Below are 54069 nucleotides of genomic sequence, written 5' to 3'. Positions count from 1 at the left end.
GTTGGAGCTGGCGGCCGAGTTCGGCGCGTGCGTCGCCGATCAATCGGAGCGGAAGCCCGACACCTCCGCCCGGCGGCTGGTCAACGGCGGCGTGCAGCGCAAGCTCCGCGATAACCCGCTGGAACGTATCCTCGAAGGGTGAACATCACCTCCGTCCGGCTCGCCGAGAGCGACTGGCGCGCCCGCGAGCGCGCCCACGTCGCGCGCGCCGACGCTCTGACGGCCGAGCATCGCGAGCGGGCGGCGCGCGGCGAGAAGCACCCGGTGTGGGACTTCCTGTTCACCTACTACTCGTACGCCCCGGCCCAGTTGCGGCGGTGGCATCCCGGACCTGGAATCGAACTCGTGGGCGCCGCCGAGGATGCCCGGGCCGGCTGGCGCTGGTACGTCGCAGGCTCCGAGCCCGGGTCGCTCGTCGTCGACCGGGAGTCCCTCGAGACCGAGAAGGCGTCGCTGCTGCGGGGCGTGGAGCGCATCCTGAGATCCACGGCCGCGCGACCTGGACGCTTCGGCTGCTTCGGGCTGCACGAGTGGGCGATGGTCTACCGGCAGGACGAGCGTCGGCACGCCGTGCCCCTGCGTCTCGGCCGGGAGGCGACCGACGCCGTGGTCGAGACGCACGAGCTGCGCTGCACGCACATCGACGCTTTCCGCTTTTTCACGCCGGAGGCGGTTCCGCGCAACCACTACGCGCCGACCCGCGACACGCAGCCGGACCTCGAACAGCCCGGTTGCCTGCACGCCGGGATGGATGTGTACAAGTGGGCGATGAAGCTCGGCCCGCTCGTCCCCGGCGAACTGCTCCTCGACGCGTTCGAGCTGGCCCGCGACATCCGGCTGCTCGACATGCAGGCCTCCCCCTACGACATGCGCGACTGGGGCGCCGATCCGGTCGCCATCGAGACGCCGGAGGGCAAGGCAGAGTACGTGCGGCGGCAGCGGGCGTTCGCGGAACGGTCGAACCTGCTGCGTTCCCGCATCCTCGACGCCTGGCTCGGCCAGCCGGCCGCCGCGGCCTGAGCGCTCAGCCCGTCGGCTTGGGCGTCGGCGTGGCGCTGGAGGTCGAGCCGCCGGGGCTCGGTGTCGGGCTGCCCTTGGCCTTGGAGCCGTTGCTGACCGTCAACGTCACGGACTCGCCGTCACTGAGGGACGCCCCCGCCGCGGGGTCGCTCGCCGCCACCGTCCCGGCCGGCTGGTCGCTGTCGACCGGCGTCGGGTCGACGCTCACGTCGAGGCCGAGCCCGTCCAGCAGCTTCATGGACACATCCACCGCCTTGCCGGTCACATCCGGCATGGTGATCTGGTCGCCGTAGAGCACGGCATCCGTCGGTTCGGTGAAGTCGGTGCCGCCGTAGGCCGCGTTCAGCGCCTTCAGGATGGGCTTGGCGATCGAGAACTTGACGTTCCCGCCGCCGACGCCCTGGAAGTACAGCGACCGCAGCGGGGTCGACCCCGAGACGTTGCCCACCCAGGTCGCAGTCGCGACCTTCGTGGTCGAAGTGATCAGCCAGTTCTCCAGCGAGTTATCGGTCGTGCCTGTCTTCGCCATGATCGGGATGTCGTCGTACGGGTTGGCGCTCGCGGCGGTTCCGCCGCCCTTGATGACGCCCTCCAGCGCGTAGGTGACACCCGCCGCGATCTCCGGCTTGAGGCCCTGCGTGCAGGTCGTCTTGCTCACCTTGTGCTCGGTGCCGTCGGCGTTCACGACGCGGTCGATCGCGACGGGCGTGCACACCGTGCCGTTGTTCGCGATGCCCGCGTAGGCGGTCGCCATGGTCAACGGCGAGATGTAGTTCGTGCCGAGGATCATCGAGGGCGTCTGGACCCACGGGTTGGTGGACGAGGCGGGATGCACGCCCAGCCCCTTGGCCGCATCCAGGATCGAACAGAGGTCGACCTTCGTGCCCATCTCGGCGAAGGCTGTGTTGACGGACTCCGCCGTCGCGGACATCACCGACAGCCGGCTCGCCGACCCTTCGTCGTTAGTGACCGGCCACGCCGGACCGTCGATGTTCGCGCACGTGTTGGTGAAGTCGGAGGTCGGGAACAGGTGCTGCGACGCGTTCACCCTCTCGTACAGGCTGTGGCCCGCCTCCAGCCACGCGGCGAGGTCGAACGCCTTGAAGGTCGACCCGGTCTGGAAGCCCTGCGAGCCGCCGTAGTCCTCGTCCGTGTTGTAATTCACCGCGGTCGTGCCGTCGATGGGCGTGTCCGTGTTGTTGAAGGTGCGGTTCTGCACCATCGTGACGATTCGCCCGGTGCCCAGCTCCAGAGCGACGTTCGACGCCCCGAGGTCGATGCCGGGACGCGACGCGGGGATGTACTTGTTCAGTGAGGCCTGCGCGACCTGCTGCAGGTCGAGGTTGAGCGTCGTGTAGATCTTCAGACCGCCGCGGTTCAGGGTCTGCCAGCGCTCATCCGCAGTCGCGCCGTACGCGGGGTCGTTGAGGATGACGTCGCGCACGTAGTCGCAGAAGAACGCGGCGTTGACCGCCTGCGCGGCCGCGCATCCCTGGGTCGTCGGGGTGATCGTGGGCTGGATCGGCGTCGCGATCGCCGCATCCCGCTGCTGCTTCGTGATCGTGTGCGTGATGTACATGCGGCTCAGCACGTAGTCACGCCGCTCCTTGGTCAGCTTGTAGCCGTTCGCCGCGCCATTGTCCTTGTTGTCCGGCTCGTCGATGCGCAGGTTGGCCGGGTTGTTCAGGATGGCGGCGAGCGTCGCCGCCTGGGCCAGATCCAGCTTGTCGGCGGTGCTGCCGAAGTAGTACTGGGCGGCGGCCTGCACACCGTAGACCTGGCCGCCGAAACCGACGACGTTGAGGTAGCCGGTGAGGATGTCCTTCTTGCTGTACGTCTTCTCCACCTCGACCGCGTAGCGCATCTCCTGCACCTTGCGCTGCAGGGTGACGCCGGCCGCATCCGCGTAGCAGGCCTGTACCTTCTTCTGGCTGGTGAGGGCCTCGCACTTCTCGACCTCGACGTTCTTCACGTACTGCTGCGTGATCGACGAGCCCCCCTGCACATCCCCGCCCGCGACCGTGGACACGGCGCCGCGGAGGGTGCCCCAGATGTCGACGGCGCCCTCGGTGTAGAAGCGCGGGTCCTCGGCGGAGACGGTCGCATCCTTCATCGTCTGTGCGATCTGATCCCAGCTGACGTCCTGCCGGTTCTGGGCGAAGAAGGTCGCGATCGGCACATCCTGCCCGCCCTGCTTGGCGTACACGGTCGAATTCTGGGCGAACTGCTGGATGTGCAGGTTGGCCGGCAGCGCGTTGAAGTCGTTCACCCCGGCGGCCGCCGTGACGCCGACGCCGAGGAACCCGGGCAGCAGGAAAAGCGAGCTCAGGACGGCGGCGACCAGCGCCAGCCCGAAGAACTGGGCGAAGATGCCGCCGCGCGTGCGGGCGGGCTTCAGCTCGAAGCGCTTGACGGACTCCAGCCGCTCGTCGAGGGCGGCCAGGCGGGGATTGCGGGGTCGGTCGGAAGCGGGCACGCCCTCCAGGCAACCAGGGCACCCTGGGTGAGTCCAGGGGGTCTCGTGTGCGTCGGTGTGGAGATGTTCAGGATGCGTACGGCGGCGGGCAAGGCGGGCGTTGGGCTGGTGCGGGGATCCAGTGGTCGCAACACGCCGTTGCGCCAGGTGCCCTGACGGCGTGTTGCCACCACTGGATTCGTTCACCGCACATTCCGGCGCCGAGTATGCCCCCAGTTGGGGTGCAACGCCCGCCAGTCGACGGACGGGCAGGGGACTCCCGTCGCTACTCTCTGAATAACACTTGATCGGGGAGCATTAATGGAGTTTGCAGAAGTGCTCGCTGCTATGGCGCAAAAGGTCGCCAACCAGCGAGAGGCCATCCACACGGAGGAGGCGACCAAGAACGCCTTCGTCATGCCGTTCATCTCGAACGTTCTCGGCTACGACGTCTTCGACCCGCTGGAGGTGGTGCCGGAGTTCACAGCCGACGTCGGAATCAAGAAGGGGGAAAAGATCGACTACGCCATCGTTCGTGATGGTGAGGTTCAAATGCTCATCGAGACGAAGAAGTCGACGGAGCCCCTGACGATCGAGAACGCGTCCCAACTCTTCCGCTACTTCGCCGTCACCAACGCGCGAGTGGCTGTCCTCACGAACGGTCAGGTGTACCAGTTTTATACGGACCTGGATGCGCCGAACCGGATGGACGACAAGCCATTCCTGGTCCTGGATCTGCTGGACATCGACGAGATGCTGATTCCGGAACTGCGCAAGCTGACGAAAGATTCATTCGATCTGGAATCGGTCATCAACGCTGCTGGCGAGCTGAAATACATCGGCCAGATCAAGCGCGTGCTCGCAACGCAGTTCCGCGAGCCCGAGGACGAGTGGACGCGATTCTTCATCAGCCGGGTGTACGACGGTGCTATCACCCAGCGTGTTCGGGATCAGTTCGGCCCGCTGGTTGCGAAAGCGACCAAGCAGTTCCTGAATGACCAGGCCAACGACAGGCTGAAGACCGCCCTCGGCGGTTCAAGCTATGCCACAGTCGAAGCCGCCCCCGGTGAGAGCGTCAGCAGCCAGCCGGCCGCAGACGACGACCTCAACAGGGACACTGAGATCGAGACGACGCTCGAAGAACTCGAGGGCTACCAGATCGTCAAGGCGATTGCTTGCAGTGAGGTGAAGCCACAGCGCGTTGCCCAGCGCGACTCGAAGTCCTATTTCGCCGTGCTGATCGATGACAACAATCGCAAGCCGGTAGCCAGACTTCACTTCAACGGCAAATCGAAGAAGTATCTCGGCCTCTTCGATGAGGAAAAGATCGAGACTCGGCACGAAATCACGTCGCTTGACGAGATCTACCGCTTCGCCGACGACATCCGCGAGGCAGTTCGCCGATACGCCTAGAGGCATTACGCCGGATCTAGTGGTGGCAACACGCCGTTGCGCCAGGTGCCCCTGACGGCGTGTTGCGACCACTGGATGCAACGCCGGGATGCGCGAAGGCGCCGGTCCTGAAAACAGGACCGGCGCCTTACGGGACGGGACGGGTTAGGCCGCGAGAGGGACGGACAGGGCGGCGGCGGAGACCCGCAGCTCGCCGGCGTCGGCATCCACCACCACGCGGCCGCCCTCGGCGAGCTCGCCGCTCACCATCAGCTCCGCGATGCGGTCGTCCACCTCGCGCTGGATGACCCGGCGCAGCGGACGGGCGCCGTATTCCGGCTCGTAGCCGGTGTCCGCGACCCAGGCGACCGCGGCATCCGTCACCTCGAAGGCGATGTCGCGAGTGGCCAGCCGGGAGGCGGTCGCATTCAGCAGCAGGCGGACGATGTCGCGCAGTTGCTCCGCATCCAGCTTCCGGAACAGCACGATCTCGTCGATGCGGTTCAGGAACTCCGGACGCATCGCCTCACGCAGCTTGCCCATGACGCGGTCGCGGATGTCCTTCTCCGAGAAGAAGCCGTCCGAACCGGCCGGGACGAATCCCAGAGCGCCGCTGCGCGACGCCAGGAACTCGGACCCCAGGTTCGAGGTCATGATGACGACCGTGTTGCGGAAGTCGACCGTTCGACCCTGGCCGTCGGTCAGGCGCCCGTCGTCGAGCACCTGCAGCAGCAGGTTGAACACGTCGGGGTGCGCCTTCTCGATCTCGTCGAACAGGATCACCGAGTACGGGTTGCGGCGCACGCGCTCGGTCAGCTGGCCGGCCTCGTCGTAGCCGACGTATCCGGGAGGGGCACCGACCAGACGGGCGACCGTGTGGCGCTCGCCGAACTCGCTCATGTCGAACCGCAGCATGGCCTTCTCCGAGCCGAAGAGCGAGGTCGCGAGGGACTTCGCCAGCTCGGTCTTGCCCACGCCCGTCGGGCCGAGGAAGAGGAAGCTTCCGACCGGGCGACCCTCGTCGCCGAGGCCGGTGCGGTTGCGGCGGACGGCCTTCGCCACCGCGACGACCGCGTCGTCCTGGCCGATCACCCGCTGGTGCAGCTCCGACTCGAGACGCGCGAGGCGCTCACGGTCGGCCTGACCGACACGGGAGACCGGGATGCCGGTCGCACGCGACACGATCGCGGCGATCTCGGGCTCGCCGACCACCGCATCCACTCGGGGTGCGCTGCTCAGCTCGTCCAGCGAACGCTGCACACTCTCCATCTCGTCGCGGAGGCGTGACGCCTCCTCGTAGTGCTCGGCGGCCACGGCGGAGTTCTTCTCGGACTCCAGGGTCGCCAGGCGCTCCATGAGGGCGGAGGTGTCGACGCGCTTGCCGAGCGACAGGCGCAGGCGCGCGCCGGCCTGGTCGATCAGGTCGATGGCCTTGTCGGGCAGGAAGCGGTCCGAGATGTAGCGGTCGGACAGCTCGACGGCGGCGCGAATGGCGTCCTCCGTGTACTGCACGCCGTGGTGCTCCTCGTACGCGCCGCGGAGGCCGTCGAGGATGAGTACGGCGTCGTCCACGGACGGCTCGCCTACCGTCACCGGCTGGAAGCGGCGCTCCAGCGCCGGGTCCTTCTCGATGCGGCGGTACTCCTTGAGCGTCGTCGCGCCGACCAGGTGCAGGTCGCCGCGGGCAAGGCGCGGCTTGAGGATGTTGCCGGCGTCCATACCGCCGGACTCGCCGGACCCTCCGGCGCCGACCACGGTGTGCAGCTCGTCGATGAACACGATCAGCTCGTCCTTGCCGGCGCTGATCTCATCCATGAGCGAAGTGAGCCGCTCTTCGAAGTCGCCGCGGTACCGGGTCCCTGCGACCATCCCCGCGAGGTCGAGGGAGACGACCTTCTTGTCCTGCAACTGCTCGGGCACGTCGCCCGCCACGATCGCGCGGGCCAGGCCCTCGACGATCGCGGTCTTGCCGACGCCCGCCTCGCCCACCAGGACAGGGTTGTTCTTGGTGCGGCGGGAGAGGATCTCGACCGTCTGGTCGATCTCATCCAGTCGACCGATGACCGGGTCGAGTCGTCCCTCGCGGGCGAGCTCGGTCAGGTCGGTGCCGAACTGGTCGAGCATCGGGGTCTCGGAGGTGGATGCGGCCGGCTGGCCGGCGCTCTCGCTCCCACCCATGGTGGCGCTCTGGCGCATCGCGTCGGTGAGCGACTCCGGAGTAACGCCCGCGGCCTGCAGGACGCGCCCTGCGGGAGCGTCGCGGCCGATCACGAGCGCGAAGAAGAGGTGCTCGGGGTCGATGTAGGTCGAGCCGGACGCCTGCGCCACCTGGTACGCGTGGAACAGGGCGCGCTGCAGCGGTCCTGTGATGGATGCGCCGTCGGCGTGGATCTCGTCGCCCGCGGCAGGCAGACGCTGCTCGGCGGCCTCGGCGACCCGCTCGGGGTCGACGCCGATGCGGCGCATGGCGTCGGACGCCGGCTCCTGCACCGCCATCACGCGGAGGACGTGGAGCGCGTCGAGTTCGCTGTGGCCGTGCTCCAGGGCGAAGCGACCGGCCTCGGCCAGCAGCTCCTGGGTGCGCCGGCTGAGGAAGCGGCTGATGTCGATGGAACGCGCGTTACGTGCGCGCTCGCCCGCAAGGTACCGCGCGAGGAACTCGTCGAACGAGTTCGCGTTGTCACCGTCGGGAGTGAAGTTCTCAGGCACGTGTTCTCCTGTTTCTCAAAGTTGAGCCTTGTGCACTCAAGTCCAACGCAGGAGGGGCGTGAATATTCCGGGATGCGGGAGCGGTTTGTAGGCGACAGTTATCGAAGGAGAATGGCCCCCGAATCTCCTTCGGATGGCAGTAGTGAAGGAGATCCGGCAGCTCAGTGGCCGGATCTCCTTCGATAGCGAGGGTGCACCCTCGAGAACTGAGGGCGCCGCGCGCTACTCCCCCGCGTCGAGCGCGTCCAGCGCCGCCACATCCTCCGGCGACAGCTCGAAGTCCACGTCGGCGTTCTCGACGATGCGGTTCGGCGTGGTCGACTTCGGCAGAGGCAGGATGTCCTTCTGCAGCAGGTAGCGGATGCTCACCTGGGCGACCGACTTGCCGTACTTCTCGGCGATCGAAGCGATGTCCTCGTTCTCGAGCAGGCGACCGGTGGCGAGCGGCGAGTAGCCCTCCACGAGGATTCCGCGCTCGCGGCAGTATGCGGTGGTCTCCGGCTGGGTGTTGCCGACGAACCAGCGGATCTGGTTCGCGTGCGGCTCGACGTCGGTCGCGTCGATGAGCGAGTCGAGGTCGGCCACCTCGAAGTTGCTCACGCCGATCGCGCGGGTGCGTCCGGCCTCGTAGAGCTCCTCGAAGACCTTCCACACCTCGATGTTGCCGGCGCGGTGGTCGCTGCCGATCGCGTTCCACGGCCACGGCGCGTGGATGAGGTAGAGGTCGATCGGGCCGAGGTCGAGCAGCGCAGTCGACCGCTCGAAGGCGTGGCGGGCGCCGTCCGCATCCTTCACCTCGGCCGGGCACTTGGTCGTGATGAAGATCTCTTCGCGCGGGATGCCGCTGTCGCGCACCGCCCGCCCGACGCTCTCCTCGTTGCCGTACGCGCGCGCCGTGTCGATGTGACGGTACCCGGCGTCGAGTGCGGTGCGCACGGAGTCGTAGGTCTGCGGGCCGTCGGGGATCTGCCACGTCCCGAACCCGATCTTGGGGATCGTGACGCCGTTGGAGAGGGTGAACGTGTCGGTCAGTGCGGGCATGGGGACTCCTATCGAACGGATGCGGTGCCGCACACTGTAGTCCCGCTCCGTGTCAGTCAACCGGCTCGGGCCGCCCGTTCCTGAGGTGCTCGTAGACCACCGAGGTGCGCACGTCGGCGATCTCGCGGCGCTGCGTGAGCCGGTCGATCACGAAGGCGTACAGGCTCTCGTTGTCGGCGACGGCTACGTGGATGATGAAGTCCTCGTTGCCGCTGGTCACGAACACGCCGAGCGTCTCGGGAAGCGACGCGACCCAGTCGCGGAACCCCTCGATCACCGGACGGGACGGCGGCCGCACCCGCACGGCGATGAGCGCCTGCACAGGCCGGCCGATCGCTGCGAGGTCGACATCGAGCACGGCGCCGCGGATGATGCCGCGGCGACGAAGCGCCCGCGTGCGTTCGAGCGCCGTGCTCGGCGAGACGCCGACGGCGGCGGCGATGTCGCGATTGCTCCGCCGCGCATCCGACTGCAGTTCCCGCAGGATAGCCCGATCAAGTTCGTCCATGCGCCCCAGATTAGCCTCCGGACCGAACGATATTCGGAGGCAGCCCGAAAGACGAGCGAGTTCTGTAGATTCAGCGTCGATCAACCGAACGAAGGGACACGGTATGACCAGCAGCATCGGATTCCACCCGGACGAGATCGACACGGCTGCGCCGACTCGCGCCGCCCGCCTGAAGTGGGTGGTCGTGGTGGAGGAGACGCTGCCGGCGGGAATCGCCGCCAATGCCGCGATCTGCACGGCCGCAGCGACTACGGCACAGGTCGACGGCCTCCTCGGAGCGGAGGCGGTGGACGCGGACGGCCACGTGCATCCCGGACTGCCGTGGGCGGGATGCTCGGTGCTGCGCGCGACGGGCGAGCAGCTGGCCGCGATCCGCGCCAAGGCCGGCGCTGCGGAGGACGTGTTCGTCGCCGACATGCCGGCGGCCGCGCAGTCGACGCGCGTGTACGACGAGTACCTGGAGTCGGTCGCGGCCTCGCCCGCCGATGCGCTCGCCTACTACGCCGTCAGCGTGGTCGGCCCACGCAACCGCGTCGACAAGATCGTCGGACGGCTCGCGCTGCTCTGAGACGAGAGCACGCCGTCCACTCAGTGCTGCAGCGCACTCTTCAGCAGGATCACCACGACACCGAACGCCCCGGTGACGACGGCGCCGGTCAGGCAGATGAGTACGCGCCGGCCGCGCACGGCGAAGACGGTGTAGCCGAGGAGCGCGAGCATCAGCACCGCCAGCCACAGGGCCAAGTTGACGCCGAAGTCCGGCGGCAGCAGGCCGAGCGCAGCCAGCAGCAACGGGATGCTCGGGATGATCGCCGCCTCCAGCATCCCGCCGGACTCCCGCAGTGCATGCCGGATCGAATCCCGCAGGCGGTCCCCGAGCCGGTCCGCGTCACCGTGATAGCCGAGCGCGGTCGAGTAGACGTGCGCCATCCAGAACACGACGATGCTGACCAGGCTGAAGACCAGCAGCCGGATGGCGGAGGCCTGATCGTCGTCTGCGGCGGAGGCCGCCGCCACGACGCTCGCGTACACGATCGTGCCGTAGATGGCTGCCGGCGAGCCCCAGTGGCGCCACAAACCCCGGTGCGCAGCGAGTTCGCGCGTCGTGCCCGCGTCGTCGGGTTCGTTCAGTTCCATCAGCGGCGGTCGGGCCGGGACGAGGCACGCCCGGCGAGCGCCGCATCCAGATTGATGGCCGCACGGATGAGCGCCAGGTGGGTGAACGCCTGCGGGAAGTTGCCCAGCTGCAGGCCGGTCGGGTCGATCTCCTCCGCGTACAGCCCCACATGGTTGCCGTAGGTGAGCATCTTCTCGAACGCATACTGCGCTTCGTCCAGCCGACCCGCGTCCGTCAGAGCCATCACATAGAAGAAGGAGCAGAGCGAGAAAGTGCCCTCCTCACCGGGGAGGCCGTCGGGCGACGCTTCCGGGTTGTAGCGGTACACGAGGCTGTCTGTGACGAGCTCCTCGCCGATCGCATCCAAGGTGGACAGCCACATGGGATCCTGCGGCGCGATCATGCCGACCTGCGGCATGAGCAGGGTGATGGCATCCACCACATCCGTGCCGGGGTACTGGACGAAGGCTTTGCGCGCGGGGTTCCAGCAGCGGGTGAACACCTGCTCGTAGATGGCGTCCCGGGCCTCGGTCCAGCGATCGAGGGGCGCGGGGAGGCCGCGGTCGCGGGCGATGCGCAAGCCCCGGTCGAACGCGACCCAGCACATGATCCGGCCGTAGGTGAAGTCCTTACGGCCGCCGCGCGTCTCCCAGACCCCCTCATCCGGCTGATCCCAGTTGTCGACGAGCCAGTCGAGGATGCCGGCCAGCTTCTTCCAGCCGGGGTTGCCGATCGGGCGGAACCGCTCGCCGATCGCGAGGGACTCCAGCGCTTCGCCGTAGATATCGAGCTGCAGCTGGTCGGCCGCTCCGTTGCCGACGTTCACGGGCCGGGAGCCGGCGTAGCCCTGGAAGTGGTCGAGGACCAGCTCCTCGAGGTCGGAGGACCCGTCGATGCGGTACATGATCTTCAGCGGCCCGGAGGAGTCGCCGGCCTGCTCGACGACGCGGTCGCCCGCCCAGGTCATGAACGCGATCGCCTCCTCGGTGTAGCCCAGCGCGAGGAGCGAGTAGACGGAGAATGAGGCGTCGCGGATCCAGGTGTAGCGGTAGTCCCAGTTTCGCACGCCGCCGAGCTGCTCGGGCAGAGCCGCGGTCGGGGCCGCCACGAGCGCACCGGTCGGGGCGTACTGCAGCAGTTTCAGCACCATGGCCGAGCGCTCAACCGACTCCCGCCACCGCCCGCTGTACGAGCTGCGGGACAGCCACTCCCGCCAGAAGTCGACCGTGTCGCGGAACAGCCGGGTGCCCCTCGCACGTCCGAGCTCCCGCGGGTTGCCGGTCGGCTGCGTCTCGAAGGAGAAGAGGCGCAGGTCGCCGGCCGACAGCGTCACGGTCGTGTCGACGTCGTCGCCGTCGAGAGCGTCCGGCCCTACGCCATGCAGTGCGGCGCTGTTCTCGCCCGCGTTGAAGCGGATCCCGTGCGCCGAGGCGGTCGCGGTGTGCTCCTTCCTGCCGTAGTCGAAGCGCGGCCGGCACTGCAGCCGGAAGGTCACCTCCCCGCGCACGACGCGGATGCCTCGCACGATGATGCGGCTGGGCGTCGCGACGGTCGGCTCGTCGGCCACCGGCATGAAGTCGATGACCTCGCCGACACCGGCCGGAGACATGAAGCGCGTGATCAGCACCGCCGTCTGCGGGAAGTACATCTGCTTGACGCGCATATCGTCGCCGAGCGCGTGGATGCGGAAGAAGCCGCCCTTCTCCGGGTCGAGCAGGGCCGCGAAGATCGACGGCGAGTCGAAGCGCGGTGCGCAGAACCAGTCGATGGTTCCGTGCGTGGAGACGAGCGCGACCGACTGCAGGTCGCCGATCATGCCGTGGTCGTCGATTTCCGGGAAGCCGTCCTTCCCGTGAGGTTCCGGGTGCATGATCGCCCCTTCCGACGTTGTCGGCGCCGTGCGCGCATGCTAACTCCGCGCCGGCGACGACGGGTAGAGGGCACCGGTGAATTGCCCTCTAGCCGAGCACGACGGCGCAGATGCATCATTCGGCCGACAGATGAACATCTGCCGCAATCGAGAGTGGGGGCAGCTATGTCAGAGACAACAGCGACGGGATGGGTCGGTTGGGCGTTCTTCGCATCGATCATGTTGTTCATCGCAGCGGCGATCGACCTGTTCTACGGGATCATGGCGATCATCGGCCCGAATACGGCCTACTTCATCAGTTCGAGTGGCGCCGCCTCGTTCAACATCGCACTGTGGGGCTGGTGGTCGCTGATTCTCGGCGTCGTGCTCCTCCTCGCCGGGGTCGCATTGTTGCGCGGGGCGATGTGGGCGCGGATCTTCGCCGCGGTGGTCGCCGGCATCAGCGCGATCTCGCACCTGATGTCGCTGCCGGCGCAGCCGTGGTGGTCGATCGTGGTGGTCGCCATCGACCTCCTGATCATCTTCGCGGTGACGGTGCACGGCCGGGAACTCCGGTCGTAGCGGCGGCGGAACCCGAGCCATCGCCATGAGCACCCAGTCGACGTCGAGAGCCGCCGGCCCGGCGACCGTCGCCGGCTGGGTCCTCGCACCACTAGCCCTCGCCCAGTTCATCTGCTCGTTCGCGGGCTCGAACATGAACGTGATGCTCAACGACATGAGCGAGGACCTGAATACGACCGTTCCGGGCATCCAGATCTCGATCACCCTGTTCCTGCTCACCATGGCGGCGCTCATGGTGCCGTTCGGCAAGCTGACCGACCTCCTCGGGCGCAAGGTGTGCTTCCTGCTGGGGCTCGGTGTGTACGCGGTCGGGGCGATTCTGAGCGCGCTGGCGCCGGGACTCGGGCTGCTGATCCTGGGGAACTCGATCCTGGAGGGAGCGGGCACGGCCCTGCTCATCCCGCCGGTGTACATCCTGGTGACGCTGTACTGGAAAGATCTGCGTTCCCGGGCGCGCTCGTTCGGGATCGTCAGCGCAGCCGGCGGAGTCGGCGCCGCGACCGGTCCGCTGATCGGCGGGTGGATCTGCACCGCGATCAGCTGGCGCGCAGCGTTCGTGTTCCAGGCCCTGGTGATCGTGGTTATCATCCTGATGGCGATCCGGTTGAAGGATCCTGTACCCGCCGACCCGTCCCGGCCGTATGACGTGGTGGGCGCGATCCTCTCCGGCGGCGGTCTGGTCGTCTTCGTGATGGGCATCCTCGCGATCGACAACAGTGTCGCGCTGGGGCTGTCGCTCCTCCTCGCGGGCGCCATCGTCATCGCGGGGTTCTACTTGTGGATCCGGAGCCGGGAGAGGCGAAAGAAGGAGGCGCTGCTCTCGACCTCGCTGTTCCGGGTCCGCGTCTCCAACCTGGGGCTCGTCACCCAGAACTTCCAGTGGCTGCTGCTCATGGGCATCTCGTTCCTGGTGGCCAGTCACCTGCAGGTGATCCGGCACTACGACGCGGTGCAGTCCGGCGTGATCTTCAGCGCCGCCACGGTCGGCATCCTGGTGTCGTCGCTCGCGGCCGGCCGCCTGGTGAAGTCCATCGCCCAGCGCACCCTGATCGTCACAGGCTTCCTCGTCACCGGCGTCGGCACGGTGCTCCTGCTGCTGGTCGGCGCGGTGCCGGGGGCGTGGCCGTTCGCGCCGGGTCTCCTGGTGATCGGCTTGGGGCTCGGGGTCATGCTCACGCCGAGCGTCAACCTGGTCCAGTCCGCCTTCCCGGAGAACCTGCAGGGCGAGATCTCCGGCCTCTCGCGCAGTATCTCGAATCTCGGGTCCAGTTTCGGCACGGCGATCGTCGCCAGCATCCTCGGCATCAGCGCGGCCGGTAACGCCGACAACTACGTGGCGGCGATGGTGCCTCTGATCGTCGTCGCGATCGTGGGGGCCGTGGTCGCGGGATTCCTGCCCGGACGGCGTGCACTCGCGACCAGCGGCGCCATCCCGGCGACCGGCTGACACGACGAGACGGACGGACGGACGATGACGACAACACGACGCGGCAGCACGGGACGACTGGCCGCGCGGGCGTCCGCACTGAATCTGGAGGGCGCGGCGATCGTTGTCGGCGGCGTCGCGCTGGTGGTCGGGGTCCTCGTTTCGCTTCCGTTCTTCTGGGGGCGGTCGGTGCCGATCGCCGGTCCTTCCTCTCTGTCGCAGTTGCTCGCGATCGTCGCCGGTGTGGTGGGAGTGCTCGCGTACGTCGTCGGCCGGCTGTGGCACCGCACGGCGCTGTCACCCTTCGGCGGAACAGCCGACCGGGAGCCCGGTGCGACGAGAGCGCCGCGATCCATCGGCGGAGCCGGCGTCTTCGACACCGTGGTGATCGCGCTCGCCCACGGCATCATCGCCCTGCTGGGCTGGATCGTGCTGGGAGCGGTGCTCGCGGACAGCTTCACCGATGCAGTGGTCTACTTCGTCTCGGCGACGGTACTGACCGGCGTGGCCGTCGGAGTGACGGCCTACGCCGTGTTCCTGTCGGCGACGAGGATGGACCTGATGCGCATGTCGAGCGTGCTGGCGGTCTTCGCGATCGTCGGCCTCCTCGTGGCGATGCTGAGCGCTCCCGATCCGCACTGGTGGAAGCTCCACCTGAGCGCCCTCGGGATGTCGGACAGCATTTCCTCGCTGACGTTCAATGTGACGTTGATCCTGGCCGGCCTGATGTTGGCGGCGATCGCGCGCTACGCCACCGACCTCAGCGGGACGGCGGTCGGTCCCCGCTCGGCGATCCTTCGTGTGCGCGTCTGCCTCATCCTGATCGGCGTGTTCCTCGCCGGCGTCGGGCTCTTTCCCTTGGACGTGTCGCAGGTGCTGCACAACGTGTCGGCGGTCGGGATGCTGATCGCGTTCAGTCTGCTGATCTTCTGGGTGCCGAAGGCCCTGCCGGAGGCGCCGCGTTCGTTCCTCATCTTCGGCTACGCCTGTTTCGGCGCGGTGGCGCTCGCCGCCGTCTTCTTCGTCACCGGCTACTACGTGCTGACCGCGACGGAGCTCATCGCCGGTGTGATCGTGCTCGGCTGGCTCACCGTGTACCTGAGGGTGAGCGGGGCGGCCGAGCGCACGTGACCCGCGCGTCCGATGCCGCGTCGGTGGCGTCGGTGGCGTCGGGTACCGTTCCGGCATGGGGATCGTCACGCTGGACCGGGAGGAGGCGCGGCGCATCGCCGTGCGGGCGCAGTGGCTGGACGCGGTGCATCCGAGCGGCGGGGTCGTCCCGCTGGTCGAGCACCTGACCTTCCTCCAGCTCGATCCCACCGCCGCCGTCGCACCGAGCGCTGACCTCATCGCATTCACGCGGCTGGGGCCCTCCTACCGGCCGGAGCACCTCCAGCAGGCCATGGAGACGGACCGCGCCCTGTACGAACTGAAGGCGCAGGACGATCCGGTGCAGCCGCCGTTCGCAATGGTGCGCCCGGTGAGCGACCTGGCGCTGACCCTCGACCGGATGGCGCGGGGACCGATCCACGCGGGCTGGCGGGCCTGGCTGGAGGCGAATCCGCGATTCCGGCAGGACGTGCTCGACCGGCTGCGCGACGCCGGTCCGCTCCTGTCCAAGGACATCCCCGATACGGCCCAGGTGCCGTGGCAGTCGAGCGGGTGGACCCACGAGAAGAACGTCACCCACATGCTGGAGCTCCTCCAGGGGCGGGGCGAGGTCGCCGTCGCCGGGCGCATCGGGCGGCAGCGGACGTGGGATCTCGCCGAGCGGATCTACCCCTCGGACATCGAGGTGGTCCCCGAAGCGGAGGCCGCTCCGCTGCGGGATGCGCGCCGGCTCCGTGCGCTGGGAATCGCGCGACCGCAGCTGGTGGGCGACGCGGGCATCCCGGCCCGGATCGAGGGCAGCGATCGTGAGTGGCGGGTCGACCCTGCGGCCGTCGGCGCTCCTTTCGAGGGACGCACGGCACTCCTGTCGCCCTTCGACCGCCTGATCCACGACCGGGTTCGCACGCAGGAGCTCTTCGGTTTCGAGTACCTACTGGAGATGTACAAGCCGGCGGCGAAGCGTCGCTGGGGCTACTTCGCGTTGCCGATCCTGCACGACGACCGGCTGGTCGGAAAGCTGGATGCGACCGCCGACCGCACGGCAGGAGTCCTGCGGGTGGAGGCCGTCCACGAGGACGAACCGTTCGACCCGGGAGTCCGCGACGACGTGGATGCGGCGATCGCCCAACTGGCGGAATGGCAGGGGCTCACCGTCGAGCGGCCGTGAACCCCTGCGCGCGCAGTGCCTACGCCGCTTCCTTGCCGTGCGGGTCGGAGGCGTTGAGCACCTGCACCACCTGCTCGTAGTCGCCGCGCGCCTCGCCGTAGCGGAGGAACTTGACCCGCTCGACCTGCAGCTCCTTGGCGTCCGGCTGCGTCTCGAGGAGGTGCACGACTTCGGCCACGAACTCGTCGAGCGGCATGGCGAACTCGCTCTCCTCCTGCCCGGGCAGGAGGCCGGTGCGGACGGCCGGCGGCACCAGCTCGACGACCTTCACGCTGGTGTCGGCGAGTTGCAGCCTGATGCTCTCGCTGAGCATGTGGATCGCGGCCTTGCTCGCGTTGTAGCTCGGCGTCGCCTTCAGCGGCGTGAAGGCGAGGCCAGAGGACACCGTGACGATGGTCGAGTCGGGCCGGCTCTGCAGGTGGTCGACGAAGGCGGCGATGAGGCGGATGGGCCCGAGCACGTTGGTGCTGACGACCGCCTCGGCCGAGTCGAGGAACCCGGCGGGCGTGTGCCAGTCCTCGACCCGCATGATGCCGGCCATGGCGACGAGCACGTTGAGCTCGGGGTGCGTGGCCAGCACGTCGGCTGCCGCCGTCCGGATGCTCTCCGCGTCGGAGGTGTCGATGCGCACAGTGTCGATCCCGGGATGCTCGGCGGCGATCCGCTCGAGCAGCTCGGTGCGACGACCGCCGACGATGACGGTGTTCCCCCGCTCGTGGAGGGCGAGAGCGAGGGCGAGGCCGATGCCGCTGGTGGCACCGGGGATGAAGACGGTGTTCCCTGTGATGTTCATGCCTCCACGATGCGCGGCTTCGGAAGGCGGAGGAAGTGGAGCGTCCATCCAGGGATCGGCAGTCCCTGGTCCACGGACGCGAACGCATCCATCATGGAGGGATGGACCGTGCCGCTCTCGCAGACTTCCTGCGCCGTCACCGGGAGACCCTGCACCCGGAGGACGTCGGGCTGCCTCCGGGCGCCCGCCGACGGGCCCCCGGCCTTCGCCGCGAGGAGGTCGCCCAGCTGGCCGCGATGTCGACCGACTACTACACGCGGCTGGAGCAGCGCCGCGGCCCGCAGCCGAGCGACCAGATGCTCGCGTCGCTCGCCCGCGCCCTCCGCCTGACCGCCGACGAGCGCGACTATCTGTACCGCGTGGCCGGGCACAACACTCCCGACCGGTTCTCCGGCGGCGGTCACGTCTCCCCCGCCCTCCTGCGTGTGCTCGACCGGCTGGAGGACACCCCGGCCCTGGTGCTGTCCAATCTGGGCGAGACGCTGGTGCAGAACCGGATGGCGGAGGCGCTGTTCGGCGACCGCTCGGGATACTCGGGCCTTTCCCGTAGCGAGTTCTACCGCTGGTTCACCGATCCGGACAACGCCCGCGTGCAGTACCCGGAGGAGGACCGCGCGCGGCAGAGCCGGGCACAGGTCGCCTCGCTGCGCGACGCTTACGGCGCACTCGGGCCGCGCTCGCGCGCCGGCGAGCTGGTGCGGGCGCTGCTCGCCGAGAGTCCTGAGTTCGCAGAGCTGTGGGAGCGTCACGAGGTGGCGCGCCGGTTCGAGGACCACAAGACGCTCATCCATCCCGAACTCGGTGCCATCGAGCTGGACTGCCAGGCGCTGTTCACCGAGGACCAGTCGCAGTGCCTGCTGGTTCTGACGGCGCCCCCGCGGACGGAGGCGGCCGAGAAGCTGGCGCTGCTCTCGGTGCTGGGCACCCAGTCCTTCTCGGGGACCACGACCAGCGGGCGAACCGCTCCGTAGCGTCCGGAGTACCGTGGCGCGCGTGGACACGGGGCGATGGATGCGCGACGATCCGGTGGTCGGCTGGCTGCTGCGGGGCGATCCGGCGATCCGTTGGCAGACGCTTCGCGACCTCGTCGGCGCGCCCGATGAGGAGGTCGCGGCCGAACGCGCACGCGTCGAGTCGGAAGGCTGGGGCGTCCGGCTGCTCGACCTGCAGGACGACTCGGGCACCTGGGGCGGCACCGTCTGGAAGCCGGAGGACTGGGATGCGACCGACGACGTCGTCCTGCTGCTCGCGCTGCTGGGGGCCGCCGGGGAACGCACCGGGGCCGCCGTCGAGCGCGCCGCATCCGGCGTGGACTGGGGCGAGGAGTGGGGCCGCAGCCCGCTCTTCGACGGCGAAGTGGAACCCTGCATCAACGGGCGCGTGCTGACCGCCGCCGCGGCGTTCGGCCGCACCAGCGACGTGCTCGTCCGAAAGCTGCTCGACGGGCAGCAGAGCGACGGCGGGTGGAACTGCTACGCCGAGAGCCGGGATGATCCCGGCTCGTTCCACAGCACCATCTGCGTCGTGGAGGGGCTCGCCGCCGTGCAGGAGACGAGCGGGCGCGCCGACGTGGCGGAGCCGCTGCGACGCGGCCAGGAGTACCTGCTGGAGCGCGGGCTGATGCGCCGCCGGAGCACCGGGGAGCTGATCGATCAGGCATGGCTCTCGTTCTCGTTCCCGTACTACTGGCACTACGACGTTCTGCGCGGACTCGACCACCTGCGCGCCTCCGCCGTTCCGTACGACGACCGCGCCGCGGAGGCCGTCGCCGTGGTCCACGGTGCCCGAGGTGCGGACGGCCGCTGGTCGCTCGCCGCGCCCCTTCCCGGCCGGCCGGCCGTGGCCTTCGAGAGAGCCGGCGAAGCGAGCCGGTGGAACACCCTCCGGGCCTTGCGCGTGCTCGACTGGGCGGGCGTACAGTCCAGGGCATGACCGCTCGCACTCTGCTCCTGATCCGTCACGGCGAGAGCACCGCGAACGTGGCGGCGGCCGCCGCTGAGGCCGCCGGAGCCGACGTGATCGCCGTCGAGGCGAGGGACGCCGACGTGACGCTCTCCCCGCTGGGTGAGCTGCAGGCCGGCGCCCTCGGCGCACGGCTCCGCGACGCCCTGCCGCGAGACGTCGTGGTGTTCAGCTCGCCGTATCGGCGCGCCATCCAGACCGCACGTTTCGCCCTCGGCGAGGAGGTGCCGCTGCGGATCGACGAACGCCTGCGCGACCGCGAGCTCGGCATCCTGGACCGGCTCACCGCCCTGGGCGTAGAGCGCCGCGTGCCCCTCGAGGCGGAGCGGCGGCGCTGGTCGGGCAAGTTCTACTACCGGCCGCCGGGCGGAGAGTCGTGGACGGATGTGGCGCTGCGGATCCGCTCGTTCCTGCGCGAGCTCCCGGATGCGGACACCGTCGCCGTGTTCGCCCACGATGCCGTCGTGAGCCTCTTCCTCTACGTGCTGCTGCGCATGACCGAGGCGCAGCTCGCCGAGCACCTGCTGACGCATCCGGTGGCGAACGCGTCGGTCACCGAGCTCACCTTTGACGGCACCGAGTGGACACTGCAGGCCTTCGCCGAGGACGACCACCTTGCTGCGGCGGGCCTGCCCGCGACGCAGCACCCCGGCGAGGCGCGGACCGATGCGTGAGCGCGCCGGGGGCGCACCGACCGCTGTGCCGGTGACGCCGGAGCTGCTGCGTGGCCGGCCGCTGCCGGAGCCGTCCGGCTCGAAGCGGTCGCGGGGCCAGGTGATGGTCGTCGGCGGGGCGCTGCGGTCCCCCGGCGCGGCCCTGCTCGCCGGTCGGGCGGCCCTCCGGGTCGGCGCCGGGCGGTTGACCCTGGCGGTCGGCGCGTCCGTCGCCGCGCAGGTGGCGGTCGCTCTGCCGGAGTCCGGCGTCGTCCCGCTCGCCGAGACCGCGTCCGGCAGCGTGCGCGGCTCGGGCATCCGGGACGCTGCCGACGACCTGGCGGGTGCCGACGCGGTCCTGCTCGGTCCCGGCCTCGATGACGCCGACGAGACGGCCAAGATGCTGCCCCGAGCGGCCCGGTCCGCCGGCCGCGACACCGTGCTGGTGCTCGACGCGTACGCGCTGGGCGCTCTGGCCGGGCACCCACGCCTTGCAGGCAACGGTCCGCGCATCCTGACACCGAACACCGAGGAGGCGTCACGGCTGCTCGGGCGCGAGGCCCGGGACCTGGATGCGGACACGGTCGAGCTCGCGCACCGCTACCGCGCCGTCGTGTCGTGCTTCGGGCGCATCGCGTCGCCGGACGGCCGCCTCTACAGTGTCGGCGACGGCGATCCGGGCCTCGGCACCTCCGGGAGTGGGGATGCCCTCGCCGGCGCGATCGCAGGACTCGCTGCCCGCGGCGCCGACCCTCTCCAGGCCGCAGTCTGGGGAACGCAGCTCCACGCGTCGGCGGGCGATGCTCTCGCCGGAAGCGTCGGCCGCCTCGGCTATCTCGCCTCCGAGATCGTGGACCGTCTGACGGCGGAGCTCGACGCCCTGTCCTGACCGGACCGGACAGGGCAGAACCCGGCCGGTCCGCCCCAGATGATGACTAGACGCGCGAACGCGCGCGGCGTTACTCTCAGCCCACATCCAGGCTCGCCGAGCGGGAGTGAAGAGGGGAAATCGAAACATGGACTGGAGCAACTTCTGGAGCGTCATCTGGCTCTTCTTCTGGAGCTTCGCATTCGTGGCCTACCTGTTCGCGCTGTTCGCGATCATCAGCGACCTGTTCCGTGACCACAAGCTGAACGGCTGGTGGAAGGCACTGTGGATCATCTTCCTGATCTTCGTGCCCTTCCTGACCGCGCTGGTCTACCTGATCGCTCGCGGTCCGGGGATGGCGCAGCGGAGCCAGAAGGAGGCACGGCAGTACCAGGCCGCCACCGACGACTACATCCGCCAGGTCGCAAGCTCGAGCCCGGCGGACGAGATCGCCAAGGCCAAGGCGCTGCTTGACAGCGGGGCCATCACCCCTGAGGAGTTCGCGCACCTGAAGGCGCACGCGCTCTCCGTGCACCCGGGCGCCCCGGGTGGGGCACCCGCCGCCTCCACGGCCGCACCGACGGCACCCGCGGCACCGGCCGGTCCGGCCACGCCGCCGCCGGCGACGCCCGCAGTGTGACCCGGCCGGTCCGGCGTCCGTCGTGACCGGCCCCAGCCCCGCAGCGCCGCAGCCCACACGGGTTGCGGCGCCGCGGGGTGACTCCATGCGCCCACTGGCCGGGCTGAACCGGCAGAACGTGCTCCGCGAATCGCTCGCGGGCGTGACGCTGCTCGCCATCGCCGTCCCCCTCAATATCGGGTACGCGCAGATCGCCGGGCTTCCGGCGACGGCGGGGCTGTACGCGCTCATCCTGCCCGCGGTGCTGTACGCACTGACCGTTTCGTCGCGCCAGGTGGTCGCCTCCCCGGATGCGGCCGCGGCCGCGCTGGTCGCCGCCTCCCTGGGAGGCCTCGCCGTCGCCGGGCACAGCGACTACATCACCCTGGCGCTCGCGCAGGCGCTCATCGTCGGCGGGATGTTCGTGCTGGCGGCGTTCTTCCGGCTCGGGTTCCTGGCCGACTTCCTCTCGAAGCCCATCCTGGTCGGGTTCGTCGGCGGGCTGGCGCTCGACATCCTGGTGTCGCAGGTCGCCAAGATGCTGGGGGTGCACATCGACTCGGGTGCCGAGTTCGTGGACAAGCTGACCGGGCTGTTCGGCGGACTGGGCACCGTGAACGGGTGGGCGGTGCTCATCTCGCTGGGCTCCCTCGCCGTCCTGATCCTCGGTCGGCGACTTGCGCCGTCGGTGCCGTGGGCGCTGGTGGTGCTCATCGGCGCCACCCTGGTCGTCGTGCTCGCCGGGGCCGAGCGGCTGGGCGTCTCGGTGCTCGGACATGTGGATGCGGGACCGCCGACTCTGACCTGGCCGGTCATCGAGTGGACGCAGTGGCTGCAGTTGGTGCCGTCGGCCATCGCCCTCACGGTCGTGACCATGGGCGAGGGGCTGCTCGTCTCGCGTTCGTACGGCGAGAAGCGCGGCTACCGCACCCGCCCGGACCGCGACCTGCTCGCCTTCGGGGTGGCGAACCTGGGCGCGGGCGTGAGCGGCGGATTCGCCGTCGGCTCCTCGACATCACGCACCGCCGCCATGGACCAGGCCGGATCACGCACGCAGCTGCCTTCGCTGGTCGCCGCGGCGGGAACCCTGCTTCTTCTGGTCTTCGGCACGGCGCTGCTGGAGGACATCCCCTCTCCCGCGATCGGTGCGATCGTGGCGGTCGCCGTCTTCCCACTGCTGGGCATCCGGGAGTTCGTCGTCCTGTGGCGCCAGGACCGGTTCGAGTTCGCGGTGGGCGCGGTGTGCTTCCTCGGCTCGGTGCTCATCGGTCCGATCGCCGGAATCGTCATCGCGTTCGCGTTGGCCGTGGTGAACGTCGTGCGCCGGGCGGCCAACCCGGCCATCGACATCCTCGCGGCGGACGGCGACCCGCACGCCTCCCTGCTCCAAGCCGCACCAGAAGGCGAGGAGACGGCGCCGGGAGTGGTCGTCATCCGGCTCGCGGCCCCCCTGTTCTTCGCCAACAGCGGCACCTTCGAGAGCGCGGTCCACCGGGCGGTGGAGGCGTCCCGGCCGAGTCATGTCGTACTCGACCTGGAGGCCGTGACCGACGTCGATGTGACCGGTGCCGACTCCTGGCGCGCCGTCCAGACGTACGTCCACAGTCAGAGCGCCGACCTCTCCCTCACGCGCGTCCGGCCCGGCATCCGCGACCGGCTGGCCCATTTCGGGCTCCTCGACCGCGTCCGAATCTTCGACACCAACCGGGCCGCCATCGCGGCCCTCAGCAGGGATGGAGCAGCTCATGAGCGAGGATGACCTCACGCCAGGGCAACCGCCCGCGCAACCGCCCGCACCGAAGACCCGGCGGCGGTGGCCCCTCCGCCGGCGGCGCGCCCGTCCCGCGCCGCCGCCCGCGCCCACCGATCCGGACGCCGAAGCCGGCACCGGCGGAATCGGGCGGGGCCTGCGCATCCTGCTCGGCCTCGCCGCCGCCGTGGTGGTCTCGTTCGGGATGGGCGCGATCGGCGGCATCCTGGCGCCCACCCTCCTCGCCCTCATCCTCACCATCTGCGCCCAGCCGGTGCGTGTGTGGCTGGAGCGTCATGGCACGCCGCAGGGCGTGGCGACGGGCGCGGTCGGCCTCACCCTGTTCGCACTGCTGGCGGGGTTCATGGCCGTCCTCTGGGTCGCGACGGCCCAGTTCGTCGGCATGCTGCCCCAGTACAAGCCGCAGCTCGAGCAGCTGGGCGCCCAGTTCTCGACCTGGCTGCAGAGCATCGGCGTGGGTCCGCAGCAGGTGCAGGAGATCAAGTCCGGCTTCAACCCGACGGCCCTGCTGTCCTTCTTCTCCGGGCTGTTCGGCAACGCACTCGGACTCGTCACCCTGCTCGTGATCGTGCTGACGATGCTCATCCTGATGCCGGCCGACGCCGCCTACACACCTACGCTGCTGCGGCAGCTGAAGCCGGTCCGCCCCAACCTGGTTTTCGCGATGAGCGGCTTCGCGGTGTCGGTCCGCCGCTACATGGTGGTCACGACGCTGCTCGGGATAGCACAGGGCGTCATCAACGGGGTGGCCCTCTACCTGCTGGGCGTTCCGGCCGCCCTGTTGTGGGGGCTCCTATCGTTCCTGTGCAGCTTCATCCCGAACGTGGGCTACTTCATCGCGATCGTGCCGCCGCTCGTCTTCGGGTACCTGACCGGCGGCTGGCCCATCGTGATCTGGGTCATCATCGTCTACGGCATCATCAATGCGGTCATCCAGTCGGTCATCCAGCCGAAGGTGGTGGGTAACGCGGTGTCCCTCAGCCAGACGCTGACCTTCTTCTGCGTGTTGTTCTGGGCGGTCGTGCTCGGACCCATCGGCGCCATCCTTGCGGTGCCGATCACGTTGCTCGTGCGTGCGGTGCTCGTCGACTCGGACCCGCGGGCGCGGATGTGGCAACCGATCATCGGCGACCTCACGCACACGCGGGAGCTGATGAAGGTGGAGTCGGCCGAGCGGCGCGAGGAGCGCCACCCGTCCGGGAGCAGGGGCGGCCACGCCAGCTAGTGGCGGCCTCCGGGCTAGCGGCGGCGGCCGGGACTAGCGGGTCGCCGCGCTCTGCTCTGCCCGCTCCTCGACTGCGAGGTCGCCGCCGCCTTCGACCGTGAGGCGGCGGCCGATCCGCACCAGCTGCGGCTCCTCGGTGAACGCGCCGGCGAACAGGGCCTCGCCTTTGCGGAACCCGGGCGACTGCTCCAGCAGGTGGCGCGGTACGAAGCCGAAGACGTCGGCCAGTTCGGCGAGGTCGCGCGGCGAGTTCATGCGCATCAGCCCGAGGTTGTCGCACTGCGAGAGCACGTTCGGGTGGATCTTGCTGGGCCGCTGGGTCGACAGGAACAGCCACAGCCCGAACTTGCGGCCCTCTGCGGCGATCTGGATGAGCTGCTCGGTCAGCCGGGCTTCGACGTCCGACCGGGGCTGGGGTGGGCAGAAGTTGTGCGCTTCGTCGAGCACGATGAGGACCGGCCTCCGCTCCATCCGCCGCTGCCAGAGGTCCTCGAGCACGCCAAGGGCCGCGGCCTGCGGCTCCGCCTGGTGGGTGAACCCGCCGAGGTCGAGAACAGTGGCGCTGGGCCGCTCCGCGACCACGCTCGCTGCGGAATCCGCGCCGAACGCCCACAGCGGCCAGTCGAGGATGCCCAGGTTATCGATCCGCAGGCCGAGCCGCCTCCGTGCGTGATCCTCGGACTTCACCAGAGAGGCCAGGAACGTCGTCCGAAACGTCTCCCGGTCGTAGTCCGCCGGTGCGGGGTCCAGGTGCAACAGGGCGTTGTACTCCTCCTCGTCGGCGATGGGGTCGAGCCGGGCGACGGCCGCCTTCGACCGGACGCTGAGTTCGACGAACCGGATGTGCAGTTGCGGCTCGCGAGGGGTGCTGGAGTGGAGCACCCGGATGTCGAGCTCCCCCCAGCGTGCCGCGTCGGTGCCGCTGACGCCGCTGCGGGTGCGGCGCAACTCGACGTAGTCCGCATTCGGGTCGAGGACCGTGACCGGTAGCGCCGTCTCCAGCAGGAGCTGTTCGAGCACGACGCCCAGCGCATACGTTTTGCCGGATCCGCTCTGGCCGCACCAGAACGTATGCCGGTTGAAGCGGGACCCGTCGATCACAGCGGGGCGCTCGGGAGGGTCGACCGTGGTGCCGACCGTCAGCGGGATCATGGCCCCTCCTCTCCGTGGCGCCGATGCTAGCGCGCGGCCCAGCCCCGCGGACAGACCCCGGATGGGCGGCGGTGCCTCACGCCGGACGCAGAGACTCCGGGATGGGGAACGGCAGGGTGTAGACCACCTGCGGTACGTCGATGGCGCCGAAGTCGTCCTTCTTGACGACGATCCGCTGGGTCGACACCTCGGTGAGCCGAACCTGCAGCCATCGGCCGTCCTCGAGTCGGAGCTCGTAGCGGTCGGCCAGGTAGCCGATCCCGGCGGCCTCCAGGATCTCCTCGCCGGTCAACCAGTCGACCGGCCCGGTGAGGTCACGGCCCAACAGGTCCACGGGTACGAAGCCTTCGCCCTCCGAACGCAGCCAGCCCACCCTTTCGCCGTCGCCGCGCCGGTGCTCGATCCACTCCTCCATTCTGGATACCGTAGCGGCCATCCGCTCCCGCATTCTGCATACCGCAGCGGTCGCGAGGGACATACGATGAGCACGTCCGCGCCGCATGCGTCCCAGCCGGGTGAGCACGACGCCGCCAGGAGGTGCTGCATGAGCCTCGATGTCGCAGCGACCGGCGAACGCGCCGAGAGCCCGCTCACCGCCGCAGAACTGATCGAAGCAGGCCGCGCCGCGCGGGTGGAGCTCCCCCGTTCGGCGCATGGCGAGTACTCACCGCCGCCCGGGCGCGACCCGATCGGCATCCTGCGGTCGCAGCACGAAGCCCGGCTGCAGAACCTGGTCAACCTGCGGGTGGAGCGCATGAGCGCGAACCCGTTCGCCTTCTACCGCGGCACCGCCGCCATCCAGGCGGCAGACCTCGCGGGGGCGCCGACGACCGGCGCCGAGGTGGTGATCTGCGGGGATGCCCACTTGAGCAACTTCGGCATCTACCGCTCGCCTGAGAACGCGATGGTGTTCGACATCAACGACTTCGACGAGGCGACCGTCGGGCCCTGGGAGTGGGACGTCAAGCGGCTGCTGGCGAGCGTGGTGCTCGCCGGCCGCTCGCTCAACCTGCCGGCCGACCGGATCGACGAGATCGTCGGAGCCTCCGCCGAGGCGTACCGGGTCTGGTTGAACCGGGCGCTCGCCGCACCGCTGATGGCCCGGTACTTCGCGCCCACCTCGGTCGGCGCAGGGAAGCGGCGGCTGAGCAAAGACATGCTCCGCCTGGTCGACCAGACCCTCAAGGCGTCGGAGAAGCGCACGGCGCACGACGTGGCCCGGCGCACGCTGCAGACGCTCGACGACGGCACGCTGCGCTTCGTGGAGCGCCCGCCCGTCCTCACCCGCGTCGAGCCGGAGATCCAGGCCCTCGCCCAGGATGCCTACGAGGCCTACCGGCAGACCCTTGCACCGAACACCGCCCTTCTCGCCTCCCAGTTGCGCCTGGATGACGTAGCGCGCCGGGTCGTCGGTGTCGGCAGCGTCGGTACTCGCTGCTTCGTGATCGCGCTGCGCGGGCCTGCCGGCGAGACGATCATCCTGCAGCTGAAGGAGGCGGACCTCTCCGTGGTCGAGCGTTTCGGTGGGGTGGAGCCGCTGCCCGGCTACCTCGACCTCTCGCTGCTGCCCGACGAGCAGGGCTACCGCGTGATTTCGTGCCAGCGCATCCTGCAGGCCGTCTCGGACCCGTTCCTCGGCTTCCTTCGGGTGGAGGGGTTCGCGTTCTACATGCGGCTGTTCCGCAACCGGAACGCGTCGTTCGAGATCTCCACGATGAACCCGGCGCAGTTCTCCGACTATTCGCGCGTGTGCGCCGTGGTGCTCGCCCGAGCGCACGCACGTTCGCCGAAGGCGCCGTTCATCTCCGGCTACTTGGGAACCGGAGCCTCCTACGTCCGGGCCATGACCCGCTGGGCCGAGAGTTACGCCGACCAGGCCGAGGCCGACTACGCGACCTTCGTTCAGGCCGCGGCAGACGGGGCCTTCGCGGTCAGGTGACAGCCGGCGCCACCGCTCGCTGACCTTCGGGGAGCAGGAACGCGCGCACCGCATCCTCGACCGCGGGCGAGTCGAGGTGGAGGCCGTGGCGGGCGTCGAGCTCGAGGAGTTCCGCGTCCGGGATGCCCTCGGCGAGCAGCCGCGCGTGCCCCACCGGCGTGAGCGCGTCGCGCAGGCCGTGCACCACGAGGGTCCGGGCGCGGATGCGGCCGAGCAGCCCGGCGCCGTCGTGGTCGCGGCTGGCGGCGAAGTGGCCGCGCAGCGCGGGCCGGGTGGCGACCCGGGAGAAGAACCGCTCGACGTCGGCGTGATGCGCCCGCGCCCAGCCGTCGTCGAAGAAGAGCGGCACCATCCGGTCGGGGTCACCGCTCAGCAGGTCGGCCACGGCAGCGCGGTCGCGCCGCTCGGCGCTCCGGTCGCCCGCGGTCGTCGCGATCAGCACCAGCCGGCGCACGCGCTCGGGATGCTCGACGGCGAGCCACTGCGCGACGCGTCCGCCCATCGAATGCCCCACCACGTGCGCTGCGGCGACACCGGCCGCGTCCAGCACGGCGACCGCATCGGCCGCGAAGACCCGCGTCGAGTACGCGGCCGGGTCGCCGAGGCCGCTGTCGCCGATCCCGCGGTGGTCGAAGACGATGAGGCGGAAGTCGCGCGCCAGGGCGTCCGCGAACGGGCCCCAGCCATGCATCCCGGTCGCCTGCCCGGCGATCAGGAGCACCGGCACCCCGACCCCGCGCTCCTCGAAGGCGATGCGGGTGCCGTCGTCGGCGATCGCGTGCTCGGTCATCGAACGGCCCGCGCGCTCCAGCGCCCGTCCGCCTTCTCGACCCGGATGCGGTGCTCGAACGCCCGCGTCACCGTCTCGGTGGTGACGACCTCATCGATTTCGCCCTGGGCGACCGTCCGCCCGTGCGCGATCAGCAGCGCGTGCGTGGTCGACTCGGGCAGCTCCTCCAGGTGATGCGTAACCAGCACCGAGGCGAGGTCCGGCTGGGAATGCGAGAGTCCGTCGATCGTCTCCAGCAGTTGCTCGCGCGCCGCCACGTCGAGCCCGGTCGTCGGCTCGTCGAGCAGCAGCAGGCGCGGGTCGGAGACCAGCGCCCGCGCGATCAGGACGCGGCCGCGCTCGCCCTGCGACAGCGTGGGCCAGCGGGCATCCCGCCGGTCGTCGAGCCCGACGGAGTGGAGCAGGTCGCGGGCGCGCCGCACCTCGGCCTCGCTCGGCTCCCAGCGCATCGGCAGCTCTTGTGATCCGGTGATGCCGGTGAGCACCACTTCGGTCGAGGTCAGCGGCGACCGGACGGGATGGAGCGGATCGACATGCCCGATGTGGCGGCGCAGCTCCTGCAGTTCGACGCGACCGAGCCGGCGGCCCAGCACCTCCACGGTGCCGGAGGTCGGGAAGGTGAGGGCGCCGCAGAACCCGAGCACCGTCGACTTGCCCGCGCCGTTACGTCCCAGCAGCGCCCAGTGCTCCCCCGCGCGCACGGTCAGGTCGATGCCGTCGAGGATCTGCGTGCCGCTCCGGCGGAACGTCACGTCGCGGAGTTCGAGGACGGCAGGGGCGGTCGAAGTCACCGAATCACCCTATCCACGTGCGCGACGCGGTTTCATGCCCGGCGGGCAGCCACCCGGTCGACGGCGGCGAGGTAGGCCTCCTGGTCGAAGTCGTCGAACAGCGCCGTCTGGGTGACGTAGCCCTGCACGATGCCGATGTAGAAGTTGGCGTCCTCGGCCGCCTGGGTCGCGGCGACGCCGGGCTGCCCGGCGTACCAGTGGGTCAGATAGTCCGTGAACAGGTGGCGGATGCGGCCTCCGACCCGGTCGGCGAGAGCTGCGAGCCGGGGGTTGATGGGCACTTGGCCCCAGATCTGAAGCAACAGCCCGAAGTCGCCGATCTGCCTCTCCAGGGCACGGACGAGCAGGCGCACCACCTCACCCGGCGCGGGCAGCGGGTCGCGGTCGCGTGCTTCTGCGACCTCCACGAATCCGCTGTCGAGAACATTGGTGACGGCGAGTTCGACGAGCTCTTCCTTGCTCTTGTAATGACCGTAGATCGCGCCGGCGGAGAGCCCTGACTCGGCGATGATGTCGGCCATCGAGGTCTGCTGGAAGCCGGACCGGGCGAAGCAGCGCAGGGCCGCTTGCGCGATCTCCCGTCGACGGGCCTGACGGTGCTCTTCGCTGACCTTCGGCATGCACCCTCCCAAAAAGAATGTTCGTTCTTGACATTAGCGGATGCTCGATCCACTATAAAGAACGACTATTCGTTTTTTTGGAGGCATCATGACGATCACCGCTCCCGCCGAGGTCCTGCCCGTCGGCACGGCGACGCCCCCACCGCCCGTCCCGCACACCCCGTGGGGCCGCGCGGTCGCGCTCGCACTCGGCGCCGGTGTCGTCGTCGTGGCGATCCTCCTGGCCTTCCTCTGGCCCACCATCACGTCCTCCGTGAAGGACCTCCCCATCGCCGTAGCGGGCGACGCGGCATCCGTCTCAGCCGTGCGGACGCAGCTGCAGAAGAGCGCCGGGGAGTCGTTCGACATCACCACGGCCTCCTCCCGCGAGGACGCCGTCCACCTCATTGAGACCCGGCAGGTCGACGGAGCGATCGTGCTCGGGGAGCAGCCGGAAGTGCTCACCGCCTCCGCGAACGGCGCCGCCGTTAGTCAGCTGTTCGGTCAGCTCGCCGCACGGCTGCAGACCCAAGCGCAGCAGCAGGCGGACGCCGCCGTCGAGCAAGCCATCGTTGCGGGCAAGGCACCTGCCGGTACGAAAGCACCCACGGTAACCGTGGCCGTCACCGACGTCGTCCCCCTCGCCTCCACCGACGCCCGAGGGCTCGGGCTCACCGCCTCCGCCTTCCCACTCGTCCTGGGCGGCATGCTCGGCGGCATCCTGATCTCGATCCTCATCGCGGGCAGCTGGCGACGGCTGACGGCGGTCGCGGTGTACGCGGTGGCCGGCGGGCTCGCCGTCACCGGAATCCTCCAGGGCTGGTTCGGCATCCTTCAGGGCGATTTCTGGCTGAACGCTCTGGCGGTCTCGCTCTCGATGTTCGCGACCGCGGCCCTCATCGTCGGCATGAACGCGCTCCTCGGGAGGCCCGGCATCGCCATCGGTGCCATCATCACCGTGCTGATCGGCAATCCGCTCTCCTCTGCGGCCCAGCCGCTGCAGTTCATCGTGGCGCCGTGGGGCGCGATCGGGCAGTGGTTTGTCCCCGGAGCCTCCGTCACTCTGCTGCGCGACCTGTGCTATTTCCCGCAGGCGGACGCCGCCTTCCCCTGGCTGGTGCTCGTCGGATGGGCGGTCGCCGGAGGCGTCGCGATGGTCGCCGGCCACTTCCGCAACCAGGAAGTGACCGAAGCAGCGGCCTGACCCACCGAGGTTCGCGGGCGGTCACGGTTCGGTCACGTACGGCCTTCCTTCGACGTTCACCTAGGGGACGCACAGCCCCGGTCCCTACGCTCGCCCGGTATGACGACGCAGCCGCTGAGACTCGGACCGTTGGCTCGCCGCCGCCTGGCCCGGCTGGCGCAGCGCGACGCCGCCACCGTGCACGACACCGAGACGGCGCACGGTGAGACGACCACGCCCACCGTCGCCACCCTCCAGGCACGCGCCGACGCGTTCGCACGGCGGGAGGAGCAGCGGTTCTTCCGCGGGATGCGGCGCGAGCTGGCCGAGCACCGGGTGCTCACCGCGGGACTCCGCGCGGACCTCGACGCGTACGAAGAACGGCTCGAGCGCCTCCCCGCACCCGACCGGCTGCGCATCGCCGAAGGACAGGGAACGGCCTTCGAAGAGCTCCGCCGGCTGGAACGGCGCATCCGCCGGGCCCACCGTCGCAGCGACGAGCTGAGCGCACTCGTCACCATCCGGTTCACGGCGGCGCAGTTGCGGGCCGCGAGGATGTTCGACCGCACCGACGAGAAGACCGCCGTGTACTGGGGCGCCCTCCGCCAGGCGACTTCCGGCCGGGTCGCCGCACAGCCGCCGACGCTGCGTCGGTCGGACTGGCTGACCTCCCGCGGCGGAGCCATCGACGCACTGAACCCGATCGCCGTGCATCCCATCGCCGGCCCCGACGCCACCACCAGGAGGACCGATGCCCCGGCGTGACCGACTGAAGGACTACCGCGTTCCCCGCACCGGAGGGCTCCGCCGACGGCTGCTCTGGCGCCTGCGCCGGATGCGCCACGCCGTCGACGTGGAGACCCTCGAAGTGTTCGAGCACGAGCTGGCCGCCTTCGAGCGCGCCGGCGTCGCGGACCTCGAGCGGCAGCGCACCCGCAACGTCGCCGCCGCCTCCGCGCGCGTCGCCGAGGCGCAGGCCAGGCAGGAGCTCATCCGCCGGGCACTGGAACGGGCCGAGGCGGACATCCGCCGCGCCGACCTGGATGTCGAGCGCCTCGACGCCAAGCTCGCCGGCCACGACCTCGACTTCCACACCTACGCCTGAGAGGACGCCCATGGCACGCGACATCGTCACCCGCCCGCCGCGCCTGCGCCCCCGCGTCGGCCACGTCTCCCCCTTCGCCCACGCGATGGTCTACGTGCTGCTCGCCGCCATGATCGCGGTCGACTACATCCTGCTGTCGCAGGCGCTCACGCTGCTGCTGCGCAACGACAGCCAGTACGGCTCGATCGGCCTCCAGATGTACGTGATCACCCTCGGGATCTCGCTGGCCGTCGTCACGTTGCCGCACGTCATCGCCATCCTGCTGCGCCGAGTGCAGGCCGGAGTCATGTCGCGCCGGTGGGTCGCCACCTCGGTCGTGCTGGGCCTGGTCTGGGCCGCGATCCTCGCCGCCATCACCGTTGCGCGGATCAAAGCCGGGATCGACGCCCAGAGCGCCGGCGGCCTCACCGGTCTCGTCGGCGGCTCGCAGACTGCGGCGCCGGCCGGGTTCTCCTGGACGGCCCCTGACACGATCATGGCGTTCCTCATGCTCGGCGTGCTCGTGACCTCCGGAGCGCTCAGCTTCGTCGTCGCGTGGCTGACCACGAAACCGCTGCTCGCCGCCGCCGAGAAGGCCCAGGCGCACGCCACCCGGCTGCGCGTGCACCGCGACCGCCTGCTCGGGGAGGCCGTCGCCGCAGAAGAGCGCACGCGGCTCATCCTGCAGCTCGACGCCCACGACGCCGTCCGCTACACGGGCGCTCGGGTGACCTTCCACTCTCGGATGGATGTGGTGCGCGCCCGGCTCGCCACCCGCCTCGCTCAGCGCGAGCGCGACCCGGAGAGCACCAGCCAGATCATCCGCGAGCTTCGGGCACGCCGCAGCATCGGAGCAGCGGATGTCGCACCTCCGCTGCCGCCGGGAGGCACGGCGACCGGCACCACCGACCCGGCGGCGGGACTCCAGTGAGCGGGGTCCGCGTGTCCCGCTCCCGCCTCCTCGCGTCCGCCGCCGCGATCGTCGCGCTCTGCGCAGGACTCACCGCGTGCACCTCGGCCACGGCATCCGGCGAGGCCTGCGACCAGTCCCACAAGCGCAACCTCGGTGTCGTCGCGGGAAGCACGGCCAACGCCCCGGCCGTCACCCTCCCCGCGTCCGCCTCGTCGCAGCTCGCGGCCTCCGGCAAGACGAACGGGAGCGTTACCGTGGTCGTCCCGTCCGGCACGCCGCAGGTGATGGGGACGACGGCCCTCGGCTCGTCGGCGCAGGACGCCATCGTCTGCCAGAACGACCAGCGCACCAAGCTGACGCAGATCACGTCGTACATCGGCGGCCTGAAGGCGTCCGCCCCGGAGGTCGACTTCCTGGGCGCCATCGACGAGGCCGCGCGCAACCTCGGCGGCGACCCGCTCGGCGTGATCGTCGTCGGCAGCGGTCTGCAGACGACCGACCCGCTCAACTTCGCCGGTACGGGGCTCCTCTACGCCGACCCCGCGCAGGTCGTGTCCGACCTCACCTCCCGCGGACTGCTTCCGACCGACCTGAAAGGCGTCACCGTCTACTGGGCGGGGATGGGCGACACCGCGGGCGCGCAGCAACCGCTGACCGTGCCTGCGCGGAGCAATCTCGAGGCGATCTGGTCGGCGGTGGTGAAGGCCGCGGGCGGCACCCTGTCGCTCCTCCCCGAGCCGGCGTCCGGCAGTGCGGTGGCGAACCTCCCCGCTGTCACTCCGGTGACCATCGAGCCGGTCGCCACCAAGACGGACTGGTCGCATCCCGTCGTGATCCGCAACAGCGAGTTGCTGTTCACGAAGGACACGGCCGCGTTCTCCGACCCGGGCGCCGCGCAGAACGTGCTCGCGACCCTGGTGCCCGCGATCGAGCAGAACGGCAAGGTCGTCACGATCACCGGCACCGCCTCCAAAGACCAGGCGACCGACAACACCGCCGACACCGCGCTGTCCCTGAAACGTGCCGAGGCGGTGAAGGCCGCCCTGATCGGACTGGGCGTTCCCGCGTCGCTGCTGGCGACCGCCGGCGTCGGATTCGAGTGGTGCGGCTGGAAGGCCGAGAAGGATGCCGCCGGCACCTACTCGGACGCGCTCGCCGAGCAGAACCGCACGGTCATCCTCACCTCCGCCGGCGTCGGCCTGTGCGGATGATGAGGACTCCCGAAGACGGGGAATCATCATGACGTCGGCCCGGTTGCCGCAAGCATGACGACCATCGGATTCATCGGTTCAGGACACATCGGATCACAGCTCGCCCGTCTCGCCGTCGCCCGCGGCTACGACGTGGTGATGAGCAACTCGCGGGGCCCGCAGACGCTGCGGGGCCTGGCGGACGAGCTGGGCGAGCGCGCTCGCGCCGGGACACCCGTCGAGGCGGCTGCGGCGGGCGACATCGTGGTGGTCACGACTCCGCTCGCTGCCGAGGCAACGCTTCCCGTCGAGGAGCTCGCCGGGAAGATCGTGATCGACACCAACAACTACTACCCGCAGCGCGACGGCCGTATCCCGGAACTCGAAGACGACTCGACCACCGTGGCGGAGCGCCTGCAGAAGGTGCTTCCGACCTCCCGGGTCGTCAAAGCGTTCAACCACATCGGCTGGTCGGAGCTGACCAGCCAGAGCCTGCCGGCCGGATCACCCGACCGCCGTGCCCTCATCGTCGCAGGCGACGACCCTGAGGCGCGGGCCCGCGTCGCCGCCCTGATCGACGAGTTCGGGTTCGACGCCGTCGACGTCGGCGAGCTTGCCGAGGGATGGCGTGCGCAGCGCGACACCCCGGCCTACGTGCGCCGGTACGACGCTGCGGGCTTGCGTGAGGCCCTCGCCGCCGCCAAGCGCTACCGCGACATGTGACGTTCGGTGCCGGCTCAGATAGCGCGGGGGCCGCGGCTCAGGCCGCGGTCTCCGCAGGGACCAGCTCGACCGTCGGCTGCGCATCGACCGCCTCAGCGGCGGCCCGCGACGACAGGTAGCTGGCGCTGACGAACGCCACTGCTGCGAACGCCAGAGCAATGACCAGGTCGGCCAGTTCGCTCGGGGTCAGGTGCTGGAGCAGCCCCCCAGAGCCCTCGGTGGCATCGGCCGCGTCCGGTGCCAGCAGCAGCCAGAAGGCGATGGTGGACACCGCCCCTGCGAACCCGAGTATGTACCACGCAATTTCCTTCACATGCCTAGCTAACGCTCTCGCGAGAAGCGCGTGTAGAGGGTTGCGCGTTCGCTGGGGTGCGTGTTACAAGCACCGAGTCCCCGTGCCCTCTGTACATTTCCACAGGAACGCAACACAATGACGTTACATGAGCCAATCTCATGTAATTCGCACGCCGGATCAGCGGCTGCGGATCTTCGTCTCGTCCACGCTGCAGGAGCTCGCCGCTGAGCGCCGCGCAGCCCGGACCGCCATCGAGCGGCTGCACCTCGCGCCCGTCATGTTCGAACTGGGCGCGCGCCCGCATCCCCCTCGGGAGCTCTACCGCGCGTACCTGGAGCAGAGCGACGTCTTCCTCGGCCTCTACTGGGAGCGCTACGGCTGGGTCGCCCCGGACGAGGAGGTCTCAGGACTCGAAGACGAGTACAACCTCTGCCCGCCGGAGCTGCCGCGCCTCCTGTACGTGAAGAGCCCCGCCGACAAGAGGGAGCCGAAGCTCGCCACGCTGCTCGCGCGCATCCGCGACGACGACCGCGCCGCCTACAAATACTTCGAAAGCCCCAAAGAACTAGCTCAGCTGATCGAGAACGACCTCGCCACCCTGCTCGCCGAGCGCTTCGACCAGAGCCGGGCGCTCATCACGGCGGATGTCGCCAGCGACGCCGACCGTGTCGTGGAGCCGGTCCGGCTCCCGGTGCCGCTCACCGGTCTGGTCGGGCGCGACGCCGACATCGCCGCGATCGTCGACCGCCTCGAGCACGGCACGCGGTTCGTCACCCTCGCCGGTCCGGGAGGGATCGGCAAGAGCCGGCTCGCGATCGCCGCAGCACGCGCCGCTGCGCAGGACTTCGACGACGGGGCCGTGTTCGTCGACCTCTCCGCCGTCCACGACCCGCGGCGCGTGCCCAACCGCATCGCGCAGGCCCTCGGCGTGCGCGACACCGGCGACGCGCCCATCCTCGACAACCTCGTGACCGCACTCCGCGACCGCCGCATCCTGCTGGTCCTGGACAATTTCGAGCAGGTACTGGATGCGGCGCCGCTTCTCACCGGACTGCTCGCCGCCGTGCCTGGTCTGTCGATGCTCGTCACCAGCCGGGCGCTGCTGCGGGTGAGTGCCGAGCAGAGCTATGAGGTGGGGCCCCTGGCAGAGGACTCCTCGGTCAGCCTGTTCGTCGAGCGCGCCCACGCGGTCAAGCCGGACTTCGAGATCACGCCGGAGAACGCGGACGCCGTCGCCCGCGTCTGCACCGCGCTCGACGGCGTCCCGCTCGCGATCGAGCTCGCCGCCGCTCGCGTTCGGGTGCTCTCCCCCGCCGAGCTGCTCGACCGGCTCGACCGGCGGCTCTCCGTGCTGGTGGGCGGGTCGCGCGACCTGCCGGAGCGCCAGCAGACCATCCGTCGCACCATCGAGTGGAGCACGCAGTTGCTCGCCCCCGAACAGCAGCGGCTTTTGGCGCGCCTGGGCACCTTCGAGGGCGGCTTCACGCTCGACGCGGCCGAATTCGTCGGCGCCTCCGGAGAGGGGGAGGGCGACGGCGGCGATCCCGCGGACGTGATCAGCGACCTCGCCGTACTGGTCGACTCCAGCCTGGTCTCCCAGCACGACAGCGACGACCGGCCCCGGTTCGCCATGCAGGCGATCGTGCGCGAGTACGCGCGGGAGCAGCTGCAGAGCGGAGGCGAGCTCGACCGCGCCCGCGACGCGCACGCCCGCTACTTCATCGACCTCGGCGCGCGCGCCCGGCTGCCGCTGAAGGGCGGAGGTCAGCGTGAGTGGATGCAGCGGCTCGGTGACGAACGCGACAACCTGCGGGCCGCCGAACGCTACCTACTGGATGCCCGCGACTGGGACCGCGCCGCAGAGCTCGCGTTCAACCTGTTCCTGTACTTCTGGGTCATCGGCCTGCTCGGCGAGGTCCGCACCTGGATGGACGAACCCCTCGAGTCCGGCGACACGCTCCAGGACCGCACGCGCGCCATCGCGCTGTACTTCACCCGCACCATCCGCTTCTGGAAGGACCCCGACGGTCGCGTAGCCGCCGACCTGTCCGAGGCCGCCGACCTCTTCCGGGCCTGCGGCGACCGGTCCGGCGAGGCGATGGCCCAGATCTCGCTCTCGCTCGCCCTGATGGCCGGAGAGAAGCCGGATACGGTGCGTGCGGCCGAGGTGATGGAGCGCAGCCTCCGGCTGTTCCAGGACACCGGAGACGTCTGGGGAGAGTCCATGGCCCTCGTGCTGCTAGGCCGCGTGGCCCTGCTCGAGCAGAAGGTCCACACCGCGTTCGAGCGCTTCGACGAGTCCCTGGCGCTGACCCAGCGCAGTGGGGATGCCGTCGGCGGCCGGATCGCCGCCTACCACCTCGGCTGGGCCCATCTGCTGCTCGGAGCGCCGGAGGAGGCCAGAACGGACTTCGCCCTCAGCGTCACCCTCTCGACCTCGCTCGGTCACATCGAGGGCATCGCCTACGGGCTGGAAGGGCTGGCGGCCGTGGCTGCCCTCGCCGGCGATGTCGATCGCGCCGGAAGGCTGGCCGGCGCCGCGCACGCACTCCGCGAGCGTTCGGGCACGCACAACGGGCCGACCTTCACCTTCCACCAGCGCTATCTGGACCGGCTGGCCGCGGTCACGCCGGCAGGTCGGCTCGCGGCAGCGGTCGCGGAGGGGCGGGAGCTCACCGTCGAGCAGGCGGTCGCCGAGGCGCTGTCGGAGCCGCACCTCAACTAAGGCGGGTCGACCCGGCGCCATTAACAGATGGAACCCCGGCACCAGAACGGTGCCGGGGTTCTCCTGGTCCCGGTCGGCGCACCCGAAACGCCTGCCCGGGAGGGTCTGATGATCAGGCGATGAGCGCCTGCTCCTCGTGAGCGGGCGACACCCACGCACCGTACACCGCGACGCGCGCCGACTCCAGTGTGCCGTACACGCCCAGCTCGCGGCCGGTGCAGTCGGTGGCGACGAAACCGTCGTGGTTGCGGTCGACCATACCGACGTAGGCCGAAGGGGTCGAAGCCACCCAGAGCGACGACGCCGGCGAGTGCCAGGAGACGTACTCGGTGGGCAGATCGATGATGTCAGCGAGCGACTCGGCCATGATTCTTCCTTCTCGATGGGTGGTTCGAAGATCTAAGTAGATGATCGAACTCCCCCTCCGCGGACGCAAGAAAACCGGGGGGCCTTGCTTTGAAGGATCGAGTCAGCTATAAGCGCTGGCCCAGCGTCATCGACCGGTCGGCTGACGCGTCTCCGACTCCTCCATGACGATCATCCCGGAGGCGCGGCCACCGGTCTGGATCATGGTCTCGATCCAGTCCTTGTTCAGCGTCGGCACCTTGGAGCCGGAGAAGAAGATGTGCAGGGGGACGCCGTTGTCGACCCAGATGGTGTGACGGCCACTGCCGAGCTCGGCCGGGACCTGCCAGGTGAGGAAGAAGTTCTCGCCGCGACGGAGCTTGGTGCTGATCGCGATCTGCATGTGGAACAGGAGACGGTCGTCGAGCTCGTAGCTTTCGCCGTCGTAGCGGAGGGTGCCCACGGATGCCTTTCGTCTATCGGGTGGTGCGTCTGCGACGCTGCTGAGAGCTTACCCGCCGGAATTCAGGTGTATCGTGACCGCGCGATAGTGTTCTAGAACGTCTCAGCCGAAAGGATCGCCGCATGATCGTTCACCGCCTCACGGTCGATGGAAAGGACTACTTCCTGCCCGATCCGGTGGACGACCTGCGTGGCAAGATCCTCGAGGCCGTGCAGGCCGGCGGCGGCTACGTGACCATCCCGCCGCTCCGGGGCGGCCCGGGAGTGACAGTGCTCTTCTCCCCCGGTATGCCCGTCACCTGGGCGCAGATCGAGGTCGACCCGCCCGCACCGCGTCAGGACGAGCCGCGCGTCGACATCGACTCGTTCGACGCTCTCTGAGTCCTGTCGTCAGGACCTCGGTTCAGAACTCGCGCAGCCGAGCCCGGTACCAGGAGAAGATCGCCTTCGCGCCCTGCGGCTGAGAGATCAGGTAACCCTGGGCGCGGTCGCATCCCGCATCCGCCAACCGGTCGAGCTGGTCGCGTCGCTCCACGCCCTCGCCGACCACGCGGATGCCCCGGCGGTGCGCCTCCGTGATGATCTGCGCGACCTCGTGGACGCGGTCGTCCGCCTGCACCAGGCTCTTATCGAGTTTCAGCTCGCGGGCGTGCAGCGCCTCCACGCGGGCGAATGACGAGTGGCCGGTGCCGAAGTCGTCCACCGAGATGGTCACGCCTGCGGCGGCGAGCGCCCGCAGCGGTCCTGCGACCCGCTCGGGACGCGCGATCCTCTGACTCTCCGTCACCTCGACGGTCAGCGTCTTCGGGTCGCAGCGTCCCGTCGCGAACGCGCCCTCGAACATGTCGTACAGCGACGGGTCCTCGAGCTGGGTCGCGGAGACGTTCACCGCGACATCGATCGTGCAGCCCGGGATGTACTCCGTCGTCACGTCGGCGATGATCCGGGCCGTGAGCAGCGGCAGCAGGCCGGCCTTCTGCGCGATGTCGACGAAGACATCCGGCGCGACGACCCCGCGCCCCGGGTGGGTCCACCGCGCCAGCGCCTCCACCCCGACCATGGCACCATCCGTGACATCGATCTGGGGCTGATAGGCGGCCGTGACCTGGCGCTGCGCCAGCGCGATCTCCAGATCGCGGGCGAAGTCCTCGAGGGTTCCGTCCACCAACGTCACTCTGGTGATGATTCCCACGCCAGCCTGGGTTGTCAACTTCGAGGGGGACCCCTTGCGGAAATGACCCCTCTGGCGCTAGCGGCTGACGCCGACCTCTGACACTAGCGAGCGCGCCGGCGCCTGTGGCGCTGTCCTCCCGCGATGCCGAGGAAAGTCGCCGCTGCCACGCCGGCGACCACTGCGACCACGAGGTCGACCGCCTGGACCGTGGGGGCGATGCTCTCGCCGACCGGAGCCAGGAACAGCACGACCGCAGCGAACGCGATCGCTGCGGCGAACGCTCCCGCTGATGACAGACCCTGCATGATCGTCCCCCTCTGTACCCCCGAACGCTCCGAAGCATAGCCATCGCACAGCTTCACCGGCAGTCACTACGCGGCACGTTCACCGAATCGTCACCATCCGATCCGCCGGCCGCCCCTGGTACTCGGCGGACAGCAGCCGATACGAGCGGGTCAGGAAGGCTCCGAGGGCGAGCACGACGAGGGCGAGTCCGGAGAAGAGGAAGACCAGCGCAATGCCTCGGGCGCTGCCGTCCCCCAGCAACCAGCCCCAGGTCGCGCTCCCCGACTCCGACGCCATGTACGGGATGATGAGGAACTGCGCCAGGGGCGCGATCAGGAACGCGGTGATCGGCGCCGCCGCCGACTCCAGCGCCTGCCCGAAACCGAACACCCGCCCCTGCCGGGCGAACGGCACGATCTTCTGGATCACCGTCTGCTCGGACGCCTCCACCGCGGGGATCAGCGTCATGTACGCCCAGATCCCGGCGGCGTACAGCGGCCACCACTCCCGCAGGGTGAACGTCGCGCCCAGCAGGCCCATGATCGCGACGAGCACCAGCATGGTGCGGATGGGGTTCTTCCCCAGTCCGAACTTCGCGACGACGAGACCACCGATGATGAACCCGGAGGAGGCGACGCCGAGGACGATGCCCCACAGCTCGACGGCGAAGAGCTCGAGGCCGTACGGGTCCATCAGCGCGAGGTACACCCCGCCGATCAGGTTGTTGAAGGTCGAGAAGATGATCAGCGCGAAGAGGCCCGGCGCCTGACGGATCGCGGCGATGCTTCCGCGGATGTCCATGGCCGATGCCGAGCCGTCGCGTTCGGGAAGTTCCTCCGGGATGCGCAGGAACAGCAGGTGGAAGGCGGCGAGGCCCGTGACGACGATCGCGATGACGAGTGTCCACCCCATCCCGAGCAGTCCGATCGAGAGGCCGCTGAACACGCTGGTGACCAGGAACGCGAGGCCCTGCACCGTCCCGACGAGACCGTTCGCGTTGGCGTGCCGCTCGACCGGGACGAGCAGGGTCACGGTGGTCGACAGGGCGATGTTGCGCAGGTTCTCGACGACGGCGCCGAAGAGGATGATGCCGGCGAAGATCCAGAACATCGGGCCGCCCAGATCGAGCAGCGCATCCTCGGGGAAGATCAGGTAGAGCACCCCGCCGATCGAGAACGCGGCGAGGGTCACCAGCGAGGCGAACAGCATGACGTGCTGTTTGCGATGGCGGTCGACGATCGTGCCGAAGACGATCGAGAACACCGCGACGAGCAGCATGTAGGCGCCGCCGACGATGCCCGTGGCGAGCACGGACCTCGTCTCCAGGTACACCCAGAAGGTCAGTGCGAACCAGAGGAAGCTGGTGGTGACGTTCGCCACCGCCGTGTTGACGAGCACCTGCGCGAAAGTGCGCATGCCCTTCTCCTCTGACGCCGTCGTCATGGCCCAGACCCTACCGGTTCGCCCTCCAGCCCGGGAAGAGCGGGCGGGAGGGCGAACGGCCAGGTCTCACGCGGCGTCGGCGGGGAGGTCAGCGGGGAGGTCGACGGGGTACGGCTCTCCGATATCGGCGCTGCGGCTCACGGTCGCCCACGTCAGGTCGGAGTCGAGCAGGCGGCGGTCCTGCGCGACACTCATCTCGGTGGCGTTCACGCCGAGCGGGAGGTTCTGCGGGATGTCAGTGCGTTTCGCGACGCGCACCAGGATCTCGGCGGCGCGCACGGGATCGCCCGCCGGACCCTCACCCGACTGCCTCACCCGGCGGTTCATCGCGCCGACCGTGCTCTCGTAGCCTTCGGCGATCTCGCGCACCTCCATCGAGGAGCCGGCCCAGTCGGTCCGGAACCCGCTCGGCTCGACGAGGAGTACCTTCACCCCGAACGGTGCCGTCTCCGCGCGCAGCACGCGGCTGAAGCCGTCGATCGCGAACTTGGCCGCCTGGTACGACGCGATCCCGGGCGACCCGCCGACACGTCCACCGACGGACGAGAACTGAATGACCAGCCCACCGCCCTGCGCACGCAGCAGCGGGATCGCCGCTTTGGAGACGTTGTAGACGCCCCAGAAGTTGGTCTCGAACTGCGTGCGGAAGTCGGTGTCGTCGGTCGTCTCGATCGGCGACACGTTGGCGTAGCCGGCGTTGTTCACGATGACGTCGATTCGGCCGAACCGCTCGCTCGCCTCGCGTAGCGCCTCCGCGGCTCGCGAGGGATCGGTGACGTCGAGCGCCAGGGGAAGGATGCGGTCGCCGTATTCGGCGACGAGGTCGTCCAGCTGTTCGGGGCGGCGCGCCGTGGCGGCCACACGGTCGCCGGCCTGGAGGGCGGCGACGACGAGGGCGCGGCCGAAGCCACGCGAGGATCCGGTGATGAACCATGTCTGTTCCATGTCGTTAATGAAACATCGTTTCTTTAACTAATGCAACTGCGTTGCAGTAAACTGTCAGCATGACGCACAGCGCTGACCGCGAGACGGCCTTCCAGCGCGCGCGCTCGCCCGAGGCGAAGGCGGCGCGTGAGCAGGCGATCCTGGATGCTGCGCGCACCCTCGGTGCGGACCGCGGCATCCGCTCGGTCACGCTCACCGACATCGCGGATGCCGTCGGGATGCACAAGTCGGCGATGCTGCGGTACTTCGAAACCCGGGAGGAGATCTTCCTGCGGCTCACGGCCGACGGCTGGCGCGAGTGGACGCCCGCGCTGTGCGAGCGGATCGCAGCCGCCTCCACCGCGCAGGAGGTCGCGATGGCCTTCGCCTCGACCCTCGCCGCCCGCGGACCGTTCTGCGACCTGCTCGCGCAGGCTCCCCTCAATCTGGAGCGCAACGTGTCGGTCGACGCCGTCCGCTCCTTCAAGCTCACGACCGGCGCCTCCCTGGCCCGCATCGCGGAGGCCGTGCGTGCGGCGCTGCCCGCTCTCCCGCCGATCGCATGGACGGATGTGGTCGCTGTCGCGACGTCCCTCGCCGGCACCTTCTGGCAGATCTCAACGCCGCCGCCCGAGATCGCCGAGCTCTACCGATCGGACCCGCGGCTCGGACACGCGCTCGTCGACCTCGAGCCGCGGCTGCAGCGCATCCTCACCGCCTACCTCACGGGAGCGCTCGCCGACTGAGGCGTACGGTGTCGGCGTGACCGACGTCTCGCAGGCATCCAGGACCGAGAATCGCGGCCGCGCGCCCGCCTTCGCGGTGTCCATCGCCGTCGGCGCGTTGACCATTCTCGACCTGTCCGGCGTGAACGTCGCACTTCCGTCCATCCAGCGTTCCCTGCATGCCGACTCGACCCAGCTGCAGCTCATCGTTGCGGGGTACGCGCTGGCGTTCGGTCTGACGCTCATCCCGTCGGGGCGGCTCGGCGACACCCGCTCGCGTCGGGCCATGTTCGTCATCGGCCTCGTCGGCTTCAGCCTCGCCAGCGCGCTCTGCGCTCTGGCGCCGAACATCGTCTGGCTGACCGTCACCCGCTTCCTGCAGGGCGCCGCCGCGGGCGTGCAGATGCCGCAGGTGCTCGGGATGATCCAGCAGCTCTACCGGGGCGAGGAACGCGGGCGCGCGTTCGGCGTGTTCGGGGCGATGGTCGGCATCGCCACCGCGATCGGACCCAGCCTCGCAGGATCCCTCATCGCCCTCGGCGGAGCGGAGGAGGGATGGCGCCTGCTGTTCTGGTTCAACGTCCCCTGCGGGGCGATCGCCCTGTTCTTCGCCCTGCGATTCCTGCCGCGGACGCAGGAGCGCGGCTCCGGCACCGAGCTCGACCCGGTCGGGCTGGTGCTCCTCGCCGGAACCATCCTCGGACTGATGCTGCCGTTCCTCCTGACCACGGGATCCTCCACCGACGACCCGCTGCGCTGGCTGTGGCTCGTCGCGTTCGCCGCGTTCGGCACCGCGTTCTTGCTCTGGGAGCGCGCCTACGCCCGGCGCGGACTGTCGCCGATCATCCACCTCGACCTGTTCCGGCTGGCGTCGTACCGCAACGGCATCCTCATCGCCACGGTCTACTTCGGCGGTCTCCCGGCGAGCTTCCTCGTGACGACGCTGTTCCTGCAGGAGGGACTCCACGCCGAGCCGCTGGCTGCGGGCCTCGTGAGCGTCCCGTTCGCCCTGGGCGCCGCAGTCTCGGCGTTCGTCGGAGGGCGGCTGGTGCACCGGTTCGGGCGTGCGCTCGTCGTCGTCGGGCTCGTCATCGTGATCGTCGGCATCGGCGCTCTCCTTGCCTCGGCGACGCTTGCACCGCCCGGCTCGGCCGAGTGGTTCATGGCCGCATCGACCCTCATCGGCGGCATCGGCGGCGGGTTCGTCATCTCACCGAACCAGACGCTCACCCTCTCGGAGGTGCCGCCGGAGGAGGGCAGCGCCGCCGGCTCGATCGCGCAGCTCGGACAGCGGATCGGGACGGCCGTCGGCGTCGCCCTCGTGACAGCCGTGTTCTTCGCCATGGTCCCGGGCGGCGGCAACCACCCGGTCGACCAGTACCACGCGGCCGTCAGGGCCGGATACCTCGTGACCTTGGCTCTGCTCGCGGTCGCCCTGGTCGTCGGGCTGGTCGACCTCCGGGAGCGGCAGAAGGCGGGGAAGACGCCGGCTCAATCCACGTGACTACTGCGGGTATGGAGTCTCACCGCGCTCCAGCATCGCCACCAGCTTCGCGAGCCGGTTCGCGCGGCTGGTCGCGCTCGGAGCGGTGATGACGCGGTGGAGGACGGCATACCGGTTCTGGCCGTTCAGGCGCTCGAACTGCGTGGCCGCCTCGGGCGAGGCCGCGAGCGCCGCCGCGAGGTCGTCCGGCACAACGACCGACGATGCGCCGGCGTAGGCGCGCTCCCAGCGGCCGTCCGCCTTGGCGCGGTCGACTTCGGCTTCACCGCGCGGGCGCATCCGCCCCTCGGCGCGGAGCTCCGACACAAGGCCGATATTGCGCTCCGACCAGAGCGAGGCCGCGCGTCGCGGTGTATACCGCTGGAGGAATGTCGTCTCGTCGCGCGAGCGCCGCTGACCGTCGATCCATCCGCCGCACAGCGCCTCGGCCACCGCCTCGGCGTAGGTCAGCGAGGTCGGCTCCGTGGTGCCCTTCTTCGCGAGAACGAGCCAGACGCCGTCGGACGACTCTTCGTTGGCGGTGAGCCAGTCGCGCCACGCGCCGGCATCGGCGACGATCAAGAGGTCGGTGTCCGTCGGCGGCATGATTGCCACTATTGCGCATACCTCCGACGGCGCGCCAGGACCGTCGGGATGCGCCGCCGCCGCGAGGAACTAGCGGCGGACCTCCGACGTCGCACCCGGCTCCAGGTCGCGCGACGGGCCCGCGTGACGTTCGGCCTTGCGCCTCCGGCCGCGCACGTAACCGGTAACCAGCAGAAGCACTCCCACCCCGAGCAGGATGGCCGCACCCACGGTGAAGCCCACGTTCCAGGCGACGTATTGCCCGGTGTCGTTCGCTCCCGGCGTCTCGACGCCGTACCGGGTGAGACACAGCGCCCCCGCGATCACGAGTACCGCGCCGACGATGTAGAAGACGGTGGACTTGCCCGCGGTGAACATCCCCATGGTCACTCCTCCTCTGCTTCGTCGCCGTCGGCTGGGTCGTGGCCGCCCGCGAGATCGGGCGCGAACGGCTCCGCCAGAGCGTCCACCCGCTCCCGGAGGTAGTGAACGGCGCCGATGTTGTCCGGCTCGGTCGCGGTCGTGCTCGCCGTCTCGACCATGAGCACCACCGCAGGGCTCAGCAGAAAGGTCGCCTCCACGTCGTTCCCGTCGACCCCGATCGCCCGCAGGGTCACCGCATCCGTTCCCCCGGTCTGGCCGAGAGCCGTCGCGTAGCTCATCAGAAGGTCTGCCGCCTCGTCGCCCACCAGCAGCGACTTGTCCGCATAGGTCACGTGCTTCATGACCCGGACGGTAGCCCGGATTCGCGTGCGCGCATCCCGTTGACATCGTGAGAGGCGTGGGTCAGAGCGCACGCGGCGCTCTGCCGGGTGTGAAACGCGGGAAGAAAGCCCGGAGCGGCTCGGTTCGCAGAGGTGGAGGGGCGACAGTCGCCCCGGCGAAAGGCATCGACATGGCCACGATCTCGATCATCGGAGGGACCGGGTTCACCGGCTCCCACCTCGCTGCGGAGGCCGCCTCACGCGGTCACAGCGTGACCTCGCTGAGCCGTTCGGAGCCGAGCGACCCGGTGCAGGGCGTGACGTATCTGACCGGGTCGGCCGACGAGCCGGAGGGTGCGGTCGAGGGCGCAGACGTGATCGTGGCGACCGTGTCGCCGCGCGGCGACAGCGCGGGCACCCTCGGGCGACGTTACGGTCGTCTTGCCGAGCTCGCCGTCGCATCCGGTGCCCGGCTCGTGGTGATCGGCGGCTTCAGCTCGCTGCGTCCCGCCCCCGACGCCCCGCGCTTCGCCGAGGGCGACGACATCCCGCCGGCGTTCGCGGATGAGGCCCGCGAACTGAACGCCGTGCTCTCGGATCTGATCGAGAACGCCCCGGAGGGCCTCGACTGGCTGTTCGTCAGCCCGGCCGGCACCTACGGCTCGTACGCGCCCCAGCAGGAGCCGCGCGGGTCCTATCGCGTCGGCGACGACGTCGCGCTCTTCGACGACGAGGGCGTCTCCCTCATCGGCGGCGAGGACTTCGCGAAGGCCGTCCTCGACGAGATCGAGGCCCCGACGCGCAGCCGCGCGCAGATCCACTTCGCCTACTGATCGCGCAGACCCCGTCGAGTTGACGCAACACGCCGTCACGCCGAGTGCCGTGACGGCGTGTCGCATCAACCCCGTCACGGCTTCAGCGGGTCGTGACCGATCGACATGAGGCGATGCCGCCACTGGGCGTCGCCAGCTTCCGGGTCGCGATCGGGGCCACGCTCGGCGTCGACTTCGGCCACCACCGACCGCATCACCTGCACGTCGTCCGGCGTGAGATCTGTGCGGCGCTTGGACAGGATGTCGAGCACCGTGCGCGAGCGCTCGTCGCCGATCTGGTCCGAGGGCTCCTCCCCATCTGTCCCCGCCGCGTCGGTCGCCAACCACTCCCCGAGCTCACGGGAGGTCATGTTGACCGCTCGGTGGAAGTCGTCCCACAGCTCGTCATCGATTTCGGACTCCGCCATCACGGCCTCCTCAGATCTTGTATGTTCCGCTGGACGCTAGCCCCGGCTTCCCACCGATTCAACCGGTCGGATGCGCGATCTGGGCACTGCGTCTTGCCCGGGCGACGACCTCGTGGCACCGTTCAAGGGGAACCCCCTCGCACGACGAACGGGAGATGGCGTGGCGAAGCAGAAGAAGCTCGAGAAGGCAGCGGAGAAGGCCCTCAAGCGGGCCGAGGAAGCAGTCGCCGACGCGATCGATGCGGTCGACCGGCTGAACAAGAAGAAGGCGAAGAAGCGCGCCCACGCCCTGCGGGAACAGGTGGCGAAGCTGGGCGGCAAGGGCAGCGGCAAGAGCGGCGGCACGGGCAGCGCAGCGGGCGCCAGCAGCGGTTCCGCCGCGGACTCCGGCGCCGACACCTCCCTCGACCTCACGCCTCCCCTGCCCTCCGTCCGCGACGACCAGGTCGACACGGCCGCCGAGTTCGCCGGATCGGCCGCCACGTCGGCGCCGCACGATCCGGAGCTCGACCACCTCACCGTCCAGGCCCTCAGGGATGCCGCCCGCGCCCGCGGTCTCCGCAACGTCTCCCAGCTCAACAAAGGCCAGCTGATCGAGCGTCTCAGCGAGTGACCTCCCGAATCGGCCGCTCCGGGAGACGGGGCACCATTCCGGGTTTACGGTGGCAGTCACGGAAGGAGACCACGTGGACGACGAGGCACTCGAGGTGACGCAGCAGAACGCGGTGACTCAGCACGACGCGGGGCCGGCGGAAGACGCCCAGCCGCTCGATGAAGCGCAAGCCCTGCTGGAGGAAACGGCAGCCGAGACGGAGGAAGAAGCCGTCCCGGAGATGCAGGAGATCACCTACGACGAGCAGCTGTATCCGGCGCGCCCCCGCCGCCTCCGCCCGCGTGCGAACCTGCGCGGAGGAAGCATCCGCCGCACGTTCTCCGACCCGCGTGCCGCGAACGGCCAGAACCCCGCCTACGTCGAGTGGCTGGTCCGCCAGTCGATGCTGAAGGATGCGGATGTGCTCAGCCGTCAGCTCTCCGGCTCGCCGAGCATGTGGCGAAACCCGTACGCTCGGCCGGATGCTCGCCGCGCCGTCTCGACGTCCGACGTGTGGTTCACCGCGTATCCGATCTCGCTGATCACCCGCCCGCACGAGTCGTTCCTGACGGCGCTGGCCGACCCTGAGCTGTGGTCGGCGTTCGAGCGGATCGGGATCAATGGTGTGCACACCGGCCCGGTGAAGCGCGCGGGCGGCATCCGCGGCTGGCAGGAGACCCCGAGCGTCGACGGCCACTTCGACCGCATCGGCACGCAGATCGACCCCGCCTTCGGCGATGAGGAGACCTTCCGCCGAATGACGGATGTCGCCGAGGAGCACGGCGGCAGTGTCATCGACGACATCGTCCCGGGTCACACCGGCAAGGGCGCCGACTTCCGCCTGGCGGAGATGGCGTACAAGGACTACCCCGGCATCTACCACATGGTCGAGATCCCGCCGGACGAGTGGCACCTCCTCCCCGAGGTCCCGGAGGGCCGCGACTCCATCAACCTCGACGAGTCGACGGAGGCGGCGCTCGCGGCCCGCGGCTACATCATCGGCGAGCTGCAGCGCGTCATCTTCTTCTCGCCCGGCGTGAAGGAGACCAACTGGAGCGTTACGGCTCCCGTCATCGGCGTCGACGGTGTCACCCGCCGCTGGGTGTACCTGCACTACTTCAAGGAGGGCCAGCCGTCGGTCAACTGGCTGGACCCGACCTTCTCTGGCATGCGCCTGGTGATCGGCGACGCACTGCACTCGCTGGGGGACCTGGGCACGAGCGCACTGCGGCTGGATGCGAACGGCTTCCTCGGCGTCGAGAAGAGCGCCGAGGGGATGCCCGCCTGGTCGGAGGGTCACCCGCTGTCGCACGCGGCGAACCACATCATCGCGGGCATGGTCCGGAAGGTCGGCGGCTTCACGTTCCAAGAGCTGAACCTGACCGTCGAGGACATTCGCGACACCGGCGCCGTCGGGGCGGACCTGTCCTACGACTTCATCAACCGACCCGCCTACCACCACGCCCTCGCCACCGGCGACACGGAGTTCCTGCGGCTGACCCTGCGCACGTCGCTCGAGCTGGGCGTCGAGCCGGTCAGCCTGGTGCACGGGATGCAGAACCACGACGAGCTCACCTACGAGCTGGTGCACTGGGCGACGCTGCATCAGAACGACGTGTACACGTTCCGCGGCGAGGAGATCACCGGCGGGGAGCTGGCCCAGCGCATCCGCCAGGATCTGGTCGAGGCGATCACGCAGCCGACCGCCGACTACAACCTCGTGTTCACCACCAACGGGATCGCCTGCACGTCCGCGTCCCTCATCGCCGCCACCCAGGGGCACCTGACGCTCGATTCGATCACCGAGGCCGACATTCCAGCGATCCGGGACGCCCACCTGCTGCTCGCCGCCTTCAACGCGTGGCAGCCCGGAGTGTTCGCGCTCTCGGGATGGGACCTGCTCGGCTCGCTGACCATCCCCCGCTCCGAGGTGGAGGACCTGATCGCCCAGGGCGACACGCGTTGGGTGGAGCGCGGCGCCCACGACCTGCTCGGCGTCGCGCCCGAAGCGCAGCGGTCGTCCTCCGGGATGCCGCGGGCCCGCTCACTGTACGGGACGCTGCCCGAGCAGCTGCAGAGCCGCACGTCGTTCGCGAGCCGTCTGGGCGAGCTGCTGCGCATCCGGAACCGCTGGGGCATCGCAACCGCACGTCAGGTCGACGTGCCCGATGTGGCCCATCCCGGGATGCTCGTCATGGTGCACGAGCTGGAGTCGCTCGACGAACAGGACCTGCCGATCGTGCAGCTGACCGTGCTCAACATGACGGGCGAGCAGGTGGAGGGCACCGTCCGGTCGGAGGCGCTCCCCCACCGCGCCCTGGTGACGGATGCCGCCGACGGCAGCGAGGTGGGGACCGTCGACGACCTGGCGAGCTTCCCGGTGAGCGTCCCCGCGTACGGCGCCCGCTTCCTGGTGCTGCACCGGACGCCGGCCGAGTGAGTGCTCAGCCGAGCAGCTCGCGCACGCGCGGCACGACCTCGCCGCCGTAGAGCCGGATGCCGGTGAGCAGCGACTCGTCGGTCATGCCGGGGATGCCGTACTTGAGGTCGAAGCGGTTCGCCCCGACCATCGGCAGGTTCTTCGCGATCTTGGTCGCGACCGTCTCGGGCGAGCCGACGTAGAGGCTGCCGTCCGGGCCGATCTCGCGCAGGAAGGACGACTCGGTCGGGATGGCGAATCCGCGCGTGGCGCTGACCTTCGTGATCATGTCGCGGTAGTGCGGCCAGAACTCCTCACGCGCCTGCTCGTCGGTCGCCGCGACATGGCCAGGCGAGTGCAGGCCGATCGGCTGTGGTTCCTGCCCGAACTGCTCGAGCGCCTTGTGGAACAGCTCGGCGTAAGGCGCGAACCGCGACACCGGACCTCCGATGACGGCGAGCATCAGCGAGAAGCCGTAGTGGGCGGTGCGGATGACCGACTCCGGGCTGCCGCCCACACCGATCCAGGTCGGAAGGGGCGTGTCGAGGTGCGGGACCACATCCTGGTCGCGGAGGCCCCGCCGGGTCGTGCCCTCCCAGGTGACGGGGCCGCCGCGGAGCAGGTGGGCGAAGAGGTTGGTCTTCTCCTCGAACAGCGCTTCGTAGTCGTTCAGGTCGAAGCCGAACAGCGGGAACGAGTCGATGCTGGAGCCGCGGCCGAGGATGACCTCGGCGCGACCGTCGGAGAGCGCGTTGAGCGTGGAGTAGCGCTGGAAGACGCGGACCGGGTCGTCCGAGCTCAGCACGGTGACGGCGGACCCGAGGTGGATGCGCTCGGTGCGCGCGGCGATCGCGCCGAGCACCACGTCGGCGGCCGAGAGCGGCATGTCGTCGGTGTGGTGCTCGCCGATGCCGAAGTAGTCGAGACCCGCCTCCTCGGCGGCGACGGCGTGACCGACGAGGTCGCGGATGGTCTGGGCCTGGCTGATCGGTCGGCCGACGGCGTCGTTCGTCACGTCGCCGAACGTGTTCAGGCCGAAACTGAGCGGGAAGCGCTTCTCGGGGGTGGTGGGCTCGGTGGTGGGCTCGGTTGTGGTGGATTCGGGTGCGGTGTTCATTTGTGGGTTCTTTCCGGGTGGGATGTGGTTCAGGCGGCGGCGTCGGCGGGCATCAGCTCGGCGGCGACGGCCGTCCGGAATTCTCGTGAGTTCAGGCGCGCTCCGAACACGGGACCGCCCGGTTCGAAGGCGACGCCGTCGCGGAGGCGTTCGGCGATGACGACGTCGTACCCGACGTCGTCGATCAGGGAGGCGACCAGTGCTGCCGCTTCGGCGTCGTCAGAGGCGACGCCCAGCGCGCGGCGGTCGGGGTCGCCGGCCGGCCGGCGGTCCTCCTCCATCTCGTGGTAGCCGATGTGGTTGAAGGACTTCACGACGGTGGATGCGGCGAGCCGTTCCTGGACCACCTCGCTGCTGGTGAGCGAGGCATCCTCGAACAGCGGCTGCACGCCGTCGGTCGGCGCCCAGTAGTTCATGGAGTCGATGACGATCTTGCCGGCGAGCATCGCGTGGTCGAGCGTGGCGAACCGGTGAAGCGGGATAGCGAGGATCACCACGTCGGCGTCCGCGACGGCATCAGCGGCCCAACTGGCCTGCGCTCCGGGCATGACGACGGAGGCGATGAGCTGGATGCGCGCGGGGTCGCCGGAGGCGGCGACATCCACCGCGTATCCCGCGTCGAGCAGGATGCGCGCGAGCGCCGAGCCGACGTGCCCGACGCCGAGGATAGCGACGCGCGGTCGTGTTGTGCCGGCGTTCATGCTGCCTGTCCTTTCGTGCTTTCGAGTGGTGTTGCGTCGAGGTGCTGGCGGATGCTGCCGAGCACCTCGGCCAAGTTCTCGAGCTGCTGCGGTTCGAGCGCGTCGGCGAAGAGGCGCTTGACCGCGCGCAGGTGCGGGCCGGAGGCCCTGCGGATCGCGTCGTAGCCGTCGTCGGTGAGGACGACGAGTGCGCCGCGGTTGTCGCCGGGACATTCGGTGCGGAGGATGAGCCCCCGTCGCTCCATCCGCCCCAGGTGGTGGGAGACGCGGCTGCGCTCCCAGTCGATCGCGTCGGCGAGTTCGGACGAGCGCAGCGAGCGGCCCTCCGCCTCCGTCAACGCGAGCAGCACGGCGTAATCGCCGGGCGAGAGCTCGACCCGTTGGAGTTCCGCCGCGAGGAGACGGCGAAGGTCCGCGGTGGTGTCCTGCAGGGAACGCCAGACGGCCAGTTCGCGCTCCGTGAGCCGCTCGGCGAGCGGTTCGGCGGTGTCTGGTTCGGTCATCCCATCCTCGTTTTCCTCGTGCTCAGCCGGTGTAGCTGACATGTCAATCAACCGAGGGAGGCGTCGAATTGTTCCCGGCACGCGGGACGCCTTGTAGCGTTGCAGCATGACCGAGCTGCCGGACGCCCTCCCCGCCGACTACGACCCCGCGCACGTCTTCCGGGTGGTCGCGACACCGGTCGCGCAGGGCTGGGGAGTGTGGCTGCGCGCGGCCGACGACAGCATCATCCACAGCTTCGGCCTGGGCTTCCCGCCCGGCACCCCGTTCCAGCCGGACGTGCTGGATGTGCTCGGCCCGCTCCTCAACGTGCAGTACCGGCTCGCCTTCCACGGCCCCGAGTCGTGGGACGAACTCGAGGACCACTTCTCCGCCGTCGTCTACGAGTACACCCCGCGCTAGCCGCGGGCCCCTCTCCGCTGCGCTCTCCCCGCCCCTCTCCGCTGCCCGCTCCGCTCCCCTCTCCGCTGCGCTCTCGCCTCCCCTCTCCGATCGAAGGAGATTCGCACGGATTCCGGCCGAATCTCCTTCAGTACTGCCAATCGAAGGAGATTCAGGCCGGTTTCTCCTTCGTTAGCCGCGCCGCCTGCCACCGTCGGAGATCGGGAGGCCACCGTCGGGGATGTGGGCGATGGAGGCGCGAATCTCCATCCGCACCGCGGCCCGTCGGAGATTCGGGGCGGGTTGTCCTTCGTTAGCGGTCGGCGGTTTCGGGGGCTGGGTCGCGGCGCAGCGGTTGGAGTCGGGCGAGTTGGGTGACGTGGTGGGGGCCGAGTTCGGCGAGGGTGTTGACCTGGAGGAGTTTCATGGTGCGGGTGAGTTGGTCGGTGAGGATCTGGATGGTGCGGTCGACACCGGCTCGGCCGCCGGCCATCAGCCCGTAGAGGTAGGCGCGGCCGATGAGGGTGAACTTGGCGCCGAGGGCGTAGGCGGCGATGATGTCGGCGCCGTTCATGATGCCGGTATCGATCGCGATCTCGGTGTGCTGACCCACCTCACGGGCCACCGTAGGGAGGAGGTGGAAGGGGATGGGTGCCCGGTCGAGTTGGCGTCCGCCGTGGTTGGAGAGCACGATCCCATCCACCCCGTGATCGACCAGAGTCTTGGCGTCTTCCACGTTCTGCACGCCCTTGATCACCAGCTTCCCCGGCCACATCTCCCGGATGATGGCCAGGTCCTCGTAGTTGATGGACGGGTCCATCGCTGCGTTGAGCAGGTCACCGACGGTGCCGCCGGTGGCGGACAGGGACGCGAACTCCAACTTCGGGGTGGTCAAAAAGTCGTACCACCACCACGGCCGCGGGATCGCGTTCACGATCGTCCCCAACGTCAACTGGGGTGGGATGGAGAACCCGTTCCTTTTGTCCCGTAGCCGGGCCCCGGCGATCGGGGTGTCCACCGTGAAGAACAGGGTGTCGAACCCGGCGGCGGCGGCCCGCTCCACCAGCCCGTAGGAGATCTCCCGTTGCCGCATCACATACAACTGGAACCAGTTCCGGCCGTGCGGGTTCGCCGCCTTCACGTTCTCGATCGACGTGGTCCCCAAAGTGGACAGGGTGAACGGGATCCCCGCCGCCGCAGCAGCCCCCGCCCCGGCAGTCTCCCCCTCGGTCTGCATCAACCGGGTGAACCCCGTCGGCGCGATCCCGAACGGCAACGCCGACGGGCCACCCCAAATCTGGCACGACGTGTCCACCGTGGACACATCCCGCAGGAT

Annotated in this window: 56 protein-coding genes and 1 pseudogene (1 of these 57 only partly in view); 30 read left to right on the top strand and 27 right to left on the bottom strand. The window is 69.6% G+C overall.

The genetic code is table 11. The annotated features are described in order from the left end of the window. A protein-coding gene (locus AB7E03_RS00285; protein ID WP_489938208.1) for an HD domain-containing protein crosses the window boundary here: on the top strand, positions 1-142 show its end. 467 nt of this gene lie to the left of the window's left edge; the window shows 142 of its 609 coding nt (coding positions 468-609); the start codon falls outside the window, past its left edge; it ends in the stop codon at positions 140-142. Continuing rightward, on the top strand, positions 139-1020 hold the full coding sequence (locus AB7E03_RS00280; RefSeq protein ID WP_489938206.1) for a 3-methyladenine DNA glycosylase: 882 nt from the start codon (positions 139-141) through the stop codon (positions 1018-1020). The genes AB7E03_RS00285 and AB7E03_RS00280 overlap by 4 nt, the downstream gene beginning before the upstream one ends. Before the next feature lie 4 nt (positions 1021-1024). Here AB7E03_RS00280 and AB7E03_RS00275 read toward each other — a convergent pair whose 3' ends face one another. Further along, positions 1025-3496, bottom strand: a complete 2472-nt coding sequence (locus tag AB7E03_RS00275; protein ID WP_489938204.1) for a transglycosylase domain-containing protein — start codon at positions 3494-3496, stop codon at positions 1025-1027. Between the two features lie 300 nt (positions 3497-3796). Here AB7E03_RS00275 and AB7E03_RS00270 point away from each other — a divergent pair, with 300 nt between their 5' ends. Continuing rightward, positions 3797-4888, top strand: a complete 1092-nt coding sequence (locus AB7E03_RS00270) for a type I restriction endonuclease (protein WP_489938202.1) — start codon at positions 3797-3799, stop codon at positions 4886-4888. Positions 4889-5032: 144 nt separating this feature from the next. Here AB7E03_RS00270 and AB7E03_RS00265 read toward each other — a convergent pair whose 3' ends face one another. From AB7E03_RS00265 to AB7E03_RS00255, 3 genes are all read right to left on the bottom strand, one after another. Continuing rightward, the gene (locus AB7E03_RS00265; RefSeq protein ID WP_489938200.1) at positions 5033-7576 is read right to left on the bottom strand and encodes an ATP-dependent Clp protease ATP-binding subunit; all 2544 of its coding nucleotides are present in this window, start codon (positions 7574-7576) and stop codon (positions 5033-5035) included. 222 nt (positions 7577-7798) lie between these two features. Continuing rightward, complete coding sequence (locus AB7E03_RS00260) at positions 7799-8617, bottom strand: aldo/keto reductase (protein ID WP_489938198.1); 819 nt, start codon at positions 8615-8617, stop codon at positions 7799-7801. Positions 8618-8669: 52 nt separating this feature from the next. Beyond that, the gene (locus tag AB7E03_RS00255; RefSeq protein ID WP_489938196.1) at positions 8670-9125 is read right to left on the bottom strand and encodes an Lrp/AsnC family transcriptional regulator; all 456 of its coding nucleotides are present in this window, start codon (positions 9123-9125) and stop codon (positions 8670-8672) included. 103 nt (positions 9126-9228) lie between these two features. Between AB7E03_RS00255 and AB7E03_RS00250 the strand changes: the two genes are divergently transcribed. Further along, entirely contained in the window at positions 9229-9693 is a 465-nt protein-coding gene (locus tag AB7E03_RS00250; RefSeq protein WP_489938194.1) for a DUF2000 domain-containing protein, read from the top strand. A 20-nt stretch (positions 9694-9713) separates the two neighbouring features. On the opposite strand, the gene AB7E03_RS00245 is transcribed toward AB7E03_RS00250, so the two are convergent. Then, positions 9714-10262, bottom strand: coding sequence for a hypothetical protein (locus AB7E03_RS00245; protein WP_489938192.1), 549 nt, complete (start codon positions 10260-10262; stop codon positions 9714-9716). Then, the gene (locus AB7E03_RS00240; protein ID WP_489938190.1) at positions 10262-12112 is read right to left on the bottom strand and encodes a glycoside hydrolase family 15 protein; all 1851 of its coding nucleotides are present in this window, start codon (positions 12110-12112) and stop codon (positions 10262-10264) included. Before AB7E03_RS00240 ends, AB7E03_RS00245 begins: the two co-directional genes overlap by 1 nt. 165 nt (positions 12113-12277) lie before the next feature. Here AB7E03_RS00240 and AB7E03_RS00235 point away from each other — a divergent pair, with 165 nt between their 5' ends. From AB7E03_RS00235 to AB7E03_RS00220, 4 genes are read left to right on the top strand one after another with little or no spacing between them, the layout of a single operon-like run. Next, entirely contained in the window at positions 12278-12673 is a 396-nt protein-coding gene (locus AB7E03_RS00235; RefSeq protein ID WP_489938188.1) for a DUF7144 family membrane protein, read from the top strand. Between the two features lie 25 nt (positions 12674-12698). Next, entirely contained in the window at positions 12699-14120 is a 1422-nt protein-coding gene (locus AB7E03_RS00230) for an MFS transporter (protein ID WP_489938186.1), read from the top strand. A 24-nt stretch (positions 14121-14144) separates the two neighbouring features. Further along, on the top strand, positions 14145-15230 hold the full coding sequence (locus AB7E03_RS00225) for a DUF998 domain-containing protein (protein ID WP_489938184.1): 1086 nt from the start codon (positions 14145-14147) through the stop codon (positions 15228-15230). 55 nt (positions 15231-15285) lie between these two features. Continuing rightward, complete coding sequence (locus AB7E03_RS00220; protein ID WP_489938182.1) at positions 15286-16377, top strand: DNA glycosylase AlkZ-like family protein; 1092 nt, start codon at positions 15286-15288, stop codon at positions 16375-16377. A 19-nt stretch (positions 16378-16396) separates the two neighbouring features. Here AB7E03_RS00220 and AB7E03_RS00215 read toward each other — a convergent pair whose 3' ends face one another. After that, the gene (locus AB7E03_RS00215; RefSeq protein WP_489938180.1) at positions 16397-17170 is read right to left on the bottom strand and encodes an SDR family oxidoreductase; all 774 of its coding nucleotides are present in this window, start codon (positions 17168-17170) and stop codon (positions 16397-16399) included. A 101-nt stretch (positions 17171-17271) separates the two neighbouring features. On the opposite strand from AB7E03_RS00215, the gene AB7E03_RS00210 reads away from it, so the two are divergent. From AB7E03_RS00210 to AB7E03_RS00180, 7 genes and pseudogenes are all read left to right on the top strand, one after another. After that, positions 17272-18141 carry a helix-turn-helix transcriptional regulator gene (locus AB7E03_RS00210; protein WP_489938178.1) on the top strand — a complete coding sequence of 290 codons (870 nt, stop codon included), beginning with the start codon at positions 17272-17274 and terminating at the stop codon, positions 18139-18141. Positions 18142-18163: 22 nt separating this feature from the next. Further along, complete coding sequence (locus tag AB7E03_RS00205; RefSeq protein WP_489938176.1) at positions 18164-19102, top strand: hypothetical protein; 939 nt, start codon at positions 18164-18166, stop codon at positions 19100-19102. Next, the gene (locus AB7E03_RS00200; RefSeq protein ID WP_489938174.1) at positions 19099-19806 is read left to right on the top strand and encodes a histidine phosphatase family protein; all 708 of its coding nucleotides are present in this window, start codon (positions 19099-19101) and stop codon (positions 19804-19806) included. The genes AB7E03_RS00205 and AB7E03_RS00200 overlap by 4 nt, the downstream gene beginning before the upstream one ends. Then, the gene (locus AB7E03_RS00195; protein ID WP_489938172.1) at positions 19799-20674 is read left to right on the top strand and encodes an NAD(P)H-hydrate dehydratase; all 876 of its coding nucleotides are present in this window, start codon (positions 19799-19801) and stop codon (positions 20672-20674) included. The genes AB7E03_RS00200 and AB7E03_RS00195 overlap by 8 nt, the downstream gene beginning before the upstream one ends. A gap of 127 nt (positions 20675-20801) precedes the next feature. Next, positions 20802-21182 (top strand): annotated as a pseudogene (locus tag AB7E03_RS00190) (SHOCT domain-containing protein); the annotation flags it as partial. 196 nt (positions 21183-21378) lie between these two features. After that, on the top strand, positions 21379-23031 hold the full coding sequence (locus tag AB7E03_RS00185) for a SulP family inorganic anion transporter (RefSeq protein WP_489938170.1): 1653 nt from the start codon (positions 21379-21381) through the stop codon (positions 23029-23031). After that, positions 23018-24268, top strand: a complete 1251-nt coding sequence (locus AB7E03_RS00180) for an AI-2E family transporter (RefSeq protein ID WP_489938168.1) — start codon at positions 23018-23020, stop codon at positions 24266-24268. Before AB7E03_RS00185 ends, AB7E03_RS00180 begins: the two co-directional genes overlap by 14 nt. Before the next feature lie 33 nt (positions 24269-24301). Here the strand turns inward: AB7E03_RS00180 and AB7E03_RS00175 are convergent, their stop codons facing one another. Together AB7E03_RS00175 and AB7E03_RS00170 are read right to left on the bottom strand one after the other, a co-directional pair. After that, the gene (locus AB7E03_RS00175; RefSeq protein ID WP_489938166.1) at positions 24302-25420 is read right to left on the bottom strand and encodes an ATP-binding protein; all 1119 of its coding nucleotides are present in this window, start codon (positions 25418-25420) and stop codon (positions 24302-24304) included. Positions 25421-25496: 76 nt separating this feature from the next. Then, on the bottom strand, positions 25497-25835 hold the full coding sequence (locus tag AB7E03_RS00170; RefSeq protein ID WP_489938164.1) for a hypothetical protein: 339 nt from the start codon (positions 25833-25835) through the stop codon (positions 25497-25499). Between the two features lie 129 nt (positions 25836-25964). Between AB7E03_RS00170 and AB7E03_RS00165 the strand changes: the two genes are divergently transcribed. Next, positions 25965-27359: a DUF2252 domain-containing protein gene (locus AB7E03_RS00165; RefSeq protein ID WP_489938162.1), complete on the top strand. Its 1395-nt coding sequence runs from the start codon at positions 25965-25967 to the stop codon at positions 27357-27359. On the opposite strand, the gene AB7E03_RS00160 is transcribed toward AB7E03_RS00165, so the two are convergent. From AB7E03_RS00160 to AB7E03_RS00150, 3 genes are read right to left on the bottom strand one after another with little or no spacing between them, the layout of a single operon-like run. Further along, a complete protein-coding gene (locus AB7E03_RS00160; RefSeq protein WP_489938160.1) occupies positions 27352-28149 on the bottom strand; it encodes an alpha/beta fold hydrolase in 798 nt (265 codons plus the stop codon). The two genes, AB7E03_RS00165 and AB7E03_RS00160, sit on opposite strands and share 8 nt — an antisense overlap. After that, on the bottom strand, positions 28146-28940 hold the full coding sequence (locus AB7E03_RS00155) for an ABC transporter ATP-binding protein (RefSeq protein WP_489938158.1): 795 nt from the start codon (positions 28938-28940) through the stop codon (positions 28146-28148). Before AB7E03_RS00155 ends, AB7E03_RS00160 begins: the two co-directional genes overlap by 4 nt. Before the next feature lie 32 nt (positions 28941-28972). Beyond that, positions 28973-29560, bottom strand: coding sequence for a TetR/AcrR family transcriptional regulator (locus AB7E03_RS00150; RefSeq protein ID WP_489938156.1), 588 nt, complete (start codon positions 29558-29560; stop codon positions 28973-28975). Between the two features lie 88 nt (positions 29561-29648). Here AB7E03_RS00150 and AB7E03_RS00145 point away from each other — a divergent pair, with 88 nt between their 5' ends. The 6 genes from AB7E03_RS00145 (at position 29649) to AB7E03_RS00120 (ending at position 34632) form a co-directional block, all read left to right on the top strand. Beyond that, complete coding sequence (locus AB7E03_RS00145; RefSeq protein ID WP_489938154.1) at positions 29649-30743, top strand: ABC transporter permease; 1095 nt, start codon at positions 29649-29651, stop codon at positions 30741-30743. Positions 30744-30842: 99 nt separating this feature from the next. Continuing rightward, positions 30843-31487: a hypothetical protein gene (locus tag AB7E03_RS00140; protein WP_489938152.1), complete on the top strand. Its 645-nt coding sequence runs from the start codon at positions 30843-30845 to the stop codon at positions 31485-31487. Beyond that, positions 31474-31827: a hypothetical protein gene (locus AB7E03_RS00135; RefSeq protein ID WP_489938150.1), complete on the top strand. Its 354-nt coding sequence runs from the start codon at positions 31474-31476 to the stop codon at positions 31825-31827. Before AB7E03_RS00140 ends, AB7E03_RS00135 begins: the two co-directional genes overlap by 14 nt. A 10-nt stretch (positions 31828-31837) precedes the next feature. Continuing rightward, positions 31838-32737, top strand: a complete 900-nt coding sequence (locus tag AB7E03_RS00130; protein WP_489938148.1) for a hypothetical protein — start codon at positions 31838-31840, stop codon at positions 32735-32737. Between the two features lie 11 nt (positions 32738-32748). Then, positions 32749-33930, top strand: coding sequence for an OmpA family protein (locus tag AB7E03_RS00125; RefSeq protein ID WP_489938146.1), 1182 nt, complete (start codon positions 32749-32751; stop codon positions 33928-33930). 54 nt (positions 33931-33984) lie between these two features. Continuing rightward, positions 33985-34632, top strand: a complete 648-nt coding sequence (locus AB7E03_RS00120; RefSeq protein WP_489938144.1) for an NADPH-dependent F420 reductase — start codon at positions 33985-33987, stop codon at positions 34630-34632. A gap of 37 nt (positions 34633-34669) precedes the next feature. On the opposite strand, the gene AB7E03_RS00115 is transcribed toward AB7E03_RS00120, so the two are convergent. Then, positions 34670-34903 carry a hypothetical protein gene (locus tag AB7E03_RS00115; RefSeq protein ID WP_441782928.1) on the bottom strand — a complete coding sequence of 78 codons (234 nt, stop codon included), beginning with the start codon at positions 34901-34903 and terminating at the stop codon, positions 34670-34672. A 169-nt stretch (positions 34904-35072) separates the two neighbouring features. Between AB7E03_RS00115 and AB7E03_RS00110 the strand changes: the two genes are divergently transcribed. Further along, positions 35073-37652: a DUF4062 domain-containing protein gene (locus AB7E03_RS00110; RefSeq protein ID WP_489938142.1), complete on the top strand. Its 2580-nt coding sequence runs from the start codon at positions 35073-35075 to the stop codon at positions 37650-37652. Positions 37653-37764: 112 nt separating this feature from the next. Here AB7E03_RS00110 and AB7E03_RS00105 read toward each other — a convergent pair whose 3' ends face one another. Both AB7E03_RS00105 and AB7E03_RS00100 read right to left on the bottom strand, forming a co-directional pair. Further along, positions 37765-38019: a hypothetical protein gene (locus tag AB7E03_RS00105; protein ID WP_489938140.1), complete on the bottom strand. Its 255-nt coding sequence runs from the start codon at positions 38017-38019 to the stop codon at positions 37765-37767. Positions 38020-38145: 126 nt separating this feature from the next. Continuing rightward, positions 38146-38460, bottom strand: coding sequence for a DUF7882 family protein (locus tag AB7E03_RS00100; RefSeq protein ID WP_489938138.1), 315 nt, complete (start codon positions 38458-38460; stop codon positions 38146-38148). Between the two features lie 122 nt (positions 38461-38582). On the opposite strand from AB7E03_RS00100, the gene AB7E03_RS00095 reads away from it, so the two are divergent. After that, complete coding sequence (locus tag AB7E03_RS00095; RefSeq protein ID WP_441782932.1) at positions 38583-38840, top strand: hypothetical protein; 258 nt, start codon at positions 38583-38585, stop codon at positions 38838-38840. 22 nt (positions 38841-38862) lie between these two features. Here the strand turns inward: AB7E03_RS00095 and AB7E03_RS00090 are convergent, their stop codons facing one another. From AB7E03_RS00090 to AB7E03_RS00075, 4 genes are all read right to left on the bottom strand, one after another. Further along, positions 38863-39624, bottom strand: a complete 762-nt coding sequence (locus AB7E03_RS00090) for an EAL domain-containing protein (protein WP_489938135.1) — start codon at positions 39622-39624, stop codon at positions 38863-38865. Positions 39625-39734: 110 nt separating this feature from the next. Continuing rightward, positions 39735-39938: a hypothetical protein gene (locus tag AB7E03_RS00085; RefSeq protein ID WP_489938133.1), complete on the bottom strand. Its 204-nt coding sequence runs from the start codon at positions 39936-39938 to the stop codon at positions 39735-39737. 79 nt (positions 39939-40017) lie between these two features. Beyond that, positions 40018-41361 carry an MFS transporter gene (locus tag AB7E03_RS00080; RefSeq protein ID WP_489938131.1) on the bottom strand — a complete coding sequence of 448 codons (1344 nt, stop codon included), beginning with the start codon at positions 41359-41361 and terminating at the stop codon, positions 40018-40020. Between the two features lie 66 nt (positions 41362-41427). After that, entirely contained in the window at positions 41428-42306 is an 879-nt protein-coding gene (locus AB7E03_RS00075) for an SDR family NAD(P)-dependent oxidoreductase (RefSeq protein WP_489938129.1), read from the bottom strand. 59 nt (positions 42307-42365) lie between these two features. Between AB7E03_RS00075 and AB7E03_RS00070 the strand changes: the two genes are divergently transcribed. Beyond that, positions 42366-43031, top strand: a complete 666-nt coding sequence (locus AB7E03_RS00070) for a TetR/AcrR family transcriptional regulator (protein WP_489938127.1) — start codon at positions 42366-42368, stop codon at positions 43029-43031. A gap of 16 nt (positions 43032-43047) precedes the next feature. Next, entirely contained in the window at positions 43048-44514 is a 1467-nt protein-coding gene (locus AB7E03_RS00065; protein ID WP_489938125.1) for an MFS transporter, read from the top strand. Here AB7E03_RS00065 and AB7E03_RS00060 read toward each other — a convergent pair whose 3' ends face one another. The 3 genes from AB7E03_RS00060 to AB7E03_RS00050 form a co-directional block, all read right to left on the bottom strand. After that, positions 44515-45099: a YdeI/OmpD-associated family protein gene (locus tag AB7E03_RS00060; protein ID WP_489938123.1), complete on the bottom strand. Its 585-nt coding sequence runs from the start codon at positions 45097-45099 to the stop codon at positions 44515-44517. Between the two features lie 69 nt (positions 45100-45168). Further along, positions 45169-45462 carry a hypothetical protein gene (locus AB7E03_RS00055; RefSeq protein WP_489938121.1) on the bottom strand — a complete coding sequence of 98 codons (294 nt, stop codon included), beginning with the start codon at positions 45460-45462 and terminating at the stop codon, positions 45169-45171. 2 nt (positions 45463-45464) lie between these two features. After that, complete coding sequence (locus AB7E03_RS00050) at positions 45465-45803, bottom strand: hypothetical protein (RefSeq protein ID WP_489938119.1); 339 nt, start codon at positions 45801-45803, stop codon at positions 45465-45467. A 170-nt stretch (positions 45804-45973) separates the two neighbouring features. Between AB7E03_RS00050 and AB7E03_RS00045 the strand changes: the two genes are divergently transcribed. Further along, positions 45974-46615, top strand: a complete 642-nt coding sequence (locus AB7E03_RS00045; RefSeq protein WP_489938117.1) for an NAD(P)-dependent oxidoreductase — start codon at positions 45974-45976, stop codon at positions 46613-46615. A gap of 74 nt (positions 46616-46689) precedes the next feature. On the opposite strand, the gene AB7E03_RS00040 is transcribed toward AB7E03_RS00045, so the two are convergent. Further along, positions 46690-47022, bottom strand: coding sequence for a DUF3140 domain-containing protein (locus tag AB7E03_RS00040; RefSeq protein WP_489938115.1), 333 nt, complete (start codon positions 47020-47022; stop codon positions 46690-46692). Between the two features lie 160 nt (positions 47023-47182). Here AB7E03_RS00040 and AB7E03_RS00035 point away from each other — a divergent pair, with 160 nt between their 5' ends. Together AB7E03_RS00035 and treS are read left to right on the top strand one after the other, a co-directional pair. Then, positions 47183-47635, top strand: coding sequence for a Rho termination factor N-terminal domain-containing protein (locus tag AB7E03_RS00035; protein WP_489938113.1), 453 nt, complete (start codon positions 47183-47185; stop codon positions 47633-47635). A gap of 220 nt (positions 47636-47855) precedes the next feature. After that, positions 47856-50054: a maltose alpha-D-glucosyltransferase gene (gene treS, locus AB7E03_RS00030; RefSeq protein ID WP_489942837.1), complete on the top strand. Its 2199-nt coding sequence runs from the start codon at positions 47856-47858 to the stop codon at positions 50052-50054. A gap of 4 nt (positions 50055-50058) precedes the next feature. Here the strand turns inward: treS and AB7E03_RS00025 are convergent, their stop codons facing one another. From AB7E03_RS00025 to AB7E03_RS00015, 3 genes are read right to left on the bottom strand one after another with little or no spacing between them, the layout of a single operon-like run. Next, positions 50059-51150: an LLM class flavin-dependent oxidoreductase gene (locus AB7E03_RS00025; protein WP_489938111.1), complete on the bottom strand. Its 1092-nt coding sequence runs from the start codon at positions 51148-51150 to the stop codon at positions 50059-50061. Positions 51151-51179: 29 nt separating this feature from the next. After that, a complete protein-coding gene (locus AB7E03_RS00020; RefSeq protein WP_489938109.1) occupies positions 51180-51851 on the bottom strand; it encodes an NADPH-dependent F420 reductase in 672 nt (223 codons plus the stop codon). Continuing rightward, positions 51848-52354, bottom strand: coding sequence for a MarR family winged helix-turn-helix transcriptional regulator (locus tag AB7E03_RS00015; RefSeq protein ID WP_489938107.1), 507 nt, complete (start codon positions 52352-52354; stop codon positions 51848-51850). The genes AB7E03_RS00020 and AB7E03_RS00015 overlap by 4 nt, the downstream gene beginning before the upstream one ends. Before the next feature lie 106 nt (positions 52355-52460). Between AB7E03_RS00015 and AB7E03_RS00010 the strand changes: the two genes are divergently transcribed. Then, a complete protein-coding gene (locus AB7E03_RS00010; protein ID WP_489938105.1) occupies positions 52461-52754 on the top strand; it encodes a hypothetical protein in 294 nt (97 codons plus the stop codon). Positions 52755-53046: 292 nt separating this feature from the next. Here AB7E03_RS00010 and AB7E03_RS00005 read toward each other — a convergent pair. Continuing rightward, the coding region (locus tag AB7E03_RS00005; RefSeq protein WP_489938103.1) for an alpha-hydroxy acid oxidase at positions 53047-54069 on the bottom strand (1023 nt) is incomplete at its 5' end.

The sequence above is a fragment of the Leifsonia sp. RCC_180 genome (assembly GCF_058138205.1).
This window is presented reverse-complemented; position numbering and strand designations above follow the sequence as displayed.

Excerpts from the sequence above, each read along its gene's own strand:
- AB7E03_RS00130 (WP_489938148.1), top strand. The coding sequence starts at position 31,838 with ATGGCACGCGACATCGTCACCCGCCCGCCGCGCCTGCGCCCCCGCGTC.
- AB7E03_RS00215 (WP_489938180.1), bottom strand. The coding sequence starts at position 17,170 with ATGAACATCACAGGGAACACCGTCTTCATCCCCGGTGCCACCAGCGGC.
- AB7E03_RS00085 (WP_489938133.1), bottom strand. The coding sequence starts at position 39,938 with ATGCAGGGTCTGTCATCAGCGGGAGCGTTCGCCGCAGCGATCGCGTTC.
- AB7E03_RS00050 (WP_489938119.1), bottom strand. The coding sequence starts at position 45,803 with ATGAAGCACGTGACCTATGCGGACAAGTCGCTGCTGGTGGGCGACGAG.
- AB7E03_RS00095 (WP_441782932.1), top strand. The coding sequence starts at position 38,583 with ATGATCGTTCACCGCCTCACGGTCGATGGAAAGGACTACTTCCTGCCC.
- AB7E03_RS00175 (WP_489938166.1), bottom strand. The coding sequence starts at position 25,420 with ATGATCCCGCTGACGGTCGGCACCACGGTCGACCCTCCCGAGCGCCCC.
- AB7E03_RS00185 (WP_489938170.1), top strand. The coding sequence starts at position 21,379 with ATGCGCCCACTGGCCGGGCTGAACCGGCAGAACGTGCTCCGCGAATCG.
- AB7E03_RS00195 (WP_489938172.1), top strand. The coding sequence starts at position 19,799 with ATGCGTGAGCGCGCCGGGGGCGCACCGACCGCTGTGCCGGTGACGCCG.
- AB7E03_RS00070 (WP_489938127.1), top strand. The coding sequence starts at position 42,366 with ATGACGCACAGCGCTGACCGCGAGACGGCCTTCCAGCGCGCGCGCTCG.
- treS (WP_489942837.1), top strand. The coding sequence starts at position 47,856 with ATGCAGGAGATCACCTACGACGAGCAGCTGTATCCGGCGCGCCCCCGC.
- AB7E03_RS00250 (WP_489938194.1), top strand. The coding sequence starts at position 9,229 with ATGACCAGCAGCATCGGATTCCACCCGGACGAGATCGACACGGCTGCG.
- AB7E03_RS00200 (WP_489938174.1), top strand. The coding sequence starts at position 19,099 with ATGACCGCTCGCACTCTGCTCCTGATCCGTCACGGCGAGAGCACCGCG.
- AB7E03_RS00055 (WP_489938121.1), bottom strand. The coding sequence starts at position 45,462 with ATGGGGATGTTCACCGCGGGCAAGTCCACCGTCTTCTACATCGTCGGC.
- AB7E03_RS00225 (WP_489938184.1), top strand. The coding sequence starts at position 14,145 with ATGACGACAACACGACGCGGCAGCACGGGACGACTGGCCGCGCGGGCG.
- AB7E03_RS00075 (WP_489938129.1), bottom strand. The coding sequence starts at position 42,306 with ATGGAACAGACATGGTTCATCACCGGATCCTCGCGTGGCTTCGGCCGC.
- AB7E03_RS00140 (WP_489938152.1), top strand. The coding sequence starts at position 30,843 with ATGACGACGCAGCCGCTGAGACTCGGACCGTTGGCTCGCCGCCGCCTG.
- AB7E03_RS00165 (WP_489938162.1), top strand. The coding sequence starts at position 25,965 with ATGAGCCTCGATGTCGCAGCGACCGGCGAACGCGCCGAGAGCCCGCTC.
- AB7E03_RS00010 (WP_489938105.1), top strand. The coding sequence starts at position 52,461 with ATGACCGAGCTGCCGGACGCCCTCCCCGCCGACTACGACCCCGCGCAC.
- AB7E03_RS00180 (WP_489938168.1), top strand. The coding sequence starts at position 23,018 with ATGAGCGAGGATGACCTCACGCCAGGGCAACCGCCCGCGCAACCGCCC.
- AB7E03_RS00060 (WP_489938123.1), bottom strand. The coding sequence starts at position 45,099 with ATGCCGCCGACGGACACCGACCTCTTGATCGTCGCCGATGCCGGCGCG.
- AB7E03_RS00210 (WP_489938178.1), top strand. The coding sequence starts at position 17,272 with ATGGACCGTGCCGCTCTCGCAGACTTCCTGCGCCGTCACCGGGAGACC.
- AB7E03_RS00235 (WP_489938188.1), top strand. The coding sequence starts at position 12,278 with ATGTCAGAGACAACAGCGACGGGATGGGTCGGTTGGGCGTTCTTCGCA.
- AB7E03_RS00080 (WP_489938131.1), bottom strand. The coding sequence starts at position 41,361 with ATGACGACGGCGTCAGAGGAGAAGGGCATGCGCACTTTCGCGCAGGTG.
- AB7E03_RS00255 (WP_489938196.1), bottom strand. The coding sequence starts at position 9,125 with ATGGACGAACTTGATCGGGCTATCCTGCGGGAACTGCAGTCGGATGCG.
- AB7E03_RS00260 (WP_489938198.1), bottom strand. The coding sequence starts at position 8,617 with ATGCCCGCACTGACCGACACGTTCACCCTCTCCAACGGCGTCACGATC.
- AB7E03_RS00150 (WP_489938156.1), bottom strand. The coding sequence starts at position 29,560 with ATGCCGAAGGTCAGCGAAGAGCACCGTCAGGCCCGTCGACGGGAGATC.
- AB7E03_RS00135 (WP_489938150.1), top strand. The coding sequence starts at position 31,474 with ATGCCCCGGCGTGACCGACTGAAGGACTACCGCGTTCCCCGCACCGGA.
- AB7E03_RS00230 (WP_489938186.1), top strand. The coding sequence starts at position 12,699 with ATGAGCACCCAGTCGACGTCGAGAGCCGCCGGCCCGGCGACCGTCGCC.
- AB7E03_RS00170 (WP_489938164.1), bottom strand. The coding sequence starts at position 25,835 with ATGGAGGAGTGGATCGAGCACCGGCGCGGCGACGGCGAAAGGGTGGGC.
- AB7E03_RS00245 (WP_489938192.1), bottom strand. The coding sequence starts at position 10,262 with ATGGAACTGAACGAACCCGACGACGCGGGCACGACGCGCGAACTCGCT.
- AB7E03_RS00105 (WP_489938140.1), bottom strand. The coding sequence starts at position 38,019 with ATGGCCGAGTCGCTCGCTGACATCATCGATCTGCCCACCGAGTACGTC.
- AB7E03_RS00025 (WP_489938111.1), bottom strand. The coding sequence starts at position 51,150 with ATGAACACCGCACCCGAATCCACCACAACCGAGCCCACCACCGAGCCC.
- AB7E03_RS00040 (WP_489938115.1), bottom strand. The coding sequence starts at position 47,022 with ATGGCGGAGTCCGAAATCGATGACGAGCTGTGGGACGACTTCCACCGA.
- AB7E03_RS00110 (WP_489938142.1), top strand. The coding sequence starts at position 35,073 with ATGAGCCAATCTCATGTAATTCGCACGCCGGATCAGCGGCTGCGGATC.
- AB7E03_RS00145 (WP_489938154.1), top strand. The coding sequence starts at position 29,649 with ATGACGATCACCGCTCCCGCCGAGGTCCTGCCCGTCGGCACGGCGACG.
- AB7E03_RS00120 (WP_489938144.1), top strand. The coding sequence starts at position 33,985 with ATGACGACCATCGGATTCATCGGTTCAGGACACATCGGATCACAGCTC.
- AB7E03_RS00015 (WP_489938107.1), bottom strand. The coding sequence starts at position 52,354 with ATGACCGAACCAGACACCGCCGAACCGCTCGCCGAGCGGCTCACGGAG.
- AB7E03_RS00270 (WP_489938202.1), top strand. The coding sequence starts at position 3,797 with ATGGAGTTTGCAGAAGTGCTCGCTGCTATGGCGCAAAAGGTCGCCAAC.
- AB7E03_RS00160 (WP_489938160.1), bottom strand. The coding sequence starts at position 28,149 with ATGACCGAGCACGCGATCGCCGACGACGGCACCCGCATCGCCTTCGAG.
- AB7E03_RS00220 (WP_489938182.1), top strand. The coding sequence starts at position 15,286 with ATGGGGATCGTCACGCTGGACCGGGAGGAGGCGCGGCGCATCGCCGTG.
- AB7E03_RS00240 (WP_489938190.1), bottom strand. The coding sequence starts at position 12,112 with ATGCACCCGGAACCTCACGGGAAGGACGGCTTCCCGGAAATCGACGAC.
- AB7E03_RS00020 (WP_489938109.1), bottom strand. The coding sequence starts at position 51,851 with ATGAACGCCGGCACAACACGACCGCGCGTCGCTATCCTCGGCGTCGGG.
- AB7E03_RS00045 (WP_489938117.1), top strand. The coding sequence starts at position 45,974 with ATGGCCACGATCTCGATCATCGGAGGGACCGGGTTCACCGGCTCCCAC.